Source organism: Ruegeria sp. CG1 (assembly GCF_056537265.1).
Map to the genome: position 1 here is coordinate 731185 of NZ_JBQFRF010000001.1, position 56512 is coordinate 787696.

Here is a 56512-nt window from a genome sequence, read left to right on the forward strand (position 1 = left end):
GCCTCTTTGCGGATTTTCGCCCCTTCAACGGTTACAAAAGACGGGCAGAACCCATTCAAGCAGGAAAAATCCTTGTTGCAGCTTGACTGATCAATCGCACGCTTGCGGCCAAGTTCGGTCTCTTTCGGTACGATGGAAACGCAGTTCGACTGAACGCCGCAATCTCCGCAACCCTCACAGATATCGGTATTTATGAACACTCGCTTATCGGGGTCGGGGAACGTGCCGCGCTTGCGTCTCCTGCGCTTTTCAGCTGCGCAGGTCTGGACATAAACAATGACCGATACACCCTCGATTTCGCGGAATTTTTCCTGAACCTGCATCAGTTTTGAACGCTCGAACGTATCAACACCCGAAGGCAACGCACCAAAATTCACGTCTTCTTTTTCGTCGTAAACGACAGCGACGTTGCTGACACCCATCGCGCGGACCTCGGCGACGATGCGTTCGGCACTTAGCCCACCTTCGTTCTCCTGACCTCCAGTCATCGCAACGGCGTCGTTATAGAGGATCTTAAAGGTGATATTTGTGCCCGCAGCCAGTGCCGCCCGGATCGCCTGCACGCCGGAATGGTTATAGGTGCCATCGCCGAGGTTTTGGAAAACATGTTGTGTGGTCGAAAACGGAGCCTCGCCAATCCAGTTCGCCCCTTCGCCGCCCATCTGGGTGAAACCGGTGGTTTCGCGATCCATCCACTGCACCATGTAGTGACAGCCAATCCCGGCATAGGCTCGGCTGCCATCAGGCAGCTTGGTTGAACTGTTATGCGGACATCCTGAACAAAAGTATGGTAAACGCGCCGCGATTTCCTGCGCATTGTCAGCCCGGCGCGCTTCGGACAGCGCCTCCAGTCCGGCACGAACGCCATCTGTATCGCGCCCCTCTTCGATTAGGATCTCACCCAGCTTCTCGGCAATCATGATCGGGTCAAGCGCCCCTCGGGTCGGGAACAGTTCTTCGCGGTGCAGCGTCCCCGCGCCGCCTTTGTACCAGCCATAAACACGGCGCCCACGACGGTCGTCAAAGATCGCTTCTTTAACCTGAACTTCGATCAGCTTGCGCTTTTCCTCGACGATCACGATCAGATCCAGCCCCTCAGCCCAATCGTGGAAGCCCTTCATATCCAAAGGGAAAGTCTGACCGATCTTATAGGTGGTAATGCCTAGCCGTTCGGCCTCATCCGCGTTGATGTTCAGCAGCGACATGGCATGAGTCAGATCAAGCCAGTTCTTACCCGCCGCCACAAACCCAATCTTGGAGCCCGGTTTTCCCCAGACCCGCTTGTCCAACTTGTTGGCGTGCGAAAAGACCTCTGCCGCAAAGCGCTTGTGGTCGATTACGCGCGCTTCCTGCAGATGCGGCGTATCACCCAGCCGAATATTCAGCCCACCCTCTGGCATATCGAATTGAGGGGTGACCAGCTGCATTCGGTCAGGGCGGCCATCTACGACGGAAGTCACTTCGATCGTGTCTTTCATCGTTTTCAGCCCGACCCAGACCCCGGCGAACCGGCTGAGCGCGAATCCGTAAATGCCATAGTCCAGAATTTCTTGCACACCTGCCGGGCTGACCACGGGCATATACATGTCCACCAGTGACCATTCCGACTGATGTAAAACGGTGGAGCTTTCACCCGTGTGATCATCGCCCATGGCCATCAATACACCGCCATGTTGCGCCGTGCCCGCCATATTGGCATGGCGCATCACATCACCGGATCGATCTACGCCCGGCCCCTTGCCATACCAGAGCCCAAAAACACCATCGAATTTTCCGTCGCCACGCAGCCCCGCCTGTTGGCTGCCCCATAATGCGGTTGCGGCCAGATCTTCGTTCAATCCGAATTGAAAGGTGACATCCTTTTCGGCAAGTTGCTTTTCTGCACGAGACATCTGAAGGTCTACAGCCCCAAGCGGAGACCCCCGATAGCCTGTGACCAGACCCGCTGTGTTCAATTCCGCCGCAGTGTCTCGTACTTTTTGCATCAGCATCAAACGCACCAGTGCCTGCGTTCCGTTCAAAAGAACCGGGCTTTTGGACAGGTCGAACCGGTCGTTGAGTGAAATTTTCGGCTGACTCATCTGACGTCTCCCCTCGTCGGATTAGTGTGCTTTATTCTCGTGCATATTAGGTCATAAATACTGACCTGTATAGTGATTTTACTCTATTCCGTAACGATTTCCGGGTTTCATTGTGGAATTTGTTACCTGTTTCATATAGGGCTGCGCGAGGATAACGAAAGTTGCGGCGATGGATTGGGATAAGCTCAGAATATTTCACGCGGTTGCAGACGCTGGCAGCCTCACACACGCGGGAGACAAGCTCAATTTATCTCAATCCGCAGTGAGCCGTCAGATCCGCGCGCTTGAAGAATCACTCGATGCAACCTTGTTCCACCGCCATGCACGCGGTCTGATTCTGACAGAACAAGGCGAATTGCTGTTCGATGCCACGACGGCCATGCTGAAACGTCTGGATGCCGCTGCAGCGCGTATCCGGGATAGTGAAGATGAGGTCTTTGGCGTACTGAGGGTGACCACCACCTTCGGGTTCGGCACGCTGTGGCTCGCACCGCGCCTACCGAAGCTCTATGAACAGTATCCTGACCTCAATATCGACCTCATGCTTGAAGAGCGGGTATTGGATCTGCCAATGCGTGAAGCCGATGTGGCCATCCGCATGAAAGAGCCCAGCCAGGCCGATCTCGTGCGCAAACGTCTGATGACAGTGCAGATGCTGCTCTATGCAACGCGCAGCTATTTGGATGCTCATGGTGGGGCGCCTGAAACGCTGGAAGACATTTCCAAGCACCGATTGATCTGCCAAACGCCCGCAGCCCCTCAGGTTGGGGCAAGCGCGTCGATGGTTCGTCACCTTATGACATACAATCCCGGCTCGTTGCTGACCGTGAACAACTATTTCGGCGTTCTTCAGGGCGTGCTGCATGATCTGGGTATCGGAGTACTTCCTGATTATGTGACTGAGGACTTCCCGGATCTGGTCCCCGTCATGTCAGACATCGAAAGTGCTGATGTACCGGTTTACCTCGCCTACCCCGAAGAATTGCGTCATTCCAAACGGATAGCGGCATTTCGGGACTTTGTGCAGGATGAGATAATCGCCCATCGCAAACAGCTAAGGCAATTGGGCAAGCTATAGCCATGCACTCAGAGCATAGCGGGCATGACGCCGGGGTCTGCTAATAGACCTTGATCGTTAATAAACTGATCCCTAAATGAGCACATGAAGGCGGTGATGCTGAAACGCTCATCATCTTCATACCTCCCTGTTGGACTACGGCCGAGCTTAGTGCTCGGCCTTTTTTTTGCGCGAGGCTGATGCAATTCAGTGGAAAGCACTGGGAAAATCCAACGCGTAGGCCTATGATCCCGAAAAAACACCTAAATTTCGTGTTCGAGGGCTAATTCATGTTCCACTCATTCCGCCTATTGTTGGCGATGATTTCAGTCTTGTTCCTGGCCGTGCCACTTCATGCACAAGACACAAGCACAACCGCTACAGTTGAAATTCCCGAAGATCTGACGCCAGAACAGGTTGATGATCTGGTTGCGCGCATGTCTGACGACCAGGTACGGGCAATCCTTCTGGAACGCCTTGACGCTGTTGCCGAAAAGCAAGCGGCGGAAAAGGAAGGTCAGGAAGACCCGCTGACCGAGCTCAATGAGATCTGGGCAGAAATGGTCGCATCCTGGACACATGTTCTGACCACAGTTCCCAATATCATCAGTGCGCAAATCACTGCATTTAGCAATTTCTCTGACAAATTGGGGGGCGCTGGTGTTCTGACCCTAATGGGGCTGGTGCTCTCGGTCCTGATAGTCGGCTTCATTGCTGAGAAGCTATTCATTTTCCTGACCCGCCGCTGGCATGAGGCAACCGAGCCCTCGGGTGACGCTGATCTCAGAGGCGCTGTGAACTACCTGTTCCGCCGATTTTGCCGCGAAATTGCAGGGCTTATCGTATTCTACGTCGTCATTCGGGCGATTGGCCGAGGATTGCTGAGCCCCGAGCAGATCATCTATGCAGCCCCATTTGTATTCTACCTAATCTGGGTGCCGCGTCTGGGGGCAGCAGTCTCGCGCTTTGTTCTTGCGCCGCAAAAGCCACAATTCCGATTGGTAAACATTGACGACCACTGGGCAAAATACCTGCATCGCAACCTGATCGGTCTGCTGATCCTGATCGGCTTTACCTTGTTCGTACTAAGGTTCAATGCGCTGAACGGGGTTACCGGCGATCAGACGCGCATCGGTTTCTGGCTGAACGCAGCAATCCACGTCTATATTGGCATAATCGCCTGGACAGCGCGCGAAGGTTTGTCACAGATGATGCTGGGTACCGACCCGGACCACACCAAGTTCGACGAAGAAGTCGCGCGGTATTACCCGTATTTTGCAATCGGCGTTTCTGTCGTGATTTGGCTGCTGGTCGAATTCCTGGTGGCACAACGCAACCCGGCGCTGATCCGCGTGTTGTCCGGTGGAGCGCATTTCACAACCATGTTCTGGCTGTTGATTGCACCTGCACTTGATACATTGATACGTGGTTTGGTGCGTCACCTGCAGCCGCCAATGTCGGGCGAAGGGCCATTAGCAGAACGCGCCTATCGATCGGCCAAGCGCAGCTATATTCGCATCGGTCGGGTGATTGCTGGCCTCTTCGTCGTCTTCATGATTTCCCGTGTTTGGCAGCTTGATCTGCGCCATGTTGCGTCCGCAGGTATCGGTGCCGAAGTTGGCGGCGCAATCATCGAGTTCCTGCTGATCATCGCTGTCGGCTACATCCTGAACGAGATCGTCTCGCTATGGATTAACCGTCGTCTGGCCAAGGAACAGACAGCGGCCGAGGAGCTGGATGAAGAAGCCGGCGGAGAAGGTGGCGGCGCAGGTGGTTCGCGTCTGGCGACCGTCCTGCCCTTGTTGCGGATTACCGCACAAGTCACCATCTCGGTGATCTTCGGCCTGCTAGCCCTGAGCGCCTTGGGCATCAACATCACGCCGCTGCTGGCTGGTGCTGGTGTTTTGGGTCTGGCCATCGGCTTTGGTGCGCAGAAACTGGTGGCCGATATCGTAGGCGGCATCTTCTTCCTGATCGATGACGCATTCCGCGTCGGCGAATATGTCGATGTCGGCGGGACCATGGGAACGGTCGAGAAAATTTCGATCCGCTCAATGCAGCTTCGCCACCATCGTGGTCCAGTCCACACTATACCTTATGGCGAGATTCAAAAGCTCACCAACTTCAGCCGTGACTGGGTGATCATGAAGTTGAAATTTACTGTGCCGTTCGACACCGACCCCAACAAGGTCAAGAAGATCTTCAAGAAGATCGGTGCCGAGATGATGCAGGACGAGGTTCACAAAGATGGCTTCCTGCAGCCCTTCAAATCTCAGGGTGTGTTCGACTTCGACGATGTCGGTATGATCATCCGAGGCAAGTTCATGGCCAAGCCCGGCAAGCAATTCACACTGCGTAAGGAAATCTTTAACCGTGTGAAGGCCGAATTCAACGCAAATGGTATCGATTTCGCCCGCCGCGAGGTGCGTGTCGCCATCCCGGGGTTGGATGAGGCTGAGAACATAACTGAAGAACAAAAAGCTGCCGCCGGTGCAGCCGCCGCAGATGCGGTCAACAAAGGGCAAAACCCCGCCTGACACTTAGGCTTCGACACGTTTCAGCCGCTGGCTGAACCAAATCAGCACGCCTCTGAAATCGGAACCGGCCTTATGGCCGGTTCCGTTTTTTATTGCCCGATGACCCCTGTGCGGGTTTGGCTCTTTCCTCAAGCGGCCCATTGCCCTAAAAGGCCCGCAATCTCGGCCCACTTGGACACAGGACAGAAGATGCAAGAGCCCGCCATCACACCCGATCTGATTGCCGCACATGGGCTCAAGCCCGAGGAATACGACATGATCCTTGAGATCATCGGGCGTGAGCCGACCTTTACCGAGCTTGGCATCTTTTCAGCGATGTGGAACGAGCATTGTTCTTATAAGTCGTCCAAGAAATGGTTGCGCACCCTTCCGACCTCTGGCCCTCAGGTTATCTGCGGCCCAGGCGAGAATGCGGGTGTCGTCGATATCGGCGACGGTCAGGCCGTGGTGTTCAAGATGGAAAGCCACAACCACCCTTCGTATATCGAACCTTATCAGGGCGCGGCGACCGGCGTGGGCGGCATCCTGCGGGATGTTTTCACCATGGGCGCACGGCCCATCGCCTCGATGAACGCACTGTCCTTTGGCGAGCCGGGCCACCATAAGACGCGCCAATTGGTGAACGGAGTGGTCGAGGGGATTGGCGGCTACGGCAACTGCTTCGGTGTGCCTTGCGTGGGTGGCGAAGTTCGGTTCCACCCGGCCTATAACGGCAACTGCCTTGTGAACGCGTTTGCCGCTGGTCTGGCTGACAGTGACAAGATTTTCTACTCGGCCGCTTCGGGCGTTGGGATGCCCGTCGTCTATCTGGGCGCAAAAACCGGACGTGACGGTGTGGGCGGAGCAACCATGGCATCGGCCGAATTCGATGACACCATCGAAGAAAAACGCCCCACCGTTCAGGTCGGCGACCCCTTCACCGAAAAGCGCCTGATGGAAGCAACGCTGGAACTGATGCAGACCGGTGCCGTGATCTCGATCCAGGACATGGGCGCAGCGGGCTTGACCTGCTCGGCTGTAGAGATGGGCGACAAAGGTGGTCTGGGCGTACGTTTGGACCTCGAGAATGTCCCGCAGCGCGAAGAGAACATGACAGCCTATGAAATGATGCTGTCGGAATCTCAGGAACGGATGCTGATGGTCCTCAAACCTGAGCTTGAGGCTGAGGCCCGCGCCGTGTTCGAAAAATGGGACCTCGATTTTGCCATCGTAGGCGAAACCATTGCCGAAGACCGTTTCCTGATCATGCACAATGGTGAGATCAAAGCCGATCTGGTCCTGTCTAAACTGTCCTCGACCGCGCCTGAATACGACCGCCCGTGGGAACCGACCCCTGAGTCCGCGCCACTGGAAGACGTACCACAGATCGATCCGATCGACGGTCTGCGCGCCCTGCTCTCTTCACCCAATTACGCAGGCAAACAATGGGTCTATGAGCAATACGACACCATGGTCATGGCGGATTCAACTCGCACGGCGGGTCTGGGCGCTGGCATGGTCCGCGTACATGGCACCGACAAGGTGCTAGCCTTTACCAGCGACGTAACCCCACGCTATGTCCGTGCAAACCCGGTGGAAGGCGGCAAACAAGCGGTGGCCGAGGCCTATCGCAACCTGACCGCCGTGGGGGCCAAACCACTTGCCACCACAGACAACCTGAACTTTGGGAACCCCGAAAAGCCCGAGATCATGGGTCAGTTCGTCGGCGCGATCCAAGGTATCGGTGCCGCCGTTGGTGCGCTGGATATGCCCATCGTGTCGGGCAACGTCTCGCTTTATAACGAGACTGACGGCCAGGCGATCCTGCCAACCCCCACCATCGGCGCGGTTGGTCTTCTTGCTCATAGCGACGAGATAATCGGAAACGAAGTTCGGGATGGCCATGTTGCGCTGGTCATCGGCGAAACCAACGGCCATATGGGTCAGTCCGCCCTGCTGGCCGAGGTATTCAACCGCGAGGACGGAGACGCGCCGCATGTTGATCTGGCTGCAGAGGCGCGCAACGGCGAATTCATCCGTGCCAATCGCGAGATGATCAAAGCATGTACTGATCTTAGCGATGGCGGCCTTGCACTGGCTGCGTTTGAACTTGCTGAAGCTGCAGGCGTCGGCGTTTGCCTGGATGATGCATCATCCGAGTTCCTATTCGGCGAAGACCAGGCCCGTTATCTTGTGGCGTGCAACTTCGATCAAGCCGAGGCGCTGATGATCGCTGCCGGTCAGGCCGGTGTCCCGCTGGTCTCGGTTGGTCGATTTACCGGTGACAGCGTGAAGATCGGCAATTCCGAAGCTCCTTTGGCAGAACTGACCGAGACCTTCCGTCAGAGCTTTGCCGCCGCGGTCGCCTGATAAATCGTCTCTTCCGAATTCCAGAATTCCCGCGTCTTCCATAGGCGCGGGATTCGCGTATCTGAAAGATGCTCGACATCTTGCACGCCCGCTCCCATCACTCTACATCTTGGGAAAGACCTACAGGAGTGAACCTACATGCCGATGAGCGCCCACGAGATTGAAACCCTGCTGCGCGAAAGCTTTCCCAATGCGGAAATTCAGGTTGGTGGCAGCGATGGCGTGCACATGTCCGCCATGGTCGTGGACGAAAGCTTTCGCGGCAAAAACCGCGTTCAGCAACAGCGTGCGGTTTACGCTGCGCTGAAAGGCAAGATGGATGGATCTGATGGGGAATTGCACGCGCTGGCGTTGACGACGAAGGTACCTGAATGACACAGAACTACTTTCAAAAAAGCGCCTAAGTGGCTTTGAAAAGATGAGTGGCTGGCCCTTCTGGATATCTCTTCTTGGTGCATTGATAGTTGTCGCCGCCCTCATCGAAGCCTATGTCAAACGCAACAGAAAACGAAAACTGTCGGATATCCGCCCTGACCCCGATACGCTTAGCAAGGTTGGGGGAATTGAACGATACGGGCTTGATCCGGTGACGCTTGCACAAGCAGAACACCGGCGGCTTGAAGAAGAAGGATGGGCACCTGAACTGCCCGATAACCGAACGACCGCCGCGCAAGCGGATGAAAAGGAAAAGCAAGATGAGCGACGTTAAGACCCAGATCGACGAAACCGTCAAAGCCAACGATGTGGTGCTTTACATGAAAGGCACCAAAGAGATGCCGCAGTGCGGGTTCTCATCCCGGGTGGCCGGTGTTCTGAATTACATGGGTGTCGAATACACCGATGTGAACGTTCTGGCTGACGAAGCTGTGCGCCAGGGCATCAAGGACTACTCCGACTGGCCAACCGTGCCTCAGCTTTATGTCAAAGGCGAGTTTGTCGGCGGTTGCGACATTATCACTGAAATGACGCTGTCGGGTGAGCTAGACACACTGTTCGATGAAAACAGTGTGGGCTATAACAAAGACGCTGCGGACAAAATCCGCGAAGCAAACGCGTAAGCTATCGGCTGCTACAGTCCTTGAACAATACGAGTTCCGGGGCTGTGTCGCCTTCGGCCTGATGGCTGATCGTGGCATCCCACCCCTTGGAGCGCAGGGTGTATGTCCCTGCCCCTCCGACGGATTCATACCGGATGCCCGAGCCGCTTGGAACCTGTTTCATGGGGATCAACTGATCATCGATCATCATCGCAGCCGCCCCATCGCCATTTGAGGCGTTAAAGTAGGACACCGGCACTTGCGTGTTGTTTTCACAGGTAAACGTCACGGACAGAATGTCGATATCGGCCTTTGCCATCGTGCCAGTCAGCGAGACGACGGCCGCGCAAAAGGCCATTCGGGCGATCGGCATTAGGCCGTCCTTTCTTCAATGACTGCCGCCAGGGCTTCGGCGCGCGCCGCCATTTCAGCCAGCGTATCCGTGACAGATGGCGGCACTACCGCGACCTCGATCCGTTCAGGTTCCGGCTGCGGTTGGCTGCGGAGCCGCTTCAATTCGGTCTCCAATTCAACCAGCTTGGCCTCGGCCAGTTTCATGCGATCTTCATGCGCGGCTGCCTTGTCTGCCAACATGAGTCCCGCCATCAGCAGCATCCGCGATTCCGGCATACGTCCGATCTGGTCCGACAAAACCTGAGCCTCATCATCCAGCAGTCTGGCTGCCGCTTGCAGAAACGGTTCTTCACCGTCCTGGCACGAGACATCAAAGCCGCGGCCACCGATATGAATGGTTACTTCGGGCATTATTCCACCTCTCCCTCGGCCAGATTGGCATGACTTAGCAATGGCTCAAGCCGAGCCAGGACCGCATGCGCTTCGGCTGCGTCCGACGCGCGCGCGGCACGTATGGCTTCTAATTCGGCTGTCGTGGCCCGGTTCAGCATGTCAGCATCCGTGACACCGTCCTCTGCGGCGGCGCGTAATTCATCGACAGCGATTCGGAGCTGATCGTTTGCATTGCGAAGCCGTTGCAAATCATCATCCAACCGGGACATCGCGGCCCCATGGCTAGCCCGTTCCGCGCGCAGCATCTCAAGCTCAGCATTGAGTTCGGTTAACCGCTCGCTATCGACCAGTTCAGCCCGCAGACGCGCCAATTCGGCCTCCATCTCTTCCGCGCGATCCGCGATTGGGGTCAGTTTCTCGACCTGCGCGCGCAACGTATTGGCCTCTTCTGCGGCGCCCTGATGTGAGCGCAGAGTCTCAATCTCTGCCTTCAAGCCCTCGACTTCGTCCGTGTTTTCAAGCGCAGCCTTGGCATCCGCCAACTCGGCCCGCGCAGCCTCAACCGTGGCTAGCTGAGAAGTCGCCTCGGCCAATTGCGCACGCAGCGCATCCACTTCCGAACTCGGTGCCGGTTGCGCACGCAGCGCGTCAATCTCTTGCGCGTGCCTCTCTTTGATCGTTTTCAGCCGTTCCTCAAGCTGGGCATTGGCCACCCGCTCTTCTTCAAGCGCCGTTCGCAGCGACGTATCATCACCGGCTGCGGATCCAGCATCGTGCAAGGCCTCGACACCATTACCGATCCGCTCCATCGCGGTGATAATACGGCGTTGTAGTTCTTCGATCTGACTCATGCCTGTGTCACCTCTTTATCAAGGTTCGTTCTGATATTCGCCTACCCGAATCAAAAGCGGCGGCGCTCAGCCCTAGTCTAACGGAATGCGACAGAAAATACCCACTGTTTGGTTTCAACCACTTGCACACCGCTCTTGAAGCGCCAATTCGGCGTGCCACGCGGTTCTGCTTGCACTTTGACAATCGGATGGTATTCAGCGCCCATCTGCCCGTAAACCAAAGGAACTACGCCCGTGGACCTGACTGCGCTGCGCAATGCCAACCCCGAACACTGGGACAAGGCTGCGGCCATCCGCACCCTGACCCTCGACGCTGTCGCCGCCGCCAATTCCGGCCATTCCGGTATGCCGATGGGCATGGCCGATGTTGCGACCGTATTGTTCGAAAAGCACCTCAAATTCGACGCCACTGCCCCGAACTGGCCGGACCGCGATCGGTTCATCCTATCGGCGGGTCACGGTTCGATGCTGGTCTATTCGCTGCTGTATCTCACCGGTCATGGCGATGTTACGCTGGAAGAGATCAAGAACTTCCGTCAATTGGGCGCCAAAACTGCCGGGCACCCCGAGAACTTCCTGATCGATGGTGTCGAAACCACTACCGGACCTTTGGGTCAGGGCATTTCGAATGCCGTTGGCTTTGCGATGGCCGAGGAAATTCAGCGTGCGCATTATGGCAAGAAGATCGTTGATCACTATACCTACGTGATTGCGGGCGACGGCTGCCTGATGGAAGGCGTCAGCCAAGAGGCGATCACTTTGGCCGGTCGCCACGAGCTAAGCAAACTGATCGTCTTCTGGGATAACAACAACATCACCATCGACGGCACAGTCGACATCGCCGACCGCACCGATCAGGTGCGCCGTTTTGCGGCCTCGGGCTGGCATGTGCTTGAGATTGACGGCCACGACCCCAAGGCCATCGATGCGGCCATCGTGCAGGCGAAGAAGTCGAACAAACCGACGATGATTGCTTGTGAAAGCCACATAGCACTGGGGCACGCGGCGCAGGACACTTCAAAAGGCCATGGCGCTCTGACCGATCAGGATCAGTTGAACGCCGCCAAAGAAGCATATGACTGGCCGCATGATGCGTTCGTCATCCCTGCTGAGGTCAAAGCCGCTTGGGAGGCCATTGGTGCACGTGGCAAAGCCGAGCGCGCAGCGTGGGAGGAGCGTTTTGCGCAAGTCTCCGAACGTAAACAAGCCGAATTCAACCGCGCCTATGCGTTTGAGGCACCAAAGAAGCTGGCCGGCGCCATCCGGTCGTTCAAGAAACTGATGTCGGAAGACCAGCCAAAGCTGGCCACACGCGCCTCTTCAGAGAAGGTGTTGAATGTCGTTAACCCGATCATGCCCGAAACCATTGGCGGCTCGGCTGACCTGACTGGATCGAACAACACCAAATCGGCTGATATGGGCGTGTTCCTTCCGGAAAACCGCAAGGGTCGGTATATCCATTACGGCATTCGTGAACACGGTATGGCCGCTGCTATGAACGGTATGGCGCTGCATGGTGGCATTCGCCCGTATGGCGGTACGTTCATGGCCTTCACCGACTATGCGCGGCCCTCGATGCGTTTGGCTGCACTTATGAAGATCCCGACGGTGTTCGTGATGACCCACGACTCGATTGGTCTGGGCGAAGACGGTCCGACGCACCAACCGGTGGAACATCTGGCGATCTCGCGCGCGACGCCGAACACTTATGTGTTCCGCCCCGCGGATACGATTGAGACCGCCGAAGCCTGGGAATTGGCGCTGACCTTCAAGGACAGCCCCTCGGTTTTGTCGCTGACCCGTCAAGGCGTGCCAACTGTTCGGACCCAGCACAAAGCCAAAAACCTGACCGCGCAAGGCGCTTATGTATTGGCTGACGCAGAAAACAAGCGTCAGGCGATTCTGATTGCCACAGGTTCCGAGGTTTCGCTGGCGATGGAAGCTAAAGCAATACTTGAGGCCGAAGGCATCGGCACTCGGGTCGTTTCCATGCCCTGTATGGAGCTGTTTGCCGAACAAGACGAAGCCTACCGCAAGCGCGTATTGCCTGCGGGAGCCGTCCGCGTCGGTATCGAGGCTGCGGTTCGCGCCGGAGGCTGGGACCGTTGGCTTCTGGGCGAGCGTGGTCGCGAGGCCAAAGCCGGGTTCATCGGCATGTCCAGCTTTGGTGCGTCGGCACCCGCCGGAGAGCTCTACAAGCATTTTGGCATCACGACCGAGGCAACAGTCGCCAAGGTCAAAGAACTGCTGGGTTGAACCTACCCAAATTAGTCAGAAGGCCTCGGTTAAAACCGGGGCCTTTTTTGTTAGACGAAAATTATTACTGACTGCATACCATCGACAATTAGATCACCATCGGTGTTCCACATCCGCATGACCTGAGAGCTGTAGCCGTCATGTCCAGCTGTCAATTGATGTTCCATCAACCACCATCCATCGCGAGTATGAATATCTTCGGATAGCACGTTGAAAATCCAGTTCATTGATGAGTTGTTTCCCGGCTTCTTCAATGTCGGGAATATGGCCGGTGGCAACAGGTCCGCAATTGCGATCAACCCTTCGATCCTATCGCGCATATCGGCATCATTATGGCGCGCCCAAACCTTCACATAGCCACGCTCTGCACCAGCAAATGGCCGCGCCCCGTCGATCAACCGAACGTCGAAGTTCTCAAGAAATGCGATGGGAAGTTTTGGCAAATCTGGCGGGAAATAGTGTTCTGTGATCTCTGGCTGTATCTCTGCCTTAGCCGGATGTTCGAACGCCACATGGCTGTCCTGTGCCTTGCCAAACGTAAATGTCCCAAGCGCGGCTGTATTCCCCTCAATCCTTGCTCGTGTATTGATCGTTGTGACATTCCGCCCATTGCGAAGCACCTCGGTTTCGATCAGCGGAGGTGAACCGATGGGCGCGGTAAAATTGATCAGGGCCGAGCGTAATGGCGGCAGAACATCGACCGCATTTCTCGCCGCAGCCAGCAGCAAGGCAGACGAGAAGCCGCCATATGTTGTGCGGCCTTGCATCCAGTTTGGCGGCACCGGGAACTGCAGCATCCCGTTCAACCGATCTGAACTGGCAAGGACTTGGGAAAGGCTGAGTTTAGTCATCGATCTCACACCGGGTATGCTTCGAATGGAACTTACCCCGCTCTTACCGTTGTGCCAGATGAAACCTCACGTCACATGATCCTGATTTCAGTGTTTATTCGCAGATCCCGAAATCGCGCTGATCGCGGGGGACAGCAGCTTGGTTGCCACCGGTATCAGCGCCAGCCCATAGGCCAGACCGAATACACCATCCATCGTCGCCTTCGCGATCCACTTTACCGCGCCTGCCCATTGTTCAGACACAGCATGACTCGCAGCATTTGCCCAGTCGTAAATGTGATGGCCCAGCCAGCCAAAGCCCAGGACCTCCATACCGTGGATCATGATCGACCCGCCGACCCACAGCATCGCAGCAGTACCAACGATAGACAGAACTTTCATAACAACGGGCATCGCTTTGACGAGGCCCCTTCCCGTTCCGCGCCCTATCGGCGTCGGCGCGTTTTGCGCCAAATACAGGCCGACATCATCCATTTTCACGATCAGAGCGACCGAGCCATAAACGGCGACGGTGACCCCAACGCCCACAACGGCCAGCGTAGCGGCTTGCATCCACACATTCGGCGCTTCAATGGCCGCCAAAGCGATGGTCATGATTTCAGCAGACAGGATAAAGTCAGTCTTGATCGCACCCTTCACCTTCTTTTCTTCCAGATGGCCAGGATCAGGATTTTTCATATCCTCTTCGATCGCGTGGCTTCCGTGTGGGAACAGGACATGAAAAATCTTTTCGGCCCCTTCAAAACACAGATATGAACCACCGAGCATAAGCAGTGGTGTGATCAACCAAGGCGCAAAATTGGCTAGTAGCAATGCCACTGGCAACAACAGAATGATCTTGTTGAAAATCGATCCGCGCGCGATGCGCCAGATGATCGGCAGTTCCCGCGCCGGGGCAAAACCCTGAACGTATTTGGGCGTCACGGCCGCATCGTCAATGATCACACCCGCAGTCTTGGCCCCAGCCTTGCCGGCAGCGGCCACCACATCGTCCACCGAGGCCGCCGCAACCTTTGCAATGCCCGCCACGTCGTCCAACAGGGCCAACAGACCACTCATCGCGCTTCCTTTCCATTCATCTGTTCGATCGGACCCTACCTGATCCAACGGCTAGCGCAAGCGTTAGCGCAATCGGCGCAGGTTTGCGCTAACACCTTAAAAATATGCCATTTTTGCCCTTTTGAGATTCAATATTCGCGGCTATATGGCCTGCAACGCAAGCGCATTTTTGGAGACGTCGGATGACCATCAAGGTCGGTATCAATGGTTTTGGCCGCATCGGCCGCTGTACTCTGTCGCACATCGCCGCATCGGCGCGCAACGACATCGAAGTGATCAAGGTCAACGCCACCGGCCCGCTGGAAACCTCGGCGCATCTGTTGAAATACGACAGCATCCATGGACGTTTCCCACGCGACGTCTCGGTCGAAGGCAACACCATGGATCTGGGTCGCGGCCCGATGGAGATGTTCTCGACCTACGATATGAACGAGCTGGACTGGGAAGGCTGCGATGTCGTTCTGGAATGCACCGGTAAATTCAACGACGGCCTGAAAGCCAAAACCCATCTTGAGCGCGGCGCTGGTAAGGTTCTGCTGTCGGCTCCCGGCAAAAATGTCGACAAGACCATCGTATTTGGTGTGAACCACAACAGCCTGACCGCAAACGACAATATGGTGTCGAACGGTTCTTGCACCACCAACTGCCTTGCTCCGCTTGCCAAGGTTCTGGACGAAGGTATCGGCATCGAGCATGGCATCATGACCACGATTCACGCCTATACCGGCGACCAACCGACGCTGGACCGTCGCCACAGCGATCTTTATCGCGCCCGCGCTGCCGCCATGTCGATGATCCCGACGTCCACTGGCGCCGCTGCAGCACTGGGAGAGGTTCTGCCGAACCTCAAAGGGCGCCTGGACGGCTCGGCCATCCGCGTGCCCACTCCAAACGTCTCGGCCGTTGATCTATCATTCCGCGCCTCGCGCGACGTCACTGTCGAAGAGGTCAACGCCATCGTCGAAGAGGCAGCGAAAGGCCCGATGCAGCGCGTTCTAGGGTATGAGCACGCGCCGCTGGTTTCGACCGATTTCAACCACACCGAAGAAAGCTCGATCTTCGCGCCGGATCAGACCCGTGTGGTCGACAACCGTATGGTGCGCGTGCTGGCGTGGTATGACAACGAATGGGGATTCTCGGTGCGTATGGCGGATGTCGCCGTCGCGATGGGCCGCCTTAACTGACCCTTTGGACATAGCTTGTACCTTTATTCCCGCTCAGGTTATCTGAGCGGGCATTTTCGTTCAGGGCGCAGAAATGACAAATCAAATCGCCATCTGGCTTGGAATCCTAATTCTGGGCGGTCTGATGCTGGACGCGGCACTATTCGGCACCGAACACCTGCTGTTCCTGGGCAAGAAGCTCTACGATTTCCTGGATTGGCTCGCCTTCTGGCGCTGACAGAGGTTTTTCTTGACTTTCGCGCCAATCTGGCTTTGTTAGCGCTAACCATCTATGGACCATGTTCTGACGGAGCGCATTATGACACTCAAGCTGGCAATCAATGGATTTGGACGGATCGGGCGCGGCGTTCTTCGGGCCGTCATGGAATCCAGACGTACTGATGTTGAAATCATCGCAATCAACGATCTGGCAAAGCCCGAAATGAACGCACATCTGTTCGAGTTCGACAGTGTGCATGGACGCTATTCCAAACCCGTAAGTCTGACTGATGCAGGTCTGGATGTGGGTGCTGGGCCCATCCGGCTGACCAGCGAGCGTGATCCCGAAGCACTAGACTGGTCTGATGTGGATGTGGTTCTGGAATGCACCGGTGTTTTCCGGACCCGTGAAGCAGCTGAGCGGCACCTGAAAAACGGATCAAAGAAAGTGTTGATCTCGGCCCCTGCCCGTGGCGACGGCGGCGTGAAGACAGTCGTGTTCGGCGTGAACGATCATGAGTTAACCGCCGACGATATCGTTGTTTCCAATGCCTCGTGCACCACCAACTGCCTGTCGCCGGTCGCGGCGGCTTTGGACGCAGGACTAGGTATCAAACACGGCAACATGACCACAGTTCATGCATATACGGCCAGCCAACCGGTTCACGACACTGCGGGCAAAGACCCCTACCTGTCGCGCGCAGCTGCGCTGTCGATGATTCCGACGACAACTGGCGCGGCATCGGCTGTTGGTCTGGTTCTGCCGCAGCTTGCTGGTAAGTTGACCGGGCAAGCCATTCGTGTCCCCACGCCCAATGTTTCAGTCGTTGATCTGGTTGCTGAGGTTTCGCGACCGACGACCGAAGAAGAGGTCAATGCCCTCTTTGTAGAAGCCGCCGCCAAAATCCCCGGTGTGCTGGCGGCCGAGAATCGCCCCTTGATCTCGATCGATTTCAACCACGACTCGCACAGCTCGACGGTTTCACTGGCTGAAACCAAAGTAACTGACGGCACATTGGTTCGTGTGCTTGCATGGTACGACAACGAATGGGGCTTCTCGAACCGGATGCTGGACACTGCCGCCGCGATGGGCGCGCTATCCTAACCGCTCTTTCAAGGCGGAATTGACGCGGGGCGTGACGAATTTTGACACGTCCCCGTTCAATCTGGCGATTTCTTTGACCAGTTTCGACGCAATGGCTTGATGCCGTGCCTCTGCCATCAAGAACACGGTCTCAATCGAGTCGTCCAACGCGCGATTCATCCCAACCATCTGGAATTCATACTCGAAATCCGCAACCGCACGCAGTCCGCGCACGATGATCTGAGCGCCTACATCGCGGGCGCAATCGATCAGCAGGTTTTCAAACGGATGCGCGACAATCTCGGTGCCAGTCTGCTCGGTTAGATGGGCGCATTCGGCCTCGATCATCGCGACACGCTCTTCCAAAGAAAACAGCGGGCCCTTGTCCCGGTTGATAGCAACACCAATGACGAGCTTATCCACCAGCGCAGCCGCGCGGCGAATAATGTCTATATGACCCATGGTGATAGGGTCGAAAGTACCGGGATATAATCCAACCCGCATTGGGCTCTCCAGCGCAACAATATTTCTGCGCAAGCAAACATAACTTTGCCGCAGGTGCAAGAGGCTGAAACAGCCCCCGCGTTCAGTGCCCCATGATCATGCCCTCAAGCGCGTCTTTTTCCATAGCAAGTTCAGCCAGTTGCGCCTTGACCGCATCACCCAGCGTAACGATGCCGACCAGTTTGCCATCTTCCAATACAGGCATGTGGCGAAATCGACCTTCGGTCATCTGGGACAGGATAGACTCAACAGTATCCTGCTGGCTGGCGGTCACAAGTTGCTTGGTCATATAGTTGCTAACGGGTTTATCCAAGCATCCGCTGCCGCTGGCAGCCAACTCGCGAACAATGTCTCGTTCGGATAAAATGCCCGCTGCCGTCTGCCCCCCATCCTCGGAAATGACCACAGTACCAATCCGCTTTTCCGCAAGAATCTCGGCAGCCTGAGAAACGGATGCCGTTGGCTCGACCGTCTCCACACCGCCGCTGGCCTTGGATTTGAGAATGGCCTGTACAAGCATAAGCGAAAACCTCCGGAATTACGTACTGTTTTCCAAAGCGTTGCCGGAATGTGTGAATGTGTCAAGGTGAAGCTTCGCGCTCAAGCCGCGCTACTTCGTCCCGTATTCCGCGCGTCAACGCCTCGGCAAAGCGGTTCAACCGCTCATTGCGCTGATCGCCCTGATGGCGGACCAGATAGAACCCCCGGGTCAGACTGACCTGATCCGTCAGGATTTTCTGCAATCCCCGATGGAACGGCAATGTGAAATCATGTGCCACGCAGACCCCTGTTCCCAGCGAAACTTGTCGCAGCTGAACGGAAACAGAGTTTGATGCAAGCGCGACACGTTCAACACCAATGTCGTTGAGATAGTCCAGCTCGCGGTCGAAAATCATGTCCGGAATATAGCCTATCATCCGATGCCCTTTTAGATCCTCGATGGATCGAATTTCGGCGTGACGACTCAGGTATTCCTTCGTTGCGACCATATGCAGCCGATAGTCGGATATCTTCTGCACCAGCAGTTTCCCTGCGGTGGGCGCACTGACTGTTACCGCCATGTCGGCCTCTCGCCGGGATAGGTTGATGATGCGCGGCAACGCCAGGATCTGAATGTCGAGATCAGGATTGGCATCGCTGATCTTGGCGCAGACCTGTGGCAACAGGTAATTGGCACTACCATCCGGGGCACCAATTCGGATCTGACCGCTTAGCGATTTGGCAGAGCCTGACATGACACCAGTCGCTGCACGCATAGCTTCTTCCGCCTGCAGCCCATGCTCCATCAGGCGTTGTCCTGCAGTCGTCAACACATAGCCCTGCTGTGATTTCGTGAACAACACCGCGTCCAATGCCGCTTCGAGCCGCGCGATTCTGCGCCCGACTGTCGCCGGGTCTATCTTGAGAACCCGCCCCGCACCCGAAAGGCTTTCATCGCGCGCGACCGCCAGAAATACCCGCAAATCATCCCAATTCGGCGTCATGCTCTACCCTTTGCATTTTTGCAAAACTGATTTGAAATATTGCCTCTGTTCAGGTGATTTTCGCAAGTCTATTCTTCGCGCAACTTAATCCGGAGGAGTTTGCAATGCAGAACCTGACCCATTTCATCAACGGCGAAAATGTCGCTGGCACATCTGGCCGCTTTGACAATGTATTCAACCCAGCAACGGGTGAAGTGCAGTACCAATGCCCGATGGCGAGCGTTGCCGAAACCACCGCAGCGATCGAAGACGCTGCAGCAGCTCAGGTCGCTTGGGGCGCAACCAACCCACAGAAGCGCGCGCGCGTAATGATGGCGATGGTTGGCTTGATGAACCGCGACATGGACAAGCTGGCCGAGGCGCTCAGTCGTGAACATGGCAAGACCATTCCCGATGCGAAGGGTGACTTGCAGCGCGGTCTGGAAGTGATCGAATACTGCATCGGCGCGCCTCAGATGCTGAAAGGTGAATTCACAGACAGCGCGGGCCCGGGCATTGATATGTACTCAATGCGTCAGCCGCTGGGCGTGGTCGCTTCGATCATGCCATTCAACTTCCCCGCAATGATGCCGCTTTGGCACGTTGGCCCGGCACTGGCCTGCGGCAACGCAGTTGTTCTAAAGCCGTCCGAGCGCGACCCCTCTGTTCCATTGATGCTGGCAGAGCTGTTTGTCGAAGCTGGTCTGCCCAAGGGCGTGTTCCAAGTCGTAAACGGTGACAAAGAGGCCGTGGACACCCTGCTGGACAGCGAAATCATTCAGGGCGTGTCGTTCGTGGGTTCAACCCCGATCGCGCAGTACATCTATGCTCGTGCAACCGCCAACGGCAAACGCGCGCAGTGCTTCGGTGGCGCCAAGAACCACATGATCGTTATGCCTGACGCCGATCTGGATCAGGCTGCTGACGCGCTGGTTGGTGCGGGTTTTGGCGCGGCTGGCGAGCGCTGCATGGCGATCTCGGTTGCCGTTCCTGTGGGTGAAGAAACCGCAGACGCACTGATCGAAAAACTGATCCCGCGCGTAGAAAAGCTGAAAGTCGGCCCCTACACAGCGGGCGACGACGTAGACATGGGTCCGGTTGTTACTGCTGCCGCGAAAGAGCGTATCCTTGGCCTGATCAACTCGGGCGTTGAGCAGGGCGCGAAGCTGGTTGTCGACAACCGCGACTTCAGCCTGCAGGGCTATGAGGACGGCTTCTTTGTCGGCCCGCACCTGTTCGACAACGTCACACCCGAGATGGACATCTACAAGCAAGAGATCTTTGGCCCGGTCCTGTCGACCGTACGCGCGGGTTCTTATGAAGAGGCGTTGAAACTGGCGATGGATCATGAATACGGCAACGGCACTGCGATCTTCACCCGCGACGGTGATACGGCGCGTGACTTTGCCAGCCGTGTGAACATCGGCATGGTCGGCATCAACGTTCCGATCCCGGTTCCGCTGGCCTACCACACTTTTGGCGGCTGGAAGAAATCGATGTTCGGCGACCTGAACCAGCACGGTCCAGACAGCTTCAAGTTCTACACCCGCACCAAAACAGTGACATCGCGCTGGCCGTCGGGCATCAAGGAAGGTGGCGAGTTCAACTTCAAAGCGATGGACTGATCATTCAGCTTACAAATCAGGAAACCCGGCCCTACATGGGTCGGGTTTTTTCGTGCCTGCGCCAGTTGCTGCCTGATCGCGTACCTCACAAGAAATTCAGAGGTCGCCCTCTGGAAAAAGCAGGCATTCACTAATATTTTATCGGTAATTCAACTATCCGAGCAGCTCATAACTCCCTGGAGGCAACCTTGTCCCAAAATCGTTTTACCCGTCGTCACGCCCTTTTGGGCGCTGCATCGCTGATTGCGGCCCCTGCTATCGTGCGTGCTCAAAGCACTGATGCTTTCCCACAGACCGAGGAAGCAATCAGCACGCAGCTTCCAGTACGTCGTAACGTTTCATCGTTCTCGCAGCAGAATTGGCAGGATCACTTTGACGAGTTGGGCGTCGGCGCATTGTTGGCCGATATCACCAGCCGGGCTGTTCATTACTGGGGGCCGGATGGAACCTACAAGCTGTACCCCAGTTCTGTCCCGATGAGCGAAGAGCTGACCAAGCGCGGCTATACCAAAGTCACACGCAAGGCGGAGAACCCAAGCTGGACACCAACCCCATCAATGCGCGAGCGCGATCCCTCGTTGCCAATTCGCATGGAGGGTGGTGAACCTGGAAACCCATTGGGAACTCGCGCTATGTATCTTGGCTGGCCTACCTACCTGGTTCACGGCACCTATGATACCCGCAAGATTGGCCGTCAGAGCTCGTCCGGCTGTATTGGTCTCTATAACCAGCACGTTGAAGAGCTGTATCCGCTGGTAAAGGTCGGTACTCAGGTACGTTTGGTCTAAACGGCGAGTTTCTACACGAAACACAAAAAAGCCCCGTCCATCAGGAACGGGGCTTTTGTTTTCGTGAAGGTGGTAGATTTATTCGGGAATGATCACTTCGTCGACAACGTGAATGACGCCGTTGCTGGCTTCGATGTCGGCCTGCACAACTTTGGCACCATTAACTTTCACGCCATTTTTTGCGTTCACGCTTAGTCGGTCGCCTTGCACGGTCAGAACCTTCGCGCGCTTTCCTGCAATGTCGCCGGACATCACTTTGGCTGGCACGACATGGTAGGTCAGGATCGACACCAACTGGTCCTTGTTTTCCGGCAGAAGTAGGGTTTCAACAGTGCCTTCAGGCAGAGCTGCAAAAGCTTCATCCGTGGGTGCAAAGACGGTGAAGGGCCCATCGCCTTTCAGCGTATCAACCAGGCCCGCGGCCTGAACGGCAGCAACCAGGGTGTTGAATGACCCGGCAGCAACTGCGGTATCTACGATATCAGCGGCCTGTGCCTTGACGGGCAGTGCAAGTGCAAATGCGGCGGCAGTGCCCATGAATGTGCGGCGGAACATGGCTGTTAACTCCTCTCCAGCTTGTTATGGAAAGGGTTACGGGCCTGGGTTCGAACCGGATCACACAGAAATCAATTTTCTTTGAGCTGAACCCAGATGCTCTGCGCACGGCCCTCTTCTAGAAACGGCAGCGCTGCGACGGCGTCGGGGCGATCCTGCTGCAGGTAATATCCGGGCCAAAGCATTGAATAGAAACCGGATTGCAGCAAGGCATGCAACATGTATTGCTCACCCCATCCTGGGCAGTCATAGAAGAACCGTTTGGGATATTCATAAGGCAGAAAAACATCGTGGACATGAATGACAACGCCGGGTTTCAGCGCCGGAATGATCCGACAGAATAGATGGGCGACATCGTTGCTCATCCGAACCACATGGCTTGAATCGATGAACAGAACATCCCCAGCCTCAAGCTGATCGAACAGCGCGGGATCTACTTCTTCCAGTCGCTTCTGCTCAAACTGATCGACGACATGGGCGATATCTGCGCGCGGGTACGGATCAATTGCCGTGATCGTCGTATCCAAACCACCATCTATGATCGCCTGCCGCGTCACGCGGGTAGAGTTCCCGCAGCCGACCTCGATCACGCGCTTGGGCTGAAAGCGGCGGATCATCAAGTAAAGCGCATCCGCATCCGGGCTATCGTAATATCCGTTTCCGGTGTAATAACCGGTTTGGTTTCGCGCCGGGTCCTTCAAAGCTGCAAGCGCATCGGCATGGCGCGTATACTCTTCGACAAGTTGCGCGATATCGAATCCGTCCATTCCCGGCGACAGGGCATAAGCGGGCCTGGTCAATCCCCCTGCCCGTTCGAACGCTTCCAGCCGCGCCCGTTCATCCTGTTCCGTAACCTTGTCGATCAGCTTGACGCCCAACTCATCTAGGGCTGCATTGATCTGCGGAAATTTTCTGGGTTTCACGAGGACGGCTCCACATTGCGTTGCGCCCGTTCTTTACCTGTGCACGCAGGACTTCCGCAAGAACCGACAGGCCAAACCCTTGGCAAAACGCTAATTTCCGTATTCACTGATGTGAATTGACCAACGAGGGCCGCCATGCAGCAGGAATTCACGATCGGCATTGAAGAGGAATACCTGCTGGTCGATCAAGACAGTCTGCAGCTCGCCGAGGCGCCCGCAGCATTGATGGAAGCTTGTCAGGCAGATTTCGAAGGCCAGGTCAGCCCGGAATTTCTGCAGTGCCAGATCGAAGTCGGGACCCGCCCACATGCTACGATCAGATCGGCGCGCGAAGATCTAAAGCGCCTGCGTTCTTGTGTTTCAAAACGTGCAGCCGAGTATAACTTGGCTCCGATCGCTGTCTCTTGCCACCCGTTTGCGAACTGGAAAGATCAACACCATACACGGAAAGAACGCTATGACGCCCTGCAGCATGCTTTGGGCGGCGTGGCGCGGCGGATGCTGATCTGCGGAATGCATGTGCATGTGGGCGTCGAAGATCAAGCCTTGCGCGCCGACCTGGTACCCCAGCTTTCTTACTTTCTGCCCCATCTGCTGGCGTTGTCGACCTCGTCTCCTTATTGGAACGGCGAAGACACCGGGCTTTCCTCCTATAGGCTCACCGTGTTCGACAATCTGCCCCGGACCGGTCTGCCCCCGGTGTTCGGCAGTTGGGGCGAATACGAACGCACCACCGGCGTGCTGGTCGAACTCGGCGTTATCGAGGATACCTCGAAGATCTGGTGGGACCTACGTCCATCTCACCGGTTCCCCACCCTAGAAACTCGCATCATGGACGTACAGCCAAGGCTTGAACATACGCTTTCGCTTGCAGCGCTAGTGCAGGCGCTGACCCGGATGCTGTGCCGCCTGAAAGACCGCAATCTTCGTTGGCGGCAATATGATAAGTTTCTGATCGGCGAAAACCGTTGGCGCGCGCAGCGCTACGGTGTGGGCGAAGGTCTGATCGATTTCGGTGATCGCTCAATCAAGCCGATGGCTGAACTGATCGGAGAGCTGATGGGCATGTTGGCCGAAGACACCGAGGCATTGGGCACCATGACCGAACTCGCCCGCCTTCGGCAGATCGCAGAAAATGGCACCTCCGCCACCCGCCAACGCCGTGTTTACGCTGAAGCTTTGGCGCGCGGGGATGATCCGGGCATGGCGGTGGTCAAGCACCTGATCGAGGAATTTCACGCCGACCTTTAAAGTCAAACCGCCGCCAAAATCTCTTTGATCCGGTCCGCTACGGGTTCATACAAATCGCGATCCGTCCAGTATCCGTTATGCGAAAGCGGGTTCCACGACGTAAAGATTTTGCCCGCATTGATCGGCTTATCCTTCAAGGCCCCACTTTGAGCGAGCTGTTCATAGCTTGGCGCGCTTTTGCCCAAAGGAAAACCCAAAACATCATGCTTGTCATAGTAGTTTCGCCACCAGGTCGAAAACTGCAACGCAGGCGGCAGCGCGCGGTTCGGGGCCATGATCGGAAAAATCTCATTCTCGGGATATGCGAACAGAAAAATCGGAATATTGCACCCAAACGTCACGAGGCCAGCAACGGTTTTCATGTTTTCAACATCTGTCGGATGAACCGGTGAACCACCCTGGCGCAGATGTCTTTGCATGTCATAAATATAGTTCGACATTATGTGCCCACCCAGCGAATGCGCCAGGATCAGTACAGGCCCCTGTGGTCCGACCTGGTATTTGACGACCCCCATCACATTCTCGATTTTCTTGTGGATCGCCTCATAGATCTTATCGCCATCATCCGGGGTTGGTCGGTAAGAAGCCGCATCCGACAGATTGCACACTACAAACTCGCGCAGCTTGTCGTATCCAAGGCTGCGGTTGACCTTGCGCAGATATGCCTTTTGCCGCCCTTGCAGGATCTGTGCCCAGACCACCTCGTGCCAGATTACATCATCCATATCCGCGCCGACCCGGTTCGAAACGCGTCGTTTCAGCCCTTTGGAAAACGTTGGGGTCGTTGATGGGGGCTGGTTCTGAGGATTGTACTGGCTGCCCATGCCGTGAATCGCGATAACAGCAAGCTTGTGTGACGACATAAGAATACTCCGTAATGATCAAGAAAGCAGAATTCCCGCAGTATACCTCACCGTCCAGAAATCCCCTAAATCGCCGTGTTTGCCGTTATTGAAAAATTTCTGTAAGGATTGAAGAATAAAACGCTCGTTCAATTCTATAGCCATCAGGAAGCACACGTCATGGATTTCGCGCTGACCGAAGAACAAACGGCCATTTTCGACATGGCCTACGCCTTTGGCCAAGACCACATCGCCCCCTTCGCGCGTCAGTGGGAAGCAGACGGAACCATCCCCAAAGAGCTTTGGCCCAAAATCGGCGAACTAGGATTTGGTGGACTTTATGTCTCGGAAGAGGCTGGTGGTTCTGGCCTGACGCGATTGGATGCGACACTGGTGTTCGAAGCGCTATCGATGGCCTGTCCCTCGGTCGCGGCGTTCCTGTCGATTCACAACATGTGCGCCAAAATGCTGGACAGCTTTGGCAGTGACGATCTGAAGTCCCGCATTATGCCAAGTATCCTCAGCCTCGAAACCGTCCTCAGCTACTGCCTGACGGAACCCGGATCGGGATCGGACGCTGCGGCGCTGAAAACGCGCGCTGAACGGACCAATGAAGGCTTCACGCTCAACGGCACGAAAGCGTTCATTTCCGGCGGCGGCTATTCGGATGCCTATGTCTGCATGGTGCGCACGGGTGAAGACGGCCCTAAAGGAATCTCTACCGTCTATGTCGAAGACGGCACGCCGGGCCTGAGTTTCGGTGGTCTGGAACAAAAAATGGGTTGGAAAAGCCAGCCAACCGCGCAAGTTCAGTTTGACGATTGCAAAATTCCATCCGGCAATCTGGTCGGGGCTGAAGGCGACGGTTTCAAATACGCGATGAAGGGGCTGGACGGTGGCCGCCTGAACATCGCCTCCTGCTCGCTGGGGGCAGCTCAGAACGGTCTGGACATGACGTTGCAGTATATGTCCGAGCGCAAGGCCTTTGGACAATCGATCGATCAGTTTCAAGCGCTGCAGTTCCGACTGGCAGATATGGAGATTGAGCTACAGGCGGCGCGCACATTCTTGCGTCAGGCAGCGTGGAAACTTGATCAAGGCGCACCGGACGCCACAAAATTCTGCGCGATGGCCAAGAAGTTCGTAACCGAAACCGGATCGAAAGTCGTGGATCAGTGTCTGCAATTGCACGGTGGATATGGCTATCTGGCTGATTATGGCATCGAGAAACTGGTGCGGGATCTGCGCGTGCACCAAATTCTGGAAGGCACGAACGAGATCATGCGCGTGATCGTTGCGCGCCAGATGCTCTCCAATCGCTGAGGTCTTTGATGTCCGATATTGACATTCGCACCGCAGGCCGTGCCGGGCGCATCACGCTGACACGACCACACGCCCTGAACGCCCTTAGCTATGAGATGTGCATGGCCATCGATACCGCTCTGCGCAACTGGCGTGAGGATGATCAAGTCGATCTGATCATTCTCGATGCCGAAGGCGACAAAGCCTTTTGCGCTGGCGGAGATATTGCCGAGCTATATGCGACCGGCACCAAGGCGGACTATGCTTATGGCCAAACGTTTTGGCGCGACGAATACCGCCTGAATGCCTTGATTTTTGAGTACTCAAAACCAGTGATCAGCTTCCTGCAAGGTTTCACCATGGGTGGCGGGGTTGGCATCGGGTGCCATGGCAGCCATCGAGTGGTTGGAGAAAGCTCAAAGATCGCGATGCCGGAATGCTCAATCGGGCTGGTTCCTGATGTGGGCGGATCGCTGATGTTGGCGCTGGCGCCGGGGCGATTGGGCGAGTATCTGGGTACCACCGGCCACCGCATGGGGCCCGGAGATGCGATCTATGCCGGGTTTGCCGACCATTTCATTCCCCAAGAGCATTGGGCGGGGCTGATAGACCAGTTGGAAGCCTCTGGACGGGCGGAACTGGTGGATGAGCATGCAGTGCCCACACCGGATAGCCCCTTGGCTGAAATGCAGGGCGAGATCGACAGGCTATTCAGCGGAGAAAGCCTTGGCGATATCCTGAACAGCTTGCGCAGCGATGACACAGAATTTTCGACGAAAATTCTCGGCACACTGCAGCGAAACTCTCCTATCTCCATGGCTTGTGCTGTCGAGATGTTGCATCGGCTGCGCGGAACCAACCTGACATTGCAAAAAGCGCTGGATCTGGAGTACCGGTTTACCTATCGCGCGATGGAGCATGGCGATTTTCTGGAAGGCATTCGCGCCCAGATCATCGACAAGGATCGCAACCCGAAATGGCAGTTTGCTGATTTGGATGTGCCTGCAGTCGCGGTGTCCAAAATGCTGCAACCGCTCGGTGCGGATGCACTAAGCTTTTCAGAGGAGTAAGGGATGAAAATCGCATTCATAGGGCTTGGCAATATGGGCGGCCCGATGGCTGCCAATCTGGCGCGCGCGGGTCATGACGTGATCGGATTTGATCAAGTTGATGTCGCCGTTGAAGGCGTGGCCATGGCGTCTTCCGGCGCTGCCGCAGCTGCGGAAGCCGACGTGGTTATCACTATGCTTCCCAACGGGCAAATTCTGCGCGCTGTGGCCGATGAAGTTGTCCCTGAAATGCAAGACGGCGCGGTTCTGATTGACTGCTCTACGGTCGATGTCGACAGCGCCCGCGCGGTGGCGCAGCAAGCTGCTCAGGCTGGTCTGCTATCAGTCGATGCACCTGTATCCGGCGGGATTGGTGGGGCCGCTGCAGGCACTTTGACCTTTATGGCCGGTGGATCTGACGCAGCTTTTGCCAAGGCGGCTCCGTTATTTGAAATCATGGGGCAAAAAGCGGTTCACTGCGGTGAAGCTGGCGCGGGTCAGGCCGCCAAAATCTGCAACAACATGATCCTCGGCGTAACAATGATCGCAACCTGCGAGGCATTTGCGCTTGCTGATAAATTGGGATTGGACCGGCAAAAGATGTTCGATGTCGTCAGCACGTCCTCAGGGTACAGCTGGACAATGAACGCCTATTGCCCTGCCCCCGGCGTTGGACCCGAAAGCCCATCCGACAATGACTATACCCCTGGTTTCGCCGCCGAGCTGATGTTGAAAGATCTACGCCTCAGCCAACAGGCCGCCGAAAGTGCGAATGCCGATACGCCCATGGGACAGGTTGCGACAAAGCTCTATGAATCGTTTGTCGAACACGAAGATGGCTTGGGGCGCGATTTCAGCGCCATGCTGCCACGTTTTGAGAAGCGGTCCAGAGACTGAACAACCTCAGAACGCAGCGCTCTACGAAGCAACAGAGAAGAAAATTCGCAGCATTTTCTTCTCTCGCTCTGTTCCTATTCGGCAGCTACGGCTTGCCCATCCAGCATTGGCTTCAGATAACGCCCAGTGTGGCTACGCTCACATTCAGCGACGTCTTCGGGCGTACCCTCAGCCACAATCTGACCTCCGCCATCGCCACCTTCCGGGCCAATGTCGATTATCCAGTCGGCGGTTTTTACGACATCGAGATTATGTTCGATGACAACAACAGTATTTCCTTGGTCGACCAGTTCGTGCAGGACTTCCAACAGTTTACGCACGTCCTCGAAATGCAGACCCGTTGTGGGTTCGTCCAGAATATACAGCGTTCGACCCGTTGATCGCTTGCTCAGTTCTTTAGAGAGCTTTACACGCTGCGCCTCACCACCGGAGAGCGTGGTCGCCTGTTGACCAACTTTGATGTAGCCGAGCCCAACGCGAGCCAAGGCATCCATCTTGTCACGGATCGATGGCACCGCTTTAAAAAACTCCTGCGCATCTTCCACTGTCATATCAAGTACATCCGCGATGGACTTACCCTTGAATTTGATCTCAAGCGTCTCACGGTTGTATCGCGCGCCTTTGCAGGTTTCGCAGGTGACATAAACATCAGGCAGAAAGTGCATCTCGATCTTGATGACGCCATCACCCTGACACGCTTCGCACCGGCCGCCTTTGACGTTAAAGCTGAACCGCCCGGGCTTGTATCCACGCGCTTTGGCTTCTGGCAACCCGGCAAACCAGTCTCGGATCGGGGTGAAAGCCCCGGTGTAAGTCGCTGGATTTGAACGTGGAGTCCGGCCAATGGGTCGCTGATCTATGTCGATCACCTTGTCCAGATGCTCTAGCCCTTTGATCGTTTCACAGGGCGCCGGTGTCTGGCGAGCGCCGTTCAACCGCATCGAGGCGGTTTTGAACAAAGTCTCAATCGTCAGCGTCGATTTTCCACCGCCAGACACACCGGTCACACAAACAAATTTTCCCAGCGGAAATTCGGCCGTAACGTTCTTGAGGTTGTTTCCCGTCGCCTTAACAACGGCTACTTTTTGCTTCTTACCCTTTCGCCGCTCAACCGGCACCGGGATCTCGCGCGTGCCCGAAAGATATTGACCGGTGATCGAGGCCGCATCGCCGGCGATATGCTCGGGCGTACCGTGGCTGACCACCTGTCCCCCATGCACTCCTGCACCGGGACCGATATCAAACACATAATCCGCCTCGCGAATGGCCTCTTCGTCATGTTCAACGACGATGACCGTGTTGCCCTGGTCACGCAAATTCTTAAGCGTTCCCAGCAGACGATCATTGTCGCGTTGGTGCAGACCAATCGATGGCTCGTCGAGTACATACAATACCCCGGTCAGGCCCGAGCCGATCTGGCTCGCCAGACGGATACGCTGACTTTCACCTCCGGACAGGGTACCACTTGAACGAGACATCGTAAGATACTCTAATCCAACATTATTCAAAAAACCCAACCGCTCGCGAATTTCCTTGAGAATTGCGCGCGCGATCTCGTTCTTTTGTACGCTCAGATGATTTGGGGCATCCTCGACCCAGGCCAACGCCTCGCGGATCGACATTTCGACGACCTGTCCAACGTGCAAACCCGCAATTTTGACGGCCAGCGCCTCAGCACGCAGACGGTAGCCTTTGCATGTGCCGCAGGGTCGGTTGTTTTGATAGCGCTCGAATTCTTCGCGAATCCAGGCGCTGTCAGTCTCGCGATAGCGGCGCTCCATGTTGGGGATGACGCCTTCAAAGCTTCGGGTAACCTGATAGACGCGGCCACCTTCATCATAACGGAACTGGATCTCTTCATCACCAGACCCGCGCAGAAACACCTGCTGGACTTTCTTGGGCAAGTCCTTCCAGGGAGTGTTCTTGTCAAACTCGTAATGTCGCGCGATAGCTTCGATCGTTTGCAGAAAATATGGTGATTTACCCTTTCGCCAGGGCGCAAGTGCCCCGTCATAGAGTTTCAATGTCTGGTCCGGCACGACCAGACGTTCATCAAAGAACAGTTCGACCCCAAGCCCGTCGCAATCGGGGCAAGCCCCAAAGGGCGCGTTGAATGAGAACAGGCGCGGCTCGATCTCGGGGATGGTGAACCCACTGACCGGGCAAGCAAAATTCTCACTGAATGTGATCCGTACCGGGTCGCCCTCCTTCGGTGCGGTTTCGAGGATTGCGATCCCGTCCGCCAGATCCAGTGCGGTCCTTAGGCTGTCGGCCAGGCGTGTTTCCATGCCTTCTCGTACCACCAGACGATCGACAACGACGTCGATATCGTGGCGGAACTTCTTGTCCAGTGTCGGCGGCTCATCCAATTCATAGAACTCACCATCTACCTTGACGCGCTGAAAACCCTGCTTGCGCAGCTCAAGGAATTCTTTCCGATATTCACCCTTCCGATCACGAACGATGGGGGCCAGCAGATAGCCGCGCGTGCCCTCCTCCATCGTCATGATCCGGTCGACCATGTCCTGCACCTGCTGTGCCTCAATCGGCAATCCTGTGGCCGGGCTGTAAGGCGTACCAGCACGGGCAAACAGCAAGCGCAGATAGTCGTAGATCTCGGTTACGGTGCCCACGGTCGAACGCGGGTTTTTTGAGGTCGTCTTCTGCTCGATCGAAATCGCGGGGCTTAGTCCGCTAATGTGATCCACATCGGGCTTCTCCATCATATCGAGGAACTGGCGCGCATAGGCCGACAGGCTTTCGACATAGCGGCGCTGCCCTTCGGCATAGATCGTATCAAATGCCAAAGAAGACTTACCCGAGCCCGACAGGCCAGTGATCACCACTAGCTGATCCCGTGGGATGTCGACATCAATGCTCTTGAGGTTATGCTCGCGCGCACCGCGCACCTCGATATTCTTCAGCTCAGCCATTCAGGCCCCCAACAACCAACGTCACTCAGAGATAGGCGAGAGCGGCTGAGTCTCCAACCAAAAAATTAGAACAAAGTAAGAACAGGCGATTTTTCGACACTCGGCTTAAGCACTGGATTTCTTAGCCAGAGCCCATGCGCAGATTGGAAAATCGGGATCGTTCTCCAAATTGTCTGTCTCAGGGTCATAAACAGGAGGCCATTCAAGTTCGAGATTGCGCAAAGCGGCGTGCCGATTGCCCCACTGTTCGGCCCGGATGAGATCCGGGTCGAACCCACACTCCGTGAGCAGGTTTTTCAATCCGCGCGCAGACCAGCGCGAACAGTCATGCGGAGCGGCGTGAAACGGAATGAAAAACGGGACGGCAAGCCAGAAAAACCCTCCGGGCCTTAACATCTCTAGCACGTTCAGTGTGGCTTCAACCGGGCGATCCAAGTGCTCCCACACCTGATTGGCCAAAACCAGATCGACCTTTCGCACCTGCTGCTGTTTGTCCAGAACGGGTCCGGTGCAGATATCATGTTGCTTGTGCCAAATCTGTTCATAGCTGCAAAATCCAAATTGCTTACCCCACGAACCAGAAATCTCAATGACATCAAGTGTTTCCGGCTTCAGGCCGCGGACCCACTGCCGGCTACGCCGTGCCATGATGACTCGATTTAGACTGGTCACTGCTTGCCCCTGATGTTTTGCAGGCAATAAACCATAAGATCAGTAAGATGTCGGCACAAAAAAACGCCCACAAGGGCGTATGACTTTCTAAATCGAAGGAAAATGGCGCGGTTGACGGGGCTCGAACCCGCGACCCCCGGCGTGACAGGCCGGTACTCTAACCAACTGAGCTACAACCGCGCATTTAGGGTCTATGTGCGATCCGTTTGCCCGGATCAAAGGCTGGCAGCGATGGCGCGGTTGACGGGGCTCGAACCCGCGACCCCCGGCGTGACAGGCCGGTACTCTAACCAACTGAGCTACAACCGCCCACTGCCCGTTCATCTCTGAACGTTGGGGTGTATTATGGCTACACCCCGGCATCGTCAAGCGGCGTTTTCAAGTTTTTTGCTCGAACCTGATTTTTTCCGATCTATACGACTTGGCGGGCAATGTGTGAAAACCGGATTTCGTCTGACGCGCTGCAATTTGAACGCTTTGAACTTGCGGCGAAACACAAGCCGCTGTATCAAACGCCGCTATGGGTGATTAGCTCAGTGGTAGAGCGCTTCGTTCACATCGAAGATGTCAGGAGTTCAAATCTCTTATCACCCACCATATTATTCAAATGCTTATGCGGCATAGTTGAAGCGTTTTGGAGCCATTTGGTTCAACGCTGCGAGCACAATGCTGTCATCCTCCGACATACACGCCGGATTTAGGACGATAAAAAACCTTTTGGTCATGCAGACGCCCCAGAAGGTCGTGTGCCTTGCGCACAAAGTCTTCACGGGTTTCCCTTTCTTCTACCCTCTCGTCAACAGGGCCATTCGATCTGGAAGCTATGGCATGACGCATGGCCTCTTCGATTATATCCATATCTTCGACCGAAAGCTCGAACATATCATTGTACAGAGGCATCCTGGGTTCTCCTACCTTGGCACAGACGATCAGCGTGCCTCATGTTCCGAGTCGATTCCACTTCAAATACCTATTGCCGGCGATCGCGTTTCGAAGAACACTCCCAGCAGGATTTAGAAGATGAATCGGTCAGACCTCGTTTTCGCGATTTTTCTGCATGATATGTGGTGCTTGCCATGTTTCCCGTGGCCTGCTTATCCTGATGTCATAGCCACCAATAAGGCACCCCTCTTTGGGCGAGAAATAACATGGCGAAACTGAAGCGGGAAATTGGCCTGGTCGGCCTGACCTTCATTTCGGTTGGAGGAATCATTGGGTCAGGCTGGCTTTTCGGCCCCCTGCTCGCCGTGCAACACGCAGGCCCCGCCGCGGTTCTTTCTTGGATTATTGGCGCCGTTGCGATGTTCATACTGGCAATAACCTTCGCCGAGATTTCAGCGATGTTACCTATCCCAGGCGGAATCGCACGCGTCCCTCAGTTCTCACACGGCAACATCGTGTCGATGGCGATGGGATGGACGGCCTGGATTGGCTACAACACCACCGCTCCGATCGAAGTTGAAGCCATGCTTAAATACCTCGCACCCTACGCGTCATGGCTCCACGCCGCAGATACCGGCGAACTGACCGGCGCTGGTGTTTCGGTCGCCTTGCTGTTCATGTTGCTGTTCGTCGCTGTGAACGCACTAGGCGTGAAATTTTTTGCACAGGTAAATGCAACGCTGACCTGGGCCAAGATTGCCATTCCGATAGTTTTGTCCGTGTTGTTGATCGCGACCCGCTTTGACGTGCAGAATTTCTCCGCACCTGACGGATTCGCCCCCTACGGCCTGAAAGGCATCATGGCCGCAGTATCAACCGGTGGAGTGATCTTTTCCTTTATAGGTTTCCGACATGTTGTTGATATGGCGGGAGAAGTTCGAAACCCAAAATTCGACATCCCGGCTGCTCTGGTTCTGTCCATTGTATTATGTGCCCTGATCTACCTTGGATTACAGGTGGCCTTTATCGGCGCGCTTGATCCCACAATGATCCGCGATGGCTGGGCGAGTCTCAGCTTCGGTGGGCAAGGTCCGTTGGATGGCGTCATCATGTCCGTCGGGATATTGTGGTTCCTCAGCTTGCTGAACGTCGGGTCGGTCATCGGCCCGTTTGGCAATGGGTTGGTTGCAACTGGATCGAACGCCCGTATCGCTCTGGCCCTGTCGCAAAACGGGTTCCTGCCGAAACGTTTGCAGATCTTGTCATCGTTCGGAGTACCGCTTTGGGCCTTGGCTCTCAACTTTCTGATTGGCACTCTGTTTTTACTGACGGTCCCGTTCGCAACCGTAATCGCCCTGAACGGGGCCGCCATTGTGCTTTCATTCGCGGTCGGCCCAATCGCCGTGGTGTGCTTACGCGATCTGATGCCTGACCGCCCGCGCTCAATCCGTATTCCCGCCGTCAAACTTGTCGGGCTCACGGCCTTCGCGATCTCAACCCTGATCGTCTACTGGAGCGGATGGGACACGGTCTGGAGGCTGGGAATTGCACTGCTCATCGGCATGGCGCTGCTGCTGATCCGCTTTCACAATCGGCTCGATGAAATGGACGCGACCGAGGCGCTTTGGCTGATGCCCTATTTCTGTGGTTTGGGGCTGATCTCTTACATGGGTCAGTTTGGAGAAGGCGCGCAAAAGCAGATCCCGTTTGGTTGGGATATTATGCTGTGTGCGGCATTTTCGGCGGTGATTTTTGCGCTCGCCGTGCGCTCGGCGCTGTCAGACAAAAAATTCCAGGCTTACATCGAAAACGAAGAGGTGCTGGACCCGGCCAAACCTGTCATTGGGCTTTGAACAAAAAAGGCGGGGAATAACCCCGCCTTTCTAGTTAATCTGTTTCAGGCTTAGTGGGCTGTTGCCGACGGTCCTGCCCCTTCGGCCGCCTTGGCGGCAGCGGCAGCGGCCTCTTCAGCGGCCTCATCCCACTCAATTGACTCGGGCTTACGTATCAATGCCTGCTCTAGTACCTCCGAGACGTGTTTGACCGCGATGATCTCCAGCCCTTCTTTCACGTTGTCGGGGATATCCGCCAGATCCTTTTCATTCTCTTCGGGAATGAGGACGGTCTTGATCCCGCCACGCAGGGCAGCCAGCAGTTTTTCTTTCAGCCCGCCAATCGGCATCGCGTTGCCGCGCAGCGAAACCTCGCCTGTCATGGCGATGTCCTTGCGCACAGGAATACCGGTCAGGACCGAAACAATCGAGGTCACCATAGCCAAGCCCGCAGACGGACCATCCTTTGGCGTCGCACCATCGGGCACGTGCACGTGGATATCGATTTTGTCGAACTGCGGCGGTTTAACCCCGATCTGAGGCGAAATCGATCGGACGTAAGACGACGCCGCGTCGATCGATTCCTTCATCACATCGCCCAGCTTACCAGTGGTCTTCATCCGCCCTTTGCCGGGCAGTTTCAGAGCCTCGATATGCAGCAGATCACCACCGACCGAAGTCCAGGCCAAGCCAGTGACTACACCAACCTGATCGTCCTGTTCAGCCAAGCCATAACGGAACTTGGGCACTCCAAGAAAATCATCCAGATTGTCGGGCGTCACCTTTACGGTCTCCGCCTCTTTCTTGATGATCTTGGTCAGCGATTTCCGCGCCACTTTGGCGATTTCGCGTTCGAGGTTCCGCACACCCGCCTCGCGGGTATAGGTGCGGATGATCGATTGCAGCGCCTCATCGGTCAGCTCAAACTCCTTGGCTTTCAGACCATGGTTTTTGACCTGTTTGTCGATCAGGTGTTGCTTGGCGATCTCGCTCTTTTCCTCTTCGGTGTAACCGGCCAGCGGGATGATCTCCATCCGGTCTAGCAGAGGCCCAGGCATGTTGTAGCTGTTAGACGTGGTCAGGAACATCACGTTGGACAGGTCATATTCGACCTCAAGATAATGATCCATGAACGTGTTGTTCTGTTCCGGGTCCAACACCTCCAGCATCGCCGAGGCTGGATCGCCACGGAAATCCTGCCCCATCTTGTCGATTTCATCGAGCAGGATGAGAGGGTTTGTGGTTTTCGCCTTCTTCAGCGCCTGAATGATCTTGCCGGGCATCGACCCGATATAAGTCCGACGGTGGCCACGAATCTCAGATTCGTCGCGCACACCACCCAGCGAGATGCGAATGAATTCGCGCCCCGTGGCTTTTGCGACCGATTTACCCAGCGAGGTTTTACCCACACCCGGAGGGCCAACAAGGCACAGGATCGGGCCTTTCAGCTTTTTCGAGCGCTGCTGAACCGCCAGATATTCGACGATCCGCTCTTTGACTTTCTCAAGTCCATAATGATCGGCGTCCAGAATGTCCTGCGCGCGACCCAGATCCTTTTTAACGCGAGATTTGGTGCCCCACGGCAGTGACAGGATCCAGTCCAGATAGTTGCGCACAACGGTCGCTTCAGCCGACATGGGCGACATGTTCTTAAGCTTTTTCAGCTCACCTTCGGCCTTTTCGCGCGCCTCTTTCGACAGCTTGGTCTCGTTGATCTTGGCTTCCAGTTCGGCAACTTCGTTGCTGCCGTCCTCACCATCGCCAAGCTCCTTCTGAATGGCTTTCATCTGCTCATTCAGATAGTACTCGCGCTGCGTCTTCTCCATCTGGGATTTGACGCGGGTCTTGATCTTTTTCTCGACCTGCAGAACCGACATTTCGCCCTGCATCAGGCCATAGACCTTCTCAAGCCGCTCGCTCACCGAGAGCGTCTCAAGCAGTTCCTGTTTCTGTTCAACCTCGATGCCCAGATGACCTGACACAAGGTCGGCCAACTTTGCAGGCTCGGTGGTTTCACCGACGGCGGCCAGCGCCTCTTCGGGGATATTCTTGCGCACTTTTGCATAGCGCTCAAACTCATCCGCGACGGTGCGCAACAGCGCTTCGGTCGTGGTGACATCGCCCGGAATCTCGGTCAGATACTCGGCGCGCGCTTCGAAAAACTGATCGTTTTCAAGGAATTCTGTGATCTGCACCCGCGCCTGCCCCTCGACAAGCACCTTCACGGTGCCATCGGGCAGTTTCAGCAGTTGCAGCACGTTGGCCAGAACGCCCGAGCGGTAGATACCGTCGATTTCCGGATCGTCCTCACCAGGATCAATCTGGCTGGACAACAGAATTTGCTTGTCATCCTGCATCACCTCTTCCAGGGCGCGGACCGATTTGTCACGGCCCACGAACAGCGGCACGATCATATGTGGGAAGACCACGATATCGCGCAGCGGCAGGACGGGGTATGAGGAATTCAGAGGCTCTTGCATGCTCTATCCTTATCATTGGCAAGACGGCGCTGGTCCCTGATTCAGGCAACCTTTGGCCATCTCCTGTCTTGGACGATAAAGGTGGGGCACCTGTTCCCCCATTTCAACCTCATCGTCGTTTGTTGTGATGCAGCATGACCGGATGATTTGGGGACTTCAAGGCATCCGACAGACATATCCACCGATTTTAGCGAACCCAGCATTAAAACGGGCAATAAATCATCCAGCGTGGATCAGAACACCCTCTGCTTAGCTCGGGACAAAAAGAAGCCATGACCGACTTCGTTTCTACATTCCAAGCCCTTTTTCGAGGAATGGCAAACGAACCCGCCAAACTCTCCGGTTACGCCGTAGTCTGCACGGTCAAATCCGTCCCGGTTATGGCTGACTGGTTGGCACAGCATGCGGACGGCGCCCGTATTGGTCATGAAAAAATCATGTCCCCAGTCCGACTGGCAATCCGCCGGGCGCGGGAACGCAGGTGCACCACTCCGCTCAATTATGGTGCAAGACAGGTCCGAAACACTCGCCCCCTGCCCGACGACACACTGAATATTCTCGGACGGGGTTTCGAAGGTCCAGACATCCGCAAGAGATGTCGATGCGCAAAGAACGATTGCGATAGAAACAATAAAGCGAGGCATTGAATCCTCCTGAACAAAACAAATGAAAATGGTAAATAATGCGCGAACAGTATAGCAAAAAATACCGCGTTTGTCACCGCAATGGCCACAATCTACAGCGGTTCAATATCGCCTTGCTCCCGAAGCGCGTGGAATTGCGATTGCCACTCTGCGAATGTGCCCTGTGAAATCGCGTCCCGCATTCCCTGCATGATTTCCTGAAAGTAATGCAGATTGTGCCAAGTCAGCAGCATGCCCGAGATCATCTCATTCGAGCGGAACACGTGATGCAAGTAGGCCCGAGAATAACTTGAACACGCGGGGCATGTGCAGTTCTCATCCAGCGGGCGTGGGTCGTCAGCATGGCGGGCGTTCTTGATATTGACCACACCGTAACGCGTGAACACCTGCCCGGTGCGACCCGACCGCGAAGGTAGAACGCAATCCATCATATCTATCCCGCGTGCAACGGCACCTACGATATCATCAGGCTTGCCTACGCCCATCAGATAACGCGGTTTATCCTGGGGCAAGAAGTCAGGCGCATAGTCAAGGCAGCTGAACATGGCCTCCTGCCCCTCACCCACGGCAAGGCCGCCGACGGCGTAGCCTTCAAAACCGACCTGCTTAAGTGCCTCGGCACTTTCTTTCCGAAGATCTTGTTCCAGCCCGCCCTGCATGATCCCAAACAGGGCATGTCCGGGGCGGTCTCCAAACGCTTCACGCGACCGCGCAGCCCACCGCATCGAAAGGCGCATGGAATCGGCGATACGGTCGCGATCGGCGGGCAGCGCAGGGCATTCATCAAAGCACATGACGATGTCCGAGCCCAAAAGCCGCTGGATTTCCATCGACCGTTCCGGCGTCAATTCGTGCTTCGAGCCATCGACGTGAGATTTAAAGGTCACGCCCTTCTCGGTCAGTTTGCGCAGACCGGCCAGCGACATCACCTGAAATCCGCCAGAATCCGTCAGGATGGGCCGGTCCCAGTTCATGAACTTGTGCAGGCCTCCCAAACGATCGATCCGCTCGGCCGTTGGGCGCAGCATCAGATGATAGGTGTTGCCCAACAGAATATCGGCACCCGTGGCGCGCACACTTTCCGGCATCATCGCCTTGACGGTCGCGGCTGTGCCCACAGGCATGAACGCCGGCGTTCGCACCTCACCGCGCGGCGTGTTGATCACGCCTGTGCGGGCCTTGCCATCGGTGGCTTTCAGGTCGAAAGAAAATCGCTGGGTCATGGTAACGCCTTGGATCGCTGAACCGGGCAGGCTTTGCCCGATCTGCAAGGGCATTGCAACCCGTCAGGGCAGCGAGGCTACACGGTCCGTAAACAGGCGCACCACCCCTGGCCCATCGACATCCCGGCACACTCGCACTGGTGGCCGTGCAGGGTCAGGACGAGTCGCACCGATCTCAGCCCCGTCCAACGCCACCTGCAAACCCGTTTCGACCATTTCGAACATCGGTTCATGGGTGCAGGCGATAACGGCAGTCGAGTCATGCAGTCCGCACCCTTCAAGCCCACCGATCTCTTTGTAGAACTTTAAATAGAAGCGCGAGATATCACGCAGAAAACCACCCATGTCAGGGGAACGTTCAGCGAGCGCCTCAAAATCAGCGGTCTCGTAGAGCGTTTTCAGAGTCACATCCAATCCCACCAGAATCGTAGGCGGCGGCGCGGCAAAGACTTGGTCTGCAGCTTTGGCATCGTGATAGATATTCGCCTCGGCATGTTCGGTGATGTTGCCCGGGCAGTATACGGCCCCGCCCATGATGACGAGCTTGCCAAGATTCTCTGCAAACTCAGGGTCCAATCGCATGGCATCAGCGATATTGGTCAATGGCCCAACCGCGCATACGACCAGCTCTCCGCGATGGCTGCGCGCCATGTCGACAAGAAACTCTGCGGCGGACAGGGCGTGGTTTTCACCGATCTCTTCAATCTGGGTCAGGTCACCAAAGCCTTCGGGGCCGTGCACATGTTCCGAAGGTGAATGCGCGATCTCTCCCAATGCGAAGGGCGCGCCTTGGGCCACGGGAATGCCGAGCCCCAGTTTGTCCACCAGAAATCGCGCATTGCGGCTGGATTGATGCACATGGGTGTTGCCGAACACGGTGGTCAGGCCGATCAGGTCAATTTCGGACGCAGCGGCGGCATAGGCAATGGCCATTGCGTCGTCGATGCCGGGGTCTGTATCGATAATCAGTTTCATCCTCGTCCGATAACGCAAACACCAGTGGGATGCAAAGCTGCCACAAAAGGGAATTTCTGGCCGGTATGAACGCTTTCACAGATTTGCATTCCAGCCTGTACAATCCATACCAGAGTTGAAATTGAGCGATTCAATCCCCATATGTATACCATAGTACACAATAAATGAGGACAGTATGATAGAAGACCAGATTATCGGACTGATTACTTCGAACATTATCTACCTGCTGGCAGCGGCGCTTATTGCCATTGTCATCTTCAAGGGCATCAAGATCGTGCCTCAATCCGAGAAATACGTTGTTGAACGGTTTGGCCGCCTGCATTCGGTGCTTGGGCCCGGGATCAATTTTATCGTTCCTTTTCTAGATGTTGCCCGCCACAAGATATCCATCCTTGAGCGTCAGTTGCCAAACGCAACGCAAGACGCAATTACCAAGGACAATGTTCTGGTGCAGATCGATACTTCGGTGTTCTACCGCATTCTCGAGCCGGAAAAGACGGTCTATCGCATCCGCGATGTCGACGGTGCGATTGCAACGACTGTAGCCGGTATCGTCCGCGCCGAGATCGGTAAGATGGACCTGGATGAAGTGCAATCGAACCGGGCGCAACTGATTGAACGTATTCAGGAAAGCGTAGAAACCGCTGTTGACGATTGGGGGATCGAAGTAACCCGCGCCGAGATTCTGGACGTAAATCTTGATCAGGCCACTCGTGACGCGATGTTGCAGCAATTGAACGCCGAACGTGCCCGCCGCGCGCAGGTGACCGAGGCCGAGGGCCAAAAGCGTGCCGTTGAGCTGCAGGCAGATGCCGAACTTTATGCGGCAGAGCAGACCGCCAAGGCCCGCCGAATCTCGGCTGAGGCCGAAGCTTATGCGACTCAGGTCGTAGCAAAGGCCATTCAAGACAACGGGCTGGAAGCGGCACAGTATCAGGTTGCGTTGAAACAGGTGGAATCGCTGAACGCCCTAGGCAACGGCACCGGCTCGCAGACCATCGTTGTGCCTGCAAACGCACTTGAAGCCTTCGGCAATGCCTTTAACATGCTTAAAGGAGGAAAATGATGGCCGATCCTTTCTGGCTGACGTGGTGGATTTGGTTGGCCGGAGCGCTTGCTCTGGGCATCCTTGAGGTCGCGCTGCCCGGCTTCATTTTCCTGGGTTTTGCCATCGGTGCAGCCATTACCGGAATGGTTTTGCTGATCCCTGGCCTCACGCTATCCCTGCCCGTTCTGCTGTTGATATTTGCTGTTCTGTCACTGGTCGCATGGCTGGTTCTGCGCCGTATGTTTGCCCTGCCGCACGGTCAGGTCAAAACCTTCAAGCACGACATCAACGACTGATCTGTCGTGGCGCTCAAATCAGGCGCCACGGCACCTCTGGACGCTGCCCGGCACTTTCCCTATATAATTTCTCAGGTAACAGACCCGAGGCATCAATGACCCACCCCAGTGAACAGTTCGAAGGCAGCCCCCTGATCGCTCCCTCGACCATCGATCACCCGCTCTACGAACCCGTGGTCGAAGCTTGCCGGACGGTGTTTGACCCAGAAATACCAGTCAATATCTACGATCTCGGTCTGATCTATACGATCGACATCACCGGAGAAAACGCGGTCAAGGTGATCATGACCCTCACTGCGCCAGGCTGTCCTGTCGCAGGCGAAATGCCCGGTTGGATCGTGGAAGCTATCGAACCCGTTGCTGGCGTCAAAGAGGTCGACGTCGAACTGACTTGGGAGCCACCTTGGGGCATGGAAATGATGTCAGATGAAGCCCGGCTTGAGCTGGGTTTCATGTAACTCTCGACTTACTCACAAAAAACATGGCGATGTTACAAAACGGTGTACTGCGTGTTACTTAACCGTTTTCATGTTGTCACAATGCTGGGTCACAAGGTCCTCAGGTACTGACCCAGTGATTAAGCATGCGTTTTTCAATCTGCTGGACGTGCTGGCGCAGGATGTCGAGTAGCGGGCGTCTTATCCGATTGCCCCGCTAAATTGACATACTTCGTGAATTGCATGGGCCTCTGACCATAGCCATCCCCCATTCAATGGGCCCATTCCGGGCCGCTCTTGCCCGAGAGCGGCCCTTTTTGTTTGATTATTCTAAGTTACAGGTCGATTTGATTTCAGCAGCGCGCGCGTCCAGCTCTTTTATATAGTCGCCTGACAGCATCTTCAGGTGCTTGCTCTCGGTTCCTGTGACGAGACCCAGCAAGGCACCGGCAGGGAGGATCGAGAACACGCTTTCAGCCTGCTGGTCCTCGGCATGTTTCTTTTCAGCTGCGATTGCGCGCAGATCACCGGGTGCGGTAGCACAGTTGACCGGGTGCCGTTTTGTGTCATCTATCGCAAATGCCGCAGACGCGGACGCCAACAACATAGATGTGAAAATGGCGGCTCCTGCCCAGTTCTGCGCTCTCATCGATCCAAACCTCTCTGGAATGCCTGTCCTTTACTTCAGATACGCTAAAGCTTTGCGCACCATCGTGACAACCCTGCGCGGAGTGTGTATTTGAACAGGCTCTCTCTTGAGCCCGGCGCGTGTCGGCCTTAGATTAGAGATAACGCGCGATAACGGAGCCCACCATGTTTGGCATTCCCGGCAAACAAGCCGTGACCATGACACCTAAAGCCGCTGAACAGATTGTTCGGCTTATGAAATCCGGCGGTCACACCGGATTGCGCATCGGCGTCAAGAAAGGCGGCTGCGCGGGGATGGAATACACCATGGACTACGTCGATGATGCCGACCCGAACGACGAAGTGGTCGAGCAGGATGGCGCGCGTGTTATGATCGCCCCCATGGCACAGATGTTCCTGTTCGGAACCGAGATCGACTACGAGGTTTCACTGCTTGAGGCCGGGTTCAAGTTCCGGAACCCGAATGTAGTCGATGCATGCGGATGCGGAGAATCGATTAAGTTCGACGAAACCTTGGCTGAACAACGCTAACTCGCAGCTTTTAGGTGGACGTAGGTCTCATTAAATCGCCGCGTCAGGTGCTCTCCGGCGCGGATCGTGGCGTATGAACCCGGCGGCGCAACATTTGTGTCGTAAGAAGGATTAAAGAACAACGGAACCGAGATCCTCTCGTTCACGCTGCCTTTGACTCTATGCTCGGTCGCTTTGACTTCTCCTGCCGTCCAAAACTCCAGCATCTCCCCGAAATTGATTATGAATTGTCCCGGCGTGGCGTTTACAGCTTGCCAATCGCCATCAGACATACGAACTTCCAGACCCGGTGTGCCGTCCGTGGCCAGCAAAGTCAGGCAGCCATAATCCGTATGCGCGCCGATACCAAAGTCCTTTTCCCCTGCCCAATCAGGACGTTGCGGATAGAAGTTACCGCGCAGCAGCGCCATTGGCGTATCAAAGGCCGCATCAAAACTGTTTGCATCCCTACCGATGGCAATCGCAATCGCGCGCAAAACGCGAATGGCAACTGAGCAGGCGTCTGAATAGTAACTCTGGATCGTTCTCCGAAACGCGTCGGCCCCGTCTGGCCAGAGATTTGGGGCATACACACTTAATCCACGCCCCGCATAGGGATCATCGGCTGGCAGTTCAAAACCGCTATCAAAGACTTCTTTGAAATCCGGGTTCGCCCTGAGATCCACCTGTTCGGAACGCGGCGCACCCCAACCGCGGTTGGCACCCGTAGCTGCCATATCGACGCTCTGCTTGATCTCATCGGGTTGACGAAAAAAATCGCGATAAGTGTCGATCACCTGCTTCACACGGGCGGCATCAAGGCCGGAATTGAAGATCGTTAGAAATCCGATCTGGCGAACAGCATGTCTCAGCTTTTCCATCTCAGCTGGATCACGCAGATCCAATTTGGCGAGATCGAGATCGTCTATCATGCCATCCTCCGCAACAACGCGCGCAATGTGTCCTGACAAGTAGCGCTATGCAACCGGAATTGTCAGCCCCGCCTGCGGGTGATATCCGAGGGTTCAAAGCAGAAAACCGGAGGGATCGCGATGCGGCGTAAGTTGGCGGCAGGCAACTGGAAAATGAACGGAACTGGCGTTGCGCTGAGCGAGTTGGAAGCGTTGAAAGCCTCGCACCCATCTTCTGCGGTAGAAATCCTGATATGCCCACCAGCCACTTTGCTTCATCGCGCGGCAAATACGGTTGAAGGTTCGGGCATTACCGTTGGTGGCCAAGACTGCCACGCGGCGCTCTCGGGTGCGCATACCGGGGGTCTGAGTGCCGAGATGCTGTTGGATGCAGGGGCAAGCTCAGTGATTCTTGGCCATTCCGAGCGCCGTGAAGATCATGCTGAGCAGAACGAAGACATCCGTGCCAAAGCCCGCACCGCCATGGATGCAGGCCTGAAGACGATCATCTGCGTTGGTGAAAGCCTTGAACAGCGCGAAGCAGCAAATACTCTGGATATCATCGGTGGACAGATGTCGGGTTCGATCCCGGATCAAGCGACAGGCGAGAACCTGATTGTCGCATATGAGCCGATCTGGGCCATCGGCACCGGTAAGGTTCCAACTTTGGAAGAGATCGGAGAAGTGCATGATTTCATACGCGCACGTCTGGAACGCCGATTTGGCGAAGGTGTCGGCCGGTCAGTCCGCCTGCTGTATGGCGGATCGGTCAAACCCGGTAATGCTGCCGAGATTTTCGGCGTTTCAAATGTTGACGGAGCGTTGGTGGGTGGCGCCAGTCTGAAAGCAACTGATTTCTCGGGCATCATTCAGGCGCTTGAAAGCGCCTGATCGCCAACCTCATTCGGCAATATCTTCGGCCCAAAGCGCGGGCTTCTCTTCGATAAAACGCTTCATCAATGCAATGCAGTCCGGGTCATCTGCGATGATGACCTCGACACCACGATCGCGCAGGAAGTCCTCATTGCCGCCAAAATTCACGGTGTCTCCGATCACAACACGCGGGATACCGAACTGTACGATCATGCCAGAACACATCATGCAAGGCGACAGCGAGGTATAGAGCACAGTATCGCGATAGGTCTTCTGCCGCCCTGCCTTGCGCAGCGCATCCATTTCCCCATGGGCAATCGGGTCGCCCAGTTGGACACGCTGATTACGCCCTTGCGCAACGACCTCACCACCCCGCGCAAGCACTGAACCGATTGGGCAGCCTCCTTCGTCAAATCCAGCTTTCGCCTCATCATAGGCAACGCGCAGCAAGCGTGCATCGGTGTCGGTCAGCATATGCAGGTGTCCTTTGTTCGGAGTTGTTTCGCAAAGCTGCCCGACACCACAACGGCGGTCAACGCTTAGGCCAGTTTCATGATGACCAAACCCGTCACGATTAGAACCGCAGCGCCGATCCGCATGGGCGTCAGCGCTTCACCCAGGAACAGGATGCCAATAGTGAACGCCCCTACTGCGCCGATCCCGGTCCAGATCGTATAGGCGGTACCAAGCGGCAGATCCCGCATGGCCATTGCAAGCAGGCCAAATGACCCGATCATCGCAACACCCATGATCGCCGTCGGCCACAGCCGCGTGAAACCAGCGGTCTGCTTCATCGCGACGGCCCAGACGATTTCGAGCAGGCCAGCAAACAACAGTAATATCCAGGGCATAAGAACACCTCACTTTCCGAGATCGGGTCGTCCCGAATAATCGTCCATGATGGTGAGGTCGTCCTCTGACCCTCAGATATGCGTTTGGGCATCAGTTTCAAGACAAAAAACCGGGCGGATTACACCGCCCGGTTCATATGTTCGGTGTAACCGATCTAGTTGGTTATGATCTCAGGCCCCATGAATGTGTTGGGCAGGAATGTCGAAATCCACGGGATGTAAGTAACCATGATGAGGAAGACGAACAGCACGGCCAAGAACGGCAACGCTGCCTTCACAACACTCATCATCGGCATACCCGCCACACCCGAGGTTACGAACAGGTTCAACCCGACCGGAGGCGTGATCATCCCGATCTCCATATTGACCACCATGATAATGCCCAGATGGATCGGGTCGATACCCAACTCGATAGCAATCGGGAAGACCAGCGGGGCCACAATGACCAGCAGACCTGAGGGCTCCATGAACTGGCCACCGATCAGCAGGATCACGTTGACCACAATCAGGAAAGTCACCGGCCCCAGACCCGCCGATAGCATGGCGCTTGCGATATGCTGGGGCACCTGCTCATCCGTCAGCACATGTTTCAGGATCAGCGCGTTGGCGATCACAAAAAGCAGCGTAACGGTTAGCTTGCCGGCCTCGAACAGCGTATGCTTGGTGTCGGGGTGCACAAAGGCCGTGATCAACGCATAGGGTTTCTTGAGCAGCGAGATGTTCTGCGCATCGCCTTCGGTGCTGAGCGGACCCATATCCTTGTAGACAAAACTTGCGATCAAGAACGCATAGACGGCAGCAACAGCCGCGGCCTCGGTCGGGGTAAAGATACCTCCGTAGATACCGCCGAGGATGATGACGATCAGGAACAGACCCCAACCGGCCTCGCGTGCTGACGTGAAGACCTCACCCCAACCTTTCCAATCGCCTTTGGGAAGGTTCTTGACCTTGGCCATGACGTAAATGGTGATCATCAGCATCAGACCAGCCATCAAACCCGGAATAACGCCCGCAAGGAACATCCGCCCGACCGAAACCTCCACGGCTGCCGCATAGACCACCATCACGATTGATGGCGGAATCAGAATGCCCAGTGTCCCTGCGTTACAGATCACACCGGCGGCGAATTCCTTGGAATAGCCCACCTGACGCATGCCAGCGATGACGATCGACCCGATTGCGACAACTGTCGCCGGAGACGACCCCGACAAGGCCGCAAACAACATACACGCGAAGACGCCAGCAATTGCCAGACCTCCGGGCAAGTGCCCTACACAAGCGATCGAGAACCGGATGATCCGCCGCGCCACTCCACCTGTGGTCATGAAAGATGACGCGAGAATGAAAAACGGGATAGCCAAGAGGGTGAAATGCCCCTCAAATGCCTCGAACAGCGTGCCAGCGACCGAAGCCAATGAGCTGTCGGAATAGATCAGCAGGAAGAGGGTCGAGCTGAGACCAAGTGCCACCGCGATCGGAACTCCGATCAACAATAGGCCAATGACCATCGAAAAAAGTAGTACGACGTCCATCAGTCATGCTCCCCCTGCTGGGCGCGGACTTCTTCGATCTCGTCCTCAACCTCGTGGCTAGCTACAAGGCGATCAGTTTCACCGCGCCAAATCTGTACTGCGACCTGTGCAAAACGGATCACCAGCAGCAACATCGAAAGAGGCAGAACGAAATACGGAACGACCTTGGGCAGTTTCTCGTAATACTCGCCATAGTTGATCATATCTTCCAGAAACCGCAGCGGCGCGACCATCGGGATATCATCAACTTCATAGAAGCTCTGGCTGCGCGCACTCATGTCAAAGCCGGTCGGAAACCAGCGACCCGAGGTTGGCGGCAGATCGGCAAACACTGCCCAGTAGTCATACGACCCCTTGAGCAGGAGCAGAGAAAACACCAGACAGCAAGCAACGGCTATCAGCGCTAAAACCCGGCGTGGCGCGGGGGCCAGCATGTTCAGGATCGCATCAACACCCAGATGTGCATGCTTCTTCACTGCATAAGACGCACCCAGCAGCACCAACCAACCGAAGGTGAATACTGTCAGTTCCAGCGCCCAAAGAATGTTAGAATTGAATACAAACCGCGCGATCACATTGGCGAAGGTTACAATTGTCATCAGACCCAACAGGCACGCAATCATGGTTTCTTCGATATGGTCGACCAGCCCGCCTTGGCCGGGTTTCGCACCAGACATCTCTCTGTCCCCGCATTTTTTTGATGAGAGTGGTGGGAGTGTGGCGGGCCATTAAGGCCCGCCCAGCCTATGCGTCCATAACTCCCCAGTCCCCGGACGCGTGGCTTGAACCGGGATCAGAACCCGGCGTTGATCGCCTGTGCGGCGTCGATCTTGTCCTGACCAACGTCACCGGCAAATTTGTCCCAGACTGGCTTCATTGCATCGACCCAGGCCTGGCGCTGCTCGGGGTTCAGTTCCCGGATGATGCCCCCTGCGTCAGTGATCGAAGCCTTGGCAGCTTCGTTTACGGAAAAGGCCTCCTTATTACGGGTCTCGGTCACTTCGGCGAGAATCGTCAGGAATTGATCGCGAACTTCAGGCTCCAGGCTGTCCAGCCAGTCAACTGAGGTTACAACCAGATAATCGATGATACCGTGGTTCGTTTCTGTGATGCCGTCCTGCACCTCGAAGAACTTCTTGCCGTAGATGTTCGACCAGGTGTTTTCCTGCCCGTCAACAACGCCCTGTTGCAGAGCACCGTACACTTCCGAGAACGCCATCTTCTGAGGGCTGCCACCAATTGCCTCCATCTGGGCAACCAATACGTCCGATGACTGAACGCGGAACTTCAGGCCGTTCGCATCCGAAGGATCTTCCAACGGCTTGTTTGCAGACATCTGCTTCATGCCATTGTGCCAGAATGCCAGCCCTTGAAGGCCGCGGCGCTGCATGCTGTCTTTCATCGCCTGACCATCAGCCGAGGCTTGGAACGCATCCACAGCATCGATGTTCTTGAACATGAACGGCAGATCGAACAGGCGGAATTGCTTTGTAAACTTCTCAAACTTCGACAGCGAGGGCGCGGCCAACTGCACGTCGCCCTGCAGCATCGCTTCAAGAACCTTGTCATCGTTGTAAAGAGTGGAGTTCGGATAAACCTCCATGCACATCACGCCGTTCATCTCGTCATTGACGCGCTGCTCAAGCAGCGAAGCGGCGATGCCCTTGGGGTGTTTGTCCGTATTGGTCACATGCGCAAACTTCACGACGATCTCGCCATCATCGCAAGCTGCTACACCAGCGGTCGCTGATATGGACAGTGCGATTGCGGTTGCTGCCGTTGTCAGGAATTTCATCAGTCTTATCCTCCCAGACTTCCCTAAAACTTCCATCGAGCGCCCAATCAGCGCCGTATGTTGCGGAGTGAACCGAATCGGCTCCTCACTCTCAACATTTTGTTGAGATGTTGCTGAAATCTGTTTTTTCCAAATAATTTCTTACGGTTAAATGATGTCCGTAATAAATCTGGTGTTTTGGCAGAACTAAGCTGTGCGATTTTTCGCACAGGCAGTCAGCACCTTGTGCGAATTTCCGCACAATATCCGAATCGATGCGAGCGAATCGCTCGCTTAAGCCACAGCGCAACCGCAGTTCGCCCTAGCGGAAGTGTTTTGCTAACGACGATAGTCTTCTGGCCTAATGTGGTAGCGGGTCAGCTTGTCATAAAAAGTTTTGCGCGGCAGCTTCAGTGCCTTGGCGGCATCCGCAGCCTTGCCATTGTGGCGCCCAAGGGCTGCAATCAGCAAAGACCTCTCAACACGCGCCAATTGCTCGCTCAACCCCAGATCAGCGGCCTGTGCAACCTCATCCGGCATCCCCAACACAAACCGCATTGCCGCCGACATCAACGATCGGGCATTGCCCGGCCAATCCTGCGCCATCAGCGAGGCCAGATGCTCGGGTGTCACTTCAGGTTCCGCAATCCCGGCCTGCTCAGCGGCCTGCGCCACATAGCGGCGAAAGATGACGGGGATATCCTCGGGCCGTTCTGACAGGGCCGGGATTCGCACCCGCATGACATCCAACCTATAGAACAGATCGGCATTGAACCTTCCCTGTGCAGTAAGGTCCGACAAATCGGCCGTTGCCCCTGCGATGATTCTGGCTTCCGTCCCTTGTTCGATCAGTTCCAGCGCGGCGTATTGCGTGGCATCCGACATCGCCGAGATCTCATCCAGATACAGCGATCCGCCTGCCGCATCCTTACAGACACGCAACAAATCATCCGGGTTCAGGCCTGAGGCAGGGCGTTTGACAAATGGCCCCTGTCCAACCGGAGACATCAGATGGACAACTTCAGCGACCTTTGAAACTCCGCTACCCGCTGGCCCGGTAACCAGTACCTCGGCCCGTGTTGGCGCTACGCTCCGCACTCGCTCACGCAAGGCCTCGGCTTGATCTGACAACCCAAACAGCATGCGTGCTGCGGGATCGCCACGCTCAAGTTCGCGCCGTTGCTCGCGTTCCTGCAGAATTTCTGCGCGCGCGGCAAAGGCTCGTTCGAGTACCGCCAATAAATCCGCTGCTGCACAGGGCTTTTCCAGAAAATCAAATGCTCCCTGCCCCATGGCCTGTACCGCCATCGGGATATCGCCTTCACCTGTCAGCAATACCACCGGAAGCTCAGGATCAACCTCGCGCGCGTATGCGAGCAGATGAAACCCATCCCGCCCCGGCATGCGAATATCCGAGATGATCACACCGCCGAAGTCACGATGAATATGATCCTTTGCGGCCACGAAAGATCCCGCGGTGACCGGTTCATACTCGGCCAATTCGAGGGTTTGCGCCAAGGCCTCACGTACGGCGGCATCATCATCGACCAAAAGCACTTTGCGGATCATGCTGCCTCATCTTCTTCAAAGGGTTCCAGTTCAACCGTGAATTCAGCACCCTCGTCCGTGTTGGCACCGCGAATATCCCCCCCGAAGCTCTGAACCAGACCGTAGGATATCGACAGCCCCAGACCCATCCCCTCGGACGTCCCAACTGTTTTTGTGGTGTAGAACGGCTCAAACACGCGGTCGGGGTCCTCGATGCCGGGTCCGGTATCCCGCACCGACACGCGAATAGGCTTCCCCCCTGACAGAGTGACCAATATTCTGCGCGTCGGTCGATCGACCATCGCATCCGCTGCATTATTGATTAGGTTGACAAACACCTGCACCAGACGCACCTCTCCACCCCAAGCATAGACCGCATCCTTTGGCGGCACCCACTCCAACGCGACATTCTCATCGCGCAGGCGCGCCTCGGTCAATTCTGTGGCAGTGTTCAGAACCTGAACCAGATCAACGCGCCCCATTGGTTCGCTTTCATTTCTCGCAAAGGCCCGCAGGTTCTTGATGATCCGCGCCATGCGTGCGGCCATATCGGAAATGCGGCCCAGATTTTCGCCAGCTCTCTGGCCCTTGCCGCGCTCAAGAAAGGCGGACCCGTTGTCGGCGAACTGCTGAATCGCCATCAAGGGCTGGTTCAATTCATGACTGATGCCAGCCGACATCTTGCCCAAAGCGCTCAACTTACCAGCCTGAACCAAATCGGCCTGCGCTTGTTTGAGCGCGGCCTCCGCCTCCTGCCGCTCGGCAACTTCGTGGCGCAAAGCGCTATTAGCCGCCGTCAAAGCGCGCGTACGTTGCGCGACCCGGCTTTCCAGCACGGTGTTTGCCTCTGCAAGTGTCCGACGGCGTTCCGAGGCCAGAAACAACAAAGCACCAAAGGCGAAACAGATCGCCGCAACCGCCGCCGCCTGCAACCCCGCCAACCGGCGCGCCGGAGCGACATCCACCAGCATCTCTGCGGTCATCGCAATCACCGGAAGATCGAGCGTCAGATGCAGGGCGCGACGGGGCAGATAGCGACCCCAATTGAGCTTCCACACTTCATATCCCGCAATCCAGGTTGAGGCGAAATCGACATTCTCACCTTCGGGTGACATCAGCCCTTGCTGCCCTTGCCCGCGGCGCCATAGTAGCAGATCCGATCGGTTCGAGATAAAGACAACCCCATCCGTATCAATGAAAAACACCGCATCGGTACTGCCGCGCCATGTTTGTTCCACATCCTGCACATCGGCCAGAACCATCAACGCGCCTTCTATTTGGCCCAAATCCCCAAATGACGGGGCCGCGTATGAATAAATGCGGTCACTGCTTGCGTCTTCGACCCCATGTGCGCTGCCCAGGGCCCCCTGCATGGCGCGCTCGAAAGCCGGATGTGCGGACATATCGCGCTGCGTCACCGGTTGGGCCGCGACCAGAACCTGACCCTCCGGATTCAGGTACATAACGTTAACGGCAGCGGTTTTGTCTGCCACATCCAGCAGCACCTTTCGGGCGGCCCGTTGCTGTTCTGATGTTTCTAGCTCCTGCAAAGCAGGATGGTCCGCCATCAAGGCGGCCACTTCCTGATAGACCTGCATTTGAGTGCTCAGACGGTCGGCGGCCAGTTCTAAATCGGCCTCGGCCTTCTCGCTCAGTTGCGACAGGGCCTGACGATAGCCATAAGTCCAGACCGCCGCTGACAGCAATCCGACCGCGCATAAGAAACCGGCTATGATCCAAAAACGTTGCATATCTAGGGTCTTGCATTCAGCAGCCGCCATGGCAAGTCTGCACCGCATGAAGACGCTGACCCAATCCCCGACCGACCCGGCATTCGTGCAAAACCCATACCCCTTTTATGACAGCGCACGTCAGTCGGGCGATCTGTTCTACTGGAAAGACTACGGCCTTGTCGCGGCTGTCTCGCACAAAGCGGTGCAAATTCTGCTGCGCGATCGGCGCTTCGGGCGTGAAATCCCGGCGGAACTTGCAAAACCCGGCCCAGACCATCTTGCACCCTGGCTAGAAGTCGAATCCCATTCGATGTTAGAGCTTGAACCCCCGCGTCATACTCGATTGCGTTCTCTGGTACTGCGGGCGTTTACCTCTCGCGCGATCACGGCGCTTGAGGGGTCCACTGAACAGTTGTGCCACGATTTGATCAAGCAGTTCCCCGCTGGCCCCTTCGATCTGCTGGAGGCCTATTGCACCCAGGTCCCCGTGATCACGATCTGCCGTCTGCTTGGTGTGCCGGAAGACATGGCACCGCAACTGTTGCAGTGGTCGCACGCCATGGTGGCCATGTATCAGGCAAACCGGACGCGCCAGACCGAAGACGAAGCCGTCCGTGCCACACAAGCCTTTACCACCTATCTCGAAGAATACATCGAAAAACGCCGCACTGACCCGCGTGACGATCTGATCACCCGGTTGATCGCGGCAGAGGAAGATGGTGAAAAACTCTCGCGCGACGAACTGATCACGACCTGCATTTTGTTGCTGAACGCCGGTCACGAAGCCACCGTGCACGCCATCGGCAATGGCGTGAAGACTATGTTGACGACGGGTACACAGCAGTATGTCCTGACGCCCGGCACCATCGACGGCGCAGTCGAGGAAATCCTGCGTTTCGATCCACCACTGCACATGTTCAGACGCTATGCCTATGAAGATATTGAACTCTTCGGTCACCGCTTTGCGCGTGGTGACGAAGTTGCCTTGCTTCTGGGCGCAGCCAATCGCGACCCTGCTGCTTGGTCCCAATCCGATACATTCGACCCGATGCGAGATGTAAGCGCCAATACTAGCTTTGGTGGTGGCCTTCACTTCTGTGTGGGCGCTCCGCTGGCCCGGCTTGAGATGCGGATCGCCCTGCCCATCCTGTTCCAGCAATGCCCAAAGCTAAAGCTGACGGCAGAGCCGCAATATTCGGACAGCTACCATTTCCACGGGCTGACCAAACTCATGGTAACGGTCTGACTTAATATCCTGTCAAGAAACCCGGATCCGTGCTTCATCTGGCCATAAATATCTCGGGGGAGTCGCCTTCGGGCGGCGGGGGCGGCGCCCCCATTCACGCTTCATCCTATCCGACAGACTTCAGTGGTAGCATGGTGGTCGATTTGATCTCTTCCATCGAAAGCAAGGCTGTTACGTTGTGCACTCGCACCTCTGAAATCAACGCCTGATAAAACGCATCATACGCACGCGCGTTCTTGACGCGCACTTTCAGAATGTAATCAATGTCTCCCGCCAAACGGTGCGCTTCCTGAACCTCTGGACGATCGCGCAACGCTTTCAGGAACTTCTGCTGCCACTCCGCTTCATGTTCCGACGTACGGATCAGCACAAAGAATGTGGCCTCAAAGCCCAACGCTTCGGCATCCAGCAATACGGTCTGCTGGCCAATGACCCCTACCCCCTTCAGCTTGCGAATGCGATTCCAAACCGGCGTCTTGGAGCTCCCTACACGGGCTGCGATTTCGTCAAGCGACTGGCTGGCATCCCGTTGCAGCTCGGCTAGAATTTTCCGATCCGTGTCGTCTATTCGCACCGACATTCCAATTTCCCTTCCAATTCAGAACAAACCTTCTTTCACTCGCCGCATATAGAACATTTGTTCTTATTTCTTCGCGCATATGGCGATTTGTCGGGAATATTTCCTATATTGGCACACAAGTCAATTCAGTCACGAGATGATCCGATGCAGGTCAAACAAACAAATAGGCGCATTCACAAACCCGGCGTCGCCCGAGTTGCGCAATACCCGCACAAAGTCTCGGTTTTCAATAAGGAGCTTGCCTGATGGCCCGCGCTTTTACCCCCAAAGTCGTCACCGCCAACGACTTGCTGGAAGGTGATGTGATTTACCAGACCGAAGATGACCGGTGGTCGCGCGAGTTGTCCGATGCCGAACTGATCACGGACGAAGCTCACGCGCAGGTTCGTCTGCTGGATGCCGCGCGTCAGGCCAACAAGATCGTCGGCGCCTATCTTGCCGACGCGGTGGCCGGAGAAAAGGGCCCCGAACCCACCCACTTTCGGGAGGATTTCCGCCGGACTGGTCCGTCCAACTATGCCCACGGCAAACAGGAAACCTCCCCGCAGCCTCGGGCCTGATCTCAGGCCATTCTCTCTCCCCTTCAAGGCCCCGGGTCCGGGGCTGCAACTAAGGACAGCTAAACATGTATCGCTACTCCGAGTTCGACACAGCATTTTTGACAGAACGCAACGCGCAGTTCCGTGCGCAGGTTGAGCGTCGCATTGACGGTTCGCTGACTGAAGACGAATTCAAGCCACTGCGCCTGATGAATGGTCTGTATCTGCAATTGCACGCTTATATGCTGCGGGTCGCTATTCCATATGGCACGCTGTCCAGTGCTCAGATGCGTCAGCTCGCTTTGCTGGCCGAGAAATGGGACAAAGGTTACGGCCATTTTACCACCCGTCAGAACATTCAGTACAACTGGCCGAAGCTGAACGACGTGCCGGATATGCTGGACGCACTGGCCGAGGTTGGCATGCACGCCATCCAGACCTCGGGTAACACCATCCGCAACGTGACCGCCGATCATTTCGCCGGTGCCGCCGCGGATGAGGTCGCTGATCCGCGCCCCTATGCCGAACTGCTGCGTCAGTGGTCAACCGACCACCCTGAATTCCAGTTCATGCCGCGCAAATTCAAGATCGCCATCACCGGCAGCGAGAATGACCGCGCCGTGATCAAGGCGCATGACATCGGTCTGCAACTGGTCGAGCGTGATGGTGTTCTGGGTGCCCGCGTCATCGTTGGCGGTGGTCTGGGCCGTACGCCCATGATCGGCAAAGAGCTATCGGAATTCGTCGCCTTTGACGACCTGCTGGCCTATCTTGAGGCCACCGTTTCCGTGTGGAACCAGATCGGCCGTCGCGACAACAAGTACAAGGCGCGCATCAAGATCACCGTGCACGAGCATGGCATCGACGCCATCCGTGCCAAAGTGAACGAGCGATTCCTGAAGGTTCGCCCGCAATTCAAAGGCGCGGATATGAGCCTGCTGGACAAAATCAAAGGCCACTTTGCGCCTCCAGCCTTCCGTGATGGTTCGGTTGCCTCGTTCGAGAGTGCCTACACCAACGATCCGGTCTTCCGTTCGTGGGTCGACACCAACATCGCGCCGCACAAGAACGCGGACCACGCGATCGTCACGATCTCGATCAAGAAGCACGGCCAGACGCCGGGCGATGCGACTGCCGAGCAGATGCGCGTAATGGCTGATCTGGCCGAAGAGTTTGCCTATGACGAACTGCGTATCAGCCACGAGCAGAACGTAATCCTGCCGCATGTCCACAAATCCGACCTGCCCGCGATCCACGCGACGCTGAAAGAATACGAGTTGGCGACCGCCAACATCGGCTTGATCAGCGACATTATCGCTTGCCCCGGTATGGATTACTGCGCACTGGCGACGGCACGTTCGATCCCCGTGGCGCAGGAAATCGCGACCCGGTTCGAAGACCTGAAACTGGAGCATGATATCGGCCACCTGAAGATCAAGATCTCGGGCTGCATCAACGCCTGTGGTCACCACCATGTGGGTCACATCGGCATTCTTGGCCTCGACCGCGCTGGCGTCGAAAACTACCAGATCACTCTGGGTGGTGACGGTACCGAATCCGCCGCCATAGGTGATCGTACTGGCCCGGGCTTCGCCTATGACGAGATTGTTCCGGCGGTCGAGCGCATCGTCGACACGTATCTGGAGCAGCGCGACAGCGCCGAAGAGACCTTCTTGCAGACCTATCGCCGCGTTGGCATGGCACCGTTCAAAGCGGCGCTTTACCCCGAGGCACAGGCCAATGCCGCTTGACCTGATCCAAACGGAACTGGGGGCTGACCGCGCCGAACTGACCGAAAAGGTCGAGGCGCTGAACGCCCGCTTCCGCCACCACAGTGCCCATGATGTGATGCATG

General features: G+C 56.0%; 55 protein-coding genes and 3 tRNA genes (2 of these 58 running past the window's edge). 27 read left to right on the plus strand and 31 right to left on the minus strand.

Annotated features, from left to right (window positions below; all coding sequences use genetic code 11):
* Positions 1-2081, minus strand: partial view of an indolepyruvate ferredoxin oxidoreductase family protein gene (locus ACR0AU_RS03720; RefSeq protein WP_170732101.1) — the 5' portion only. The gene continues 1339 nt to the left of window position 1, outside the view; the window shows 2081 of its 3420 coding nt (coding positions 1-2081); its start codon is at positions 2079-2081; its stop codon lies off the left edge, out of view.
* Positions 2082-2250: 169 nt separating this feature from the next.
* On the opposite strand from ACR0AU_RS03720, the gene ACR0AU_RS03725 reads away from it, so the two are divergent.
* From ACR0AU_RS03725 to grxD, 6 genes are all read left to right on the plus strand, one after another.
* A complete protein-coding gene (locus ACR0AU_RS03725; protein ID WP_170393176.1) occupies positions 2251-3159 on the plus strand; it encodes a LysR family transcriptional regulator in 909 nt (302 codons plus the stop codon).
* 269 nt (positions 3160-3428) lie between these two features.
* Complete coding sequence (locus ACR0AU_RS03730; RefSeq protein ID WP_170393177.1) at positions 3429-5675, plus strand: mechanosensitive ion channel family protein; 2247 nt, start codon at positions 3429-3431, stop codon at positions 5673-5675.
* A 189-nt stretch (positions 5676-5864) separates the two neighbouring features.
* Positions 5865-8024 carry a phosphoribosylformylglycinamidine synthase subunit PurL gene (gene purL / locus ACR0AU_RS03735; protein WP_480795278.1) on the plus strand — a complete coding sequence of 720 codons (2160 nt, stop codon included), beginning with the start codon at positions 5865-5867 and terminating at the stop codon, positions 8022-8024.
* Positions 8025-8162: 138 nt separating this feature from the next.
* Positions 8163-8399 carry a BolA/IbaG family iron-sulfur metabolism protein gene (locus ACR0AU_RS03740; RefSeq protein WP_170393179.1) on the plus strand — a complete coding sequence of 79 codons (237 nt, stop codon included), beginning with the start codon at positions 8163-8165 and terminating at the stop codon, positions 8397-8399.
* A 43-nt stretch (positions 8400-8442) separates the two neighbouring features.
* The gene (locus tag ACR0AU_RS03745) at positions 8443-8733 is read left to right on the plus strand and encodes a hypothetical protein (protein ID WP_480795279.1); all 291 of its coding nucleotides are present in this window, start codon (positions 8443-8445) and stop codon (positions 8731-8733) included.
* Positions 8720-9082: a Grx4 family monothiol glutaredoxin gene (gene grxD, locus ACR0AU_RS03750; RefSeq protein WP_170393181.1), complete on the plus strand. Its 363-nt coding sequence runs from the start codon at positions 8720-8722 to the stop codon at positions 9080-9082. The genes ACR0AU_RS03745 and grxD overlap by 14 nt, the downstream gene beginning before the upstream one ends.
* A gap of 1 nt (position 9083) precedes the next feature.
* Here grxD and ACR0AU_RS03755 read toward each other — a convergent pair whose 3' ends face one another.
* From ACR0AU_RS03755 to ACR0AU_RS03765, 3 genes are read right to left on the minus strand one after another with little or no spacing between them, the layout of a single operon-like run.
* Positions 9084-9434 (minus strand): MliC family protein, encoded by a 351-nt coding sequence (locus ACR0AU_RS03755; protein ID WP_170405544.1) that lies wholly within the window; start codon positions 9432-9434, stop codon positions 9084-9086.
* Positions 9434-9826: a cell division protein ZapA gene (locus ACR0AU_RS03760; protein WP_170393183.1), complete on the minus strand. Its 393-nt coding sequence runs from the start codon at positions 9824-9826 to the stop codon at positions 9434-9436. The genes ACR0AU_RS03755 and ACR0AU_RS03760 overlap by 1 nt, the downstream gene beginning before the upstream one ends.
* Positions 9826-10659: a hypothetical protein gene (locus ACR0AU_RS03765; protein ID WP_480795280.1), complete on the minus strand. Its 834-nt coding sequence runs from the start codon at positions 10657-10659 to the stop codon at positions 9826-9828. Before ACR0AU_RS03765 ends, ACR0AU_RS03760 begins: the two co-directional genes overlap by 1 nt.
* A 234-nt stretch (positions 10660-10893) precedes the next feature.
* On the opposite strand from ACR0AU_RS03765, the gene tkt reads away from it, so the two are divergent.
* On the plus strand, positions 10894-12915 hold the full coding sequence (gene tkt, locus ACR0AU_RS03770; protein WP_223118096.1) for a transketolase: 2022 nt from the start codon (positions 10894-10896) through the stop codon (positions 12913-12915).
* A 50-nt stretch (positions 12916-12965) separates the two neighbouring features.
* On the opposite strand, the gene ACR0AU_RS03775 is transcribed toward tkt, so the two are convergent.
* Positions 12966-13766: a thioesterase family protein gene (locus ACR0AU_RS03775; protein WP_170465398.1), complete on the minus strand. Its 801-nt coding sequence runs from the start codon at positions 13764-13766 to the stop codon at positions 12966-12968.
* An 87-nt stretch (positions 13767-13853) separates the two neighbouring features.
* Positions 13854-14825 (minus strand): DUF808 domain-containing protein, encoded by a 972-nt coding sequence (locus tag ACR0AU_RS03780; RefSeq protein ID WP_170732093.1) that lies wholly within the window; start codon positions 14823-14825, stop codon positions 13854-13856.
* Positions 14826-15007: 182 nt separating this feature from the next.
* Here ACR0AU_RS03780 and gap (ACR0AU_RS03785) point away from each other — a divergent pair, with 182 nt between their 5' ends.
* From gap (ACR0AU_RS03785) to gap (ACR0AU_RS03795), 3 genes are all read left to right on the plus strand, one after another.
* Positions 15008-16009 carry a type I glyceraldehyde-3-phosphate dehydrogenase gene (gene gap, locus ACR0AU_RS03785; RefSeq protein WP_480795281.1) on the plus strand — a complete coding sequence of 334 codons (1002 nt, stop codon included), beginning with the start codon at positions 15008-15010 and terminating at the stop codon, positions 16007-16009.
* Positions 16010-16082: 73 nt separating this feature from the next.
* Entirely contained in the window at positions 16083-16226 is a 144-nt protein-coding gene (locus ACR0AU_RS03790) for a hypothetical protein (protein ID WP_480795282.1), read from the plus strand.
* Positions 16227-16307: 81 nt separating this feature from the next.
* Positions 16308-17312 (plus strand): type I glyceraldehyde-3-phosphate dehydrogenase, encoded by a 1005-nt coding sequence (gap, locus tag ACR0AU_RS03795; protein WP_170732091.1) that lies wholly within the window; start codon positions 16308-16310, stop codon positions 17310-17312.
* Here gap (ACR0AU_RS03795) and coaD read toward each other — a convergent pair.
* The 3 genes from coaD to ACR0AU_RS03810 all read right to left on the minus strand — a co-directional run bounded on the left by coaD (position 17304) and on the right by ACR0AU_RS03810 (position 19279).
* Positions 17304-17795 carry a pantetheine-phosphate adenylyltransferase gene (gene coaD / locus ACR0AU_RS03800; protein WP_170393190.1) on the minus strand — a complete coding sequence of 164 codons (492 nt, stop codon included), beginning with the start codon at positions 17793-17795 and terminating at the stop codon, positions 17304-17306. The two genes, gap (ACR0AU_RS03795) and coaD, sit on opposite strands and share 9 nt — an antisense overlap.
* Before the next feature lie 82 nt (positions 17796-17877).
* Positions 17878-18315, minus strand: coding sequence for a CBS domain-containing protein (locus ACR0AU_RS03805; protein ID WP_170405529.1), 438 nt, complete (start codon positions 18313-18315; stop codon positions 17878-17880).
* A gap of 61 nt (positions 18316-18376) precedes the next feature.
* The gene (locus tag ACR0AU_RS03810) at positions 18377-19279 is read right to left on the minus strand and encodes a LysR family transcriptional regulator (protein ID WP_170405527.1); all 903 of its coding nucleotides are present in this window, start codon (positions 19277-19279) and stop codon (positions 18377-18379) included.
* Between the two features lie 104 nt (positions 19280-19383).
* Here ACR0AU_RS03810 and ACR0AU_RS03815 point away from each other — a divergent pair, with 104 nt between their 5' ends.
* The gene (locus ACR0AU_RS03815) at positions 19384-20883 is read left to right on the plus strand and encodes a CoA-acylating methylmalonate-semialdehyde dehydrogenase (RefSeq protein ID WP_170405524.1); all 1500 of its coding nucleotides are present in this window, start codon (positions 19384-19386) and stop codon (positions 20881-20883) included.
* 188 nt (positions 20884-21071) lie between these two features.
* Positions 21072-21671 carry a L,D-transpeptidase gene (locus ACR0AU_RS03820; protein ID WP_480795283.1) on the plus strand — a complete coding sequence of 200 codons (600 nt, stop codon included), beginning with the start codon at positions 21072-21074 and terminating at the stop codon, positions 21669-21671.
* Positions 21672-21749: 78 nt separating this feature from the next.
* On the opposite strand, the gene ACR0AU_RS03825 is transcribed toward ACR0AU_RS03820, so the two are convergent.
* Both ACR0AU_RS03825 and ACR0AU_RS03830 read right to left on the minus strand, forming a co-directional pair.
* Positions 21750-22226 (minus strand): fasciclin domain-containing protein, encoded by a 477-nt coding sequence (locus ACR0AU_RS03825; protein ID WP_170732089.1) that lies wholly within the window; start codon positions 22224-22226, stop codon positions 21750-21752.
* Positions 22227-22297: 71 nt separating this feature from the next.
* Positions 22298-23149: a class I SAM-dependent methyltransferase gene (locus ACR0AU_RS03830; protein ID WP_170610464.1), complete on the minus strand. Its 852-nt coding sequence runs from the start codon at positions 23147-23149 to the stop codon at positions 22298-22300.
* Positions 23150-23284: 135 nt separating this feature from the next.
* Between ACR0AU_RS03830 and ACR0AU_RS03835 the strand changes: the two genes are divergently transcribed.
* The gene (locus ACR0AU_RS03835) at positions 23285-24400 is read left to right on the plus strand and encodes a carboxylate-amine ligase (RefSeq protein WP_170510546.1); all 1116 of its coding nucleotides are present in this window, start codon (positions 23285-23287) and stop codon (positions 24398-24400) included.
* A gap of 2 nt (positions 24401-24402) precedes the next feature.
* Here the strand turns inward: ACR0AU_RS03835 and ACR0AU_RS03840 are convergent, their stop codons facing one another.
* Positions 24403-25263 carry a hypothetical protein gene (locus ACR0AU_RS03840; protein ID WP_170393198.1) on the minus strand — a complete coding sequence of 287 codons (861 nt, stop codon included), beginning with the start codon at positions 25261-25263 and terminating at the stop codon, positions 24403-24405.
* 159 nt (positions 25264-25422) lie between these two features.
* Between ACR0AU_RS03840 and ACR0AU_RS03845 the strand changes: the two genes are divergently transcribed.
* Genes ACR0AU_RS03845 through mmsB form a run of 3 tightly spaced genes read left to right on the plus strand, consistent with a single transcriptional unit; the run spans position 25423 to position 28490 of the window.
* Entirely contained in the window at positions 25423-26565 is a 1143-nt protein-coding gene (locus ACR0AU_RS03845) for an acyl-CoA dehydrogenase family protein (RefSeq protein WP_480795284.1), read from the plus strand.
* Between the two features lie 8 nt (positions 26566-26573).
* A complete protein-coding gene (locus ACR0AU_RS03850) occupies positions 26574-27614 on the plus strand; it encodes an enoyl-CoA hydratase/isomerase family protein (RefSeq protein WP_480590520.1) in 1041 nt (346 codons plus the stop codon).
* 3 nt (positions 27615-27617) lie between these two features.
* Positions 27618-28490 carry a 3-hydroxyisobutyrate dehydrogenase gene (gene mmsB / locus ACR0AU_RS03855; RefSeq protein ID WP_480795285.1) on the plus strand — a complete coding sequence of 291 codons (873 nt, stop codon included), beginning with the start codon at positions 27618-27620 and terminating at the stop codon, positions 28488-28490.
* Positions 28491-28564: 74 nt separating this feature from the next.
* Here mmsB and uvrA read toward each other — a convergent pair whose 3' ends face one another.
* The 4 genes from uvrA to ACR0AU_RS03875 all read right to left on the minus strand — a co-directional run bounded on the left by uvrA (position 28565) and on the right by ACR0AU_RS03875 (position 32404).
* Positions 28565-31423 (minus strand): excinuclease ABC subunit UvrA, encoded by a 2859-nt coding sequence (gene uvrA / locus ACR0AU_RS03860; protein ID WP_480795286.1) that lies wholly within the window; start codon positions 31421-31423, stop codon positions 28565-28567.
* A 105-nt stretch (positions 31424-31528) separates the two neighbouring features.
* Positions 31529-32071: a methyltransferase domain-containing protein gene (locus ACR0AU_RS03865; RefSeq protein WP_480795287.1), complete on the minus strand. Its 543-nt coding sequence runs from the start codon at positions 32069-32071 to the stop codon at positions 31529-31531.
* A gap of 127 nt (positions 32072-32198) precedes the next feature.
* A tRNA-Asp gene (locus ACR0AU_RS03870) sits at positions 32199-32275 on the minus strand.
* Positions 32276-32327: 52 nt separating this feature from the next.
* A tRNA-Asp gene (locus ACR0AU_RS03875) sits at positions 32328-32404 on the minus strand.
* Positions 32405-32617: 213 nt separating this feature from the next.
* Between ACR0AU_RS03875 and ACR0AU_RS03880 the strand changes: the two genes are divergently transcribed.
* Positions 32618-32692 (plus strand) — tRNA-Val (locus ACR0AU_RS03880).
* Between the two features lie 75 nt (positions 32693-32767).
* On the opposite strand, the gene ACR0AU_RS03885 is transcribed toward ACR0AU_RS03880, so the two are convergent.
* Positions 32768-32995: a hypothetical protein gene (locus ACR0AU_RS03885; protein WP_170393204.1), complete on the minus strand. Its 228-nt coding sequence runs from the start codon at positions 32993-32995 to the stop codon at positions 32768-32770.
* Between the two features lie 248 nt (positions 32996-33243).
* On the opposite strand from ACR0AU_RS03885, the gene ACR0AU_RS03890 reads away from it, so the two are divergent.
* Positions 33244-34830 carry an APC family permease gene (locus tag ACR0AU_RS03890; protein ID WP_480795288.1) on the plus strand — a complete coding sequence of 529 codons (1587 nt, stop codon included), beginning with the start codon at positions 33244-33246 and terminating at the stop codon, positions 34828-34830.
* A 50-nt stretch (positions 34831-34880) separates the two neighbouring features.
* Here the strand turns inward: ACR0AU_RS03890 and lon are convergent, their stop codons facing one another.
* From lon to ACR0AU_RS03910, 4 genes are all read right to left on the minus strand, one after another.
* The gene (gene lon / locus ACR0AU_RS03895) at positions 34881-37289 is read right to left on the minus strand and encodes an endopeptidase La (RefSeq protein WP_170393206.1); all 2409 of its coding nucleotides are present in this window, start codon (positions 37287-37289) and stop codon (positions 34881-34883) included.
* A gap of 233 nt (positions 37290-37522) precedes the next feature.
* Complete coding sequence (locus ACR0AU_RS03900) at positions 37523-37933, minus strand: DUF6636 domain-containing protein (protein WP_170405494.1); 411 nt, start codon at positions 37931-37933, stop codon at positions 37523-37525.
* A 92-nt stretch (positions 37934-38025) separates the two neighbouring features.
* The gene (gene tgt, locus ACR0AU_RS03905) at positions 38026-39156 is read right to left on the minus strand and encodes a tRNA guanosine(34) transglycosylase Tgt (protein WP_480795398.1); all 1131 of its coding nucleotides are present in this window, start codon (positions 39154-39156) and stop codon (positions 38026-38028) included.
* 63 nt (positions 39157-39219) lie between these two features.
* Positions 39220-40131: a nucleoside hydrolase gene (locus tag ACR0AU_RS03910; protein ID WP_480795289.1), complete on the minus strand. Its 912-nt coding sequence runs from the start codon at positions 40129-40131 to the stop codon at positions 39220-39222.
* 175 nt (positions 40132-40306) lie between these two features.
* Between ACR0AU_RS03910 and ACR0AU_RS03915 the strand changes: the two genes are divergently transcribed.
* The 3 genes from ACR0AU_RS03915 (at position 40307) to ACR0AU_RS03925 (ending at position 41933) form a co-directional block, all read left to right on the plus strand.
* A complete protein-coding gene (locus ACR0AU_RS03915) occupies positions 40307-41197 on the plus strand; it encodes an SPFH domain-containing protein (protein WP_170393209.1) in 891 nt (296 codons plus the stop codon).
* Complete coding sequence (locus ACR0AU_RS03920; RefSeq protein ID WP_480795290.1) at positions 41197-41475, plus strand: NfeD family protein; 279 nt, start codon at positions 41197-41199, stop codon at positions 41473-41475. The genes ACR0AU_RS03915 and ACR0AU_RS03920 overlap by 1 nt, the downstream gene beginning before the upstream one ends.
* A 95-nt stretch (positions 41476-41570) precedes the next feature.
* A complete protein-coding gene (locus tag ACR0AU_RS03925) occupies positions 41571-41933 on the plus strand; it encodes an SUF system Fe-S cluster assembly protein (protein ID WP_170393211.1) in 363 nt (120 codons plus the stop codon).
* Between the two features lie 304 nt (positions 41934-42237).
* Here the strand turns inward: ACR0AU_RS03925 and ACR0AU_RS03930 are convergent, their stop codons facing one another.
* Positions 42238-42561, minus strand: a complete 324-nt coding sequence (locus ACR0AU_RS03930) for a hypothetical protein (protein ID WP_170732077.1) — start codon at positions 42559-42561, stop codon at positions 42238-42240.
* A 164-nt stretch (positions 42562-42725) separates the two neighbouring features.
* On the opposite strand from ACR0AU_RS03930, the gene ACR0AU_RS03935 reads away from it, so the two are divergent.
* Positions 42726-43091 carry a HesB/IscA family protein gene (locus ACR0AU_RS03935; protein ID WP_170465407.1) on the plus strand — a complete coding sequence of 122 codons (366 nt, stop codon included), beginning with the start codon at positions 42726-42728 and terminating at the stop codon, positions 43089-43091.
* Here ACR0AU_RS03935 and ACR0AU_RS03940 read toward each other — a convergent pair.
* A complete protein-coding gene (locus ACR0AU_RS03940; RefSeq protein ID WP_170732076.1) occupies positions 43088-44002 on the minus strand; it encodes an isopenicillin N synthase family oxygenase in 915 nt (304 codons plus the stop codon). The genes ACR0AU_RS03935 and ACR0AU_RS03940 overlap by 4 nt on opposite strands.
* Positions 44003-44122: 120 nt before the next feature.
* Between ACR0AU_RS03940 and tpiA the strand changes: the two genes are divergently transcribed.
* The gene (gene tpiA, locus ACR0AU_RS03945) at positions 44123-44872 is read left to right on the plus strand and encodes a triose-phosphate isomerase (protein ID WP_480795291.1); all 750 of its coding nucleotides are present in this window, start codon (positions 44123-44125) and stop codon (positions 44870-44872) included.
* Positions 44873-44881: 9 nt separating this feature from the next.
* Here the strand turns inward: tpiA and ACR0AU_RS03950 are convergent, their stop codons facing one another.
* From ACR0AU_RS03950 to ACR0AU_RS03980, 7 genes are all read right to left on the minus strand, one after another.
* Positions 44882-45328, minus strand: coding sequence for a nucleoside deaminase (locus ACR0AU_RS03950; protein WP_480795292.1), 447 nt, complete (start codon positions 45326-45328; stop codon positions 44882-44884).
* A 65-nt stretch (positions 45329-45393) separates the two neighbouring features.
* A complete protein-coding gene (locus ACR0AU_RS03955; protein WP_170562909.1) occupies positions 45394-45705 on the minus strand; it encodes a DMT family transporter in 312 nt (103 codons plus the stop codon).
* 155 nt (positions 45706-45860) lie between these two features.
* A complete protein-coding gene (locus ACR0AU_RS03960) occupies positions 45861-47237 on the minus strand; it encodes a TRAP transporter large permease (protein WP_170393218.1) in 1377 nt (458 codons plus the stop codon).
* Positions 47237-47914 carry a TRAP transporter small permease gene (locus tag ACR0AU_RS03965; protein ID WP_170393219.1) on the minus strand — a complete coding sequence of 226 codons (678 nt, stop codon included), beginning with the start codon at positions 47912-47914 and terminating at the stop codon, positions 47237-47239. Before ACR0AU_RS03965 ends, ACR0AU_RS03960 begins: the two co-directional genes overlap by 1 nt.
* Positions 47915-48030: 116 nt before the next feature.
* Positions 48031-49032 (minus strand): DctP family TRAP transporter solute-binding subunit, encoded by a 1002-nt coding sequence (locus ACR0AU_RS03970; protein WP_480795293.1) that lies wholly within the window; start codon positions 49030-49032, stop codon positions 48031-48033.
* A gap of 318 nt (positions 49033-49350) precedes the next feature.
* A complete protein-coding gene (locus ACR0AU_RS03975) occupies positions 49351-50580 on the minus strand; it encodes a sigma-54-dependent transcriptional regulator (RefSeq protein ID WP_170393221.1) in 1230 nt (409 codons plus the stop codon).
* Positions 50577-52310 carry a sensor histidine kinase gene (locus tag ACR0AU_RS03980; protein ID WP_480795294.1) on the minus strand — a complete coding sequence of 578 codons (1734 nt, stop codon included), beginning with the start codon at positions 52308-52310 and terminating at the stop codon, positions 50577-50579. The genes ACR0AU_RS03975 and ACR0AU_RS03980 overlap by 4 nt, the downstream gene beginning before the upstream one ends.
* A 46-nt stretch (positions 52311-52356) precedes the next feature.
* Between ACR0AU_RS03980 and ACR0AU_RS03985 the strand changes: the two genes are divergently transcribed.
* Positions 52357-53538, plus strand: coding sequence for a cytochrome P450 (locus ACR0AU_RS03985; protein ID WP_170563490.1), 1182 nt, complete (start codon positions 52357-52359; stop codon positions 53536-53538).
* Positions 53539-53644: 106 nt separating this feature from the next.
* Here the strand turns inward: ACR0AU_RS03985 and ACR0AU_RS03990 are convergent, their stop codons facing one another.
* Positions 53645-54118 carry an Lrp/AsnC family transcriptional regulator gene (locus ACR0AU_RS03990; RefSeq protein WP_480795295.1) on the minus strand — a complete coding sequence of 158 codons (474 nt, stop codon included), beginning with the start codon at positions 54116-54118 and terminating at the stop codon, positions 53645-53647.
* 245 nt (positions 54119-54363) lie between these two features.
* Here ACR0AU_RS03990 and ACR0AU_RS03995 point away from each other — a divergent pair, with 245 nt between their 5' ends.
* The 3 genes from ACR0AU_RS03995 to ACR0AU_RS04005 form a co-directional block, all read left to right on the plus strand.
* Entirely contained in the window at positions 54364-54678 is a 315-nt protein-coding gene (locus ACR0AU_RS03995) for a DUF2849 domain-containing protein (RefSeq protein WP_480795296.1), read from the plus strand.
* A gap of 65 nt (positions 54679-54743) precedes the next feature.
* Positions 54744-56408, plus strand: coding sequence for a nitrite/sulfite reductase (locus tag ACR0AU_RS04000; protein WP_480795297.1), 1665 nt, complete (start codon positions 54744-54746; stop codon positions 56406-56408).
* Positions 56398-56512: the 5' end (the start) of a phosphoadenylyl-sulfate reductase gene (locus ACR0AU_RS04005; RefSeq protein ID WP_170595766.1), read on the plus strand. It continues 647 nt past the right edge of the window; only the first 115 of its 762 coding nucleotides appear in the window; the start codon lies at positions 56398-56400; the stop codon falls past the right edge of the window. Before ACR0AU_RS04000 ends, ACR0AU_RS04005 begins: the two co-directional genes overlap by 11 nt.

Coding starts and splice junctions, on each gene's coding strand:
- ACR0AU_RS03725 (WP_170393176.1), top strand. CDS start 2,251: ATGGATTGGGATAAGCTCAGAATATTTCACGCGGTTGCAGACGCTGGC.
- ACR0AU_RS03730 (WP_170393177.1), top strand. CDS start 3,429: ATGTTCCACTCATTCCGCCTATTGTTGGCGATGATTTCAGTCTTGTTC.
- purL (WP_480795278.1), top strand. CDS start 5,865: ATGCAAGAGCCCGCCATCACACCCGATCTGATTGCCGCACATGGGCTC.
- ACR0AU_RS03740 (WP_170393179.1), top strand. CDS start 8,163: ATGCCGATGAGCGCCCACGAGATTGAAACCCTGCTGCGCGAAAGCTTT.
- ACR0AU_RS03745 (WP_480795279.1), top strand. CDS start 8,443: ATGAGTGGCTGGCCCTTCTGGATATCTCTTCTTGGTGCATTGATAGTT.
- grxD (WP_170393181.1), top strand. CDS start 8,720: ATGAGCGACGTTAAGACCCAGATCGACGAAACCGTCAAAGCCAACGAT.
- ACR0AU_RS03755 (WP_170405544.1), bottom strand. CDS start 9,434: ATGCCGATCGCCCGAATGGCCTTTTGCGCGGCCGTCGTCTCGCTGACT.
- ACR0AU_RS03760 (WP_170393183.1), bottom strand. CDS start 9,826: ATGCCCGAAGTAACCATTCATATCGGTGGCCGCGGCTTTGATGTCTCG.
- ACR0AU_RS03765 (WP_480795280.1), bottom strand. CDS start 10,659: ATGAGTCAGATCGAAGAACTACAACGCCGTATTATCACCGCGATGGAG.
- ACR0AU_RS03775 (WP_170465398.1), bottom strand. CDS start 13,766: ATGACTAAACTCAGCCTTTCCCAAGTCCTTGCCAGTTCAGATCGGTTG.
- ACR0AU_RS03780 (WP_170732093.1), bottom strand. CDS start 14,825: ATGAGTGGTCTGTTGGCCCTGTTGGACGACGTGGCGGGCATTGCAAAG.
- gap (WP_480795281.1), top strand. CDS start 15,008: ATGACCATCAAGGTCGGTATCAATGGTTTTGGCCGCATCGGCCGCTGT.
- ACR0AU_RS03790 (WP_480795282.1), top strand. CDS start 16,083: ATGACAAATCAAATCGCCATCTGGCTTGGAATCCTAATTCTGGGCGGT.
- gap (WP_170732091.1), top strand. CDS start 16,308: ATGACACTCAAGCTGGCAATCAATGGATTTGGACGGATCGGGCGCGGC.
- coaD (WP_170393190.1), bottom strand. CDS start 17,795: ATGCGGGTTGGATTATATCCCGGTACTTTCGACCCTATCACCATGGGT.
- ACR0AU_RS03805 (WP_170405529.1), bottom strand. CDS start 18,315: ATGCTTGTACAGGCCATTCTCAAATCCAAGGCCAGCGGCGGTGTGGAG.
- ACR0AU_RS03810 (WP_170405527.1), bottom strand. CDS start 19,279: ATGACGCCGAATTGGGATGATTTGCGGGTATTTCTGGCGGTCGCGCGC.
- ACR0AU_RS03815 (WP_170405524.1), top strand. CDS start 19,384: ATGCAGAACCTGACCCATTTCATCAACGGCGAAAATGTCGCTGGCACA.
- ACR0AU_RS03825 (WP_170732089.1), bottom strand. CDS start 22,226: ATGTTCCGCCGCACATTCATGGGCACTGCCGCCGCATTTGCACTTGCA.
- ACR0AU_RS03835 (WP_170510546.1), top strand. CDS start 23,285: ATGCAGCAGGAATTCACGATCGGCATTGAAGAGGAATACCTGCTGGTC.
- ACR0AU_RS03840 (WP_170393198.1), bottom strand. CDS start 25,263: ATGTCGTCACACAAGCTTGCTGTTATCGCGATTCACGGCATGGGCAGC.
- ACR0AU_RS03845 (WP_480795284.1), top strand. CDS start 25,423: ATGGATTTCGCGCTGACCGAAGAACAAACGGCCATTTTCGACATGGCC.
- ACR0AU_RS03850 (WP_480590520.1), top strand. CDS start 26,574: ATGTCCGATATTGACATTCGCACCGCAGGCCGTGCCGGGCGCATCACG.
- mmsB (WP_480795285.1), top strand. CDS start 27,618: ATGAAAATCGCATTCATAGGGCTTGGCAATATGGGCGGCCCGATGGCT.
- uvrA (WP_480795286.1), bottom strand. CDS start 31,423: ATGGCTGAGCTGAAGAATATCGAGGTGCGCGGTGCGCGCGAGCATAAC.
- ACR0AU_RS03865 (WP_480795287.1), bottom strand. CDS start 32,071: ATGGCACGGCGTAGCCGGCAGTGGGTCCGCGGCCTGAAGCCGGAAACA.
- ACR0AU_RS03885 (WP_170393204.1), bottom strand. CDS start 32,995: ATGCCTCTGTACAATGATATGTTCGAGCTTTCGGTCGAAGATATGGAT.
- ACR0AU_RS03890 (WP_480795288.1), top strand. CDS start 33,244: ATGGCGAAACTGAAGCGGGAAATTGGCCTGGTCGGCCTGACCTTCATT.
- lon (WP_170393206.1), bottom strand. CDS start 37,289: ATGCAAGAGCCTCTGAATTCCTCATACCCCGTCCTGCCGCTGCGCGAT.
- ACR0AU_RS03900 (WP_170405494.1), bottom strand. CDS start 37,933: ATGCCTCGCTTTATTGTTTCTATCGCAATCGTTCTTTGCGCATCGACA.
- tgt (WP_480795398.1), bottom strand. CDS start 39,156: ATGACCCAGCGATTTTCTTTCGACCTGAAAGCCACCGATGGCAAGGCC.
- ACR0AU_RS03910 (WP_480795289.1), bottom strand. CDS start 40,131: ATGAAACTGATTATCGATACAGACCCCGGCATCGACGACGCAATGGCC.
- ACR0AU_RS03915 (WP_170393209.1), top strand. CDS start 40,307: ATGATAGAAGACCAGATTATCGGACTGATTACTTCGAACATTATCTAC.
- ACR0AU_RS03920 (WP_480795290.1), top strand. CDS start 41,197: ATGGCCGATCCTTTCTGGCTGACGTGGTGGATTTGGTTGGCCGGAGCG.
- ACR0AU_RS03925 (WP_170393211.1), top strand. CDS start 41,571: ATGACCCACCCCAGTGAACAGTTCGAAGGCAGCCCCCTGATCGCTCCC.
- ACR0AU_RS03930 (WP_170732077.1), bottom strand. CDS start 42,561: ATGAGAGCGCAGAACTGGGCAGGAGCCGCCATTTTCACATCTATGTTG.
- ACR0AU_RS03935 (WP_170465407.1), top strand. CDS start 42,726: ATGTTTGGCATTCCCGGCAAACAAGCCGTGACCATGACACCTAAAGCC.
- ACR0AU_RS03940 (WP_170732076.1), bottom strand. CDS start 44,002: ATGATAGACGATCTCGATCTCGCCAAATTGGATCTGCGTGATCCAGCT.
- tpiA (WP_480795291.1), top strand. CDS start 44,123: ATGCGGCGTAAGTTGGCGGCAGGCAACTGGAAAATGAACGGAACTGGC.
- ACR0AU_RS03950 (WP_480795292.1), bottom strand. CDS start 45,328: ATGCTGACCGACACCGATGCACGCTTGCTGCGCGTTGCCTATGATGAG.
- ACR0AU_RS03955 (WP_170562909.1), bottom strand. CDS start 45,705: ATGCCCTGGATATTACTGTTGTTTGCTGGCCTGCTCGAAATCGTCTGG.
- ACR0AU_RS03960 (WP_170393218.1), bottom strand. CDS start 47,237: ATGGACGTCGTACTACTTTTTTCGATGGTCATTGGCCTATTGTTGATC.
- ACR0AU_RS03965 (WP_170393219.1), bottom strand. CDS start 47,914: ATGTCTGGTGCGAAACCCGGCCAAGGCGGGCTGGTCGACCATATCGAA.
- ACR0AU_RS03970 (WP_480795293.1), bottom strand. CDS start 49,032: ATGAAATTCCTGACAACGGCAGCAACCGCAATCGCACTGTCCATATCA.
- ACR0AU_RS03975 (WP_170393221.1), bottom strand. CDS start 50,580: ATGATCCGCAAAGTGCTTTTGGTCGATGATGATGCCGCCGTACGTGAG.
- ACR0AU_RS03980 (WP_480795294.1), bottom strand. CDS start 52,310: ATGCAACGTTTTTGGATCATAGCCGGTTTCTTATGCGCGGTCGGATTG.
- ACR0AU_RS03985 (WP_170563490.1), top strand. CDS start 52,357: ATGAAGACGCTGACCCAATCCCCGACCGACCCGGCATTCGTGCAAAAC.
- ACR0AU_RS03990 (WP_480795295.1), bottom strand. CDS start 54,118: ATGTCGGTGCGAATAGACGACACGGATCGGAAAATTCTAGCCGAGCTG.
- ACR0AU_RS03995 (WP_480795296.1), top strand. CDS start 54,364: ATGGCCCGCGCTTTTACCCCCAAAGTCGTCACCGCCAACGACTTGCTG.
- ACR0AU_RS04000 (WP_480795297.1), top strand. CDS start 54,744: ATGTATCGCTACTCCGAGTTCGACACAGCATTTTTGACAGAACGCAAC.